This is a genomic window from Dorea chungnamensis (assembly GCF_039832125.1).
Lineage (GTDB): Bacteria > Bacillota > Clostridia > Lachnospirales > Lachnospiraceae > JAFBIX01.
Map to the genome: position 1 here is coordinate 1 of NZ_JBDOHT010000010.1, position 57,671 is coordinate 57,671.

The 57,671-nt window shown below is 39.1% G+C and carries 59 protein-coding genes (1 of these 59 running past the window's edge); 3 read left to right on the plus strand and 56 right to left on the minus strand.

Annotation, left to right across the window (positions count from 1 at the left end; translation table 11 throughout):
• Positions 1–294: 294 nt before the first annotated feature.
• The 3 genes from ABE613_RS09745 to yneA form a co-directional block, all read right to left on the minus strand.
• Positions 295–1,368 (minus strand): tyrosine-type recombinase/integrase, encoded by a 1,074-nt coding sequence (locus ABE613_RS09745; protein WP_235231463.1) that lies wholly within the window; start codon positions 1,366–1,368, stop codon positions 295–297.
• Between the two features lie 200 nt (positions 1,369–1,568).
• Positions 1,569–2,996: a helix-turn-helix domain-containing protein gene (locus ABE613_RS09750; RefSeq protein ID WP_347376267.1), complete on the minus strand. Its 1,428-nt coding sequence runs from the start codon at positions 2,994–2,996 to the stop codon at positions 1,569–1,571.
• Positions 2,997–3,331: 335 nt separating this feature from the next.
• Positions 3,332–3,691: a cell division suppressor protein YneA gene (yneA, locus tag ABE613_RS09755; protein ID WP_347376268.1), complete on the minus strand. Its 360-nt coding sequence runs from the start codon at positions 3,689–3,691 to the stop codon at positions 3,332–3,334.
• Between the two features lie 226 nt (positions 3,692–3,917).
• Here yneA and lexA point away from each other — a divergent pair, with 226 nt between their 5' ends.
• Complete coding sequence (lexA, locus tag ABE613_RS09760) at positions 3,918–4,535, plus strand: transcriptional repressor LexA (protein WP_235231466.1); 618 nt, start codon at positions 3,918–3,920, stop codon at positions 4,533–4,535.
• 54 nt (positions 4,536–4,589) lie between these two features.
• Here lexA and rsfS read toward each other — a convergent pair whose 3' ends face one another.
• The 32 genes from rsfS to ABE613_RS09920 all read right to left on the minus strand — a co-directional run bounded on the left by rsfS (position 4,590) and on the right by ABE613_RS09920 (position 31,939).
• Complete coding sequence (gene rsfS, locus ABE613_RS09765) at positions 4,590–4,943, minus strand: ribosome silencing factor (RefSeq protein ID WP_235231467.1); 354 nt, start codon at positions 4,941–4,943, stop codon at positions 4,590–4,592.
• A 3-nt stretch (positions 4,944–4,946) separates the two neighbouring features.
• Complete coding sequence (yqeK, locus tag ABE613_RS09770; protein ID WP_235231468.1) at positions 4,947–5,531, minus strand: bis(5'-nucleosyl)-tetraphosphatase (symmetrical) YqeK; 585 nt, start codon at positions 5,529–5,531, stop codon at positions 4,947–4,949.
• Between the two features lie 6 nt (positions 5,532–5,537).
• Positions 5,538–6,149, minus strand: a complete 612-nt coding sequence (gene nadD / locus ABE613_RS09775; protein WP_235231469.1) for a nicotinate-nucleotide adenylyltransferase — start codon at positions 6,147–6,149, stop codon at positions 5,538–5,540.
• Positions 6,150–6,164: 15 nt separating this feature from the next.
• Positions 6,165–6,455: a ribosome assembly RNA-binding protein YhbY gene (gene yhbY, locus ABE613_RS09780; protein ID WP_235231470.1), complete on the minus strand. Its 291-nt coding sequence runs from the start codon at positions 6,453–6,455 to the stop codon at positions 6,165–6,167.
• 30 nt (positions 6,456–6,485) lie between these two features.
• Complete coding sequence (gene obgE / locus ABE613_RS09785; RefSeq protein ID WP_347376269.1) at positions 6,486–7,769, minus strand: GTPase ObgE; 1,284 nt, start codon at positions 7,767–7,769, stop codon at positions 6,486–6,488.
• Between the two features lie 90 nt (positions 7,770–7,859).
• Positions 7,860–8,141, minus strand: a complete 282-nt coding sequence (gene rpmA / locus ABE613_RS09790; RefSeq protein WP_016219110.1) for a 50S ribosomal protein L27 — start codon at positions 8,139–8,141, stop codon at positions 7,860–7,862.
• Positions 8,138–8,479 carry a ribosomal-processing cysteine protease Prp gene (locus tag ABE613_RS09795; RefSeq protein ID WP_235231472.1) on the minus strand — a complete coding sequence of 114 codons (342 nt, stop codon included), beginning with the start codon at positions 8,477–8,479 and terminating at the stop codon, positions 8,138–8,140. Before ABE613_RS09795 ends, rpmA begins: the two co-directional genes overlap by 4 nt.
• A gap of 14 nt (positions 8,480–8,493) precedes the next feature.
• Positions 8,494–8,802, minus strand: coding sequence for a 50S ribosomal protein L21 (gene rplU / locus ABE613_RS09800; RefSeq protein WP_235231473.1), 309 nt, complete (start codon positions 8,800–8,802; stop codon positions 8,494–8,496).
• 106 nt (positions 8,803–8,908) lie between these two features.
• The gene (locus ABE613_RS09805) at positions 8,909–9,793 is read right to left on the minus strand and encodes a DMT family transporter (RefSeq protein WP_235231474.1); all 885 of its coding nucleotides are present in this window, start codon (positions 9,791–9,793) and stop codon (positions 8,909–8,911) included.
• Positions 9,794–9,817: 24 nt separating this feature from the next.
• Positions 9,818–10,606: an amidohydrolase family protein gene (locus ABE613_RS09810; RefSeq protein WP_347376270.1), complete on the minus strand. Its 789-nt coding sequence runs from the start codon at positions 10,604–10,606 to the stop codon at positions 9,818–9,820.
• The gene (locus ABE613_RS09815; protein WP_235231476.1) at positions 10,607–11,020 is read right to left on the minus strand and encodes a CBS domain-containing protein; all 414 of its coding nucleotides are present in this window, start codon (positions 11,018–11,020) and stop codon (positions 10,607–10,609) included. It lies immediately after the preceding gene.
• Positions 11,021–11,048: 28 nt separating this feature from the next.
• Positions 11,049–12,383 carry an aspartate kinase gene (locus tag ABE613_RS09820; protein WP_235231477.1) on the minus strand — a complete coding sequence of 445 codons (1,335 nt, stop codon included), beginning with the start codon at positions 12,381–12,383 and terminating at the stop codon, positions 11,049–11,051.
• 105 nt (positions 12,384–12,488) lie between these two features.
• The gene (gene ybaK, locus ABE613_RS09825; RefSeq protein WP_235231478.1) at positions 12,489–12,971 is read right to left on the minus strand and encodes a Cys-tRNA(Pro) deacylase; all 483 of its coding nucleotides are present in this window, start codon (positions 12,969–12,971) and stop codon (positions 12,489–12,491) included.
• Positions 12,964–13,716: a TIGR03936 family radical SAM-associated protein gene (locus tag ABE613_RS09830; RefSeq protein ID WP_235231479.1), complete on the minus strand. Its 753-nt coding sequence runs from the start codon at positions 13,714–13,716 to the stop codon at positions 12,964–12,966. Before ABE613_RS09830 ends, ybaK begins: the two co-directional genes overlap by 8 nt.
• Positions 13,700–15,565, minus strand: coding sequence for a TIGR03960 family B12-binding radical SAM protein (locus ABE613_RS09835; RefSeq protein WP_347376271.1), 1,866 nt, complete (start codon positions 15,563–15,565; stop codon positions 13,700–13,702). Before ABE613_RS09835 ends, ABE613_RS09830 begins: the two co-directional genes overlap by 17 nt.
• Positions 15,566–15,732: 167 nt before the next feature.
• Positions 15,733–17,058 (minus strand): dicarboxylate/amino acid:cation symporter, encoded by a 1,326-nt coding sequence (locus tag ABE613_RS09840; protein WP_347376272.1) that lies wholly within the window; start codon positions 17,056–17,058, stop codon positions 15,733–15,735.
• A gap of 1 nt (position 17,059) precedes the next feature.
• Entirely contained in the window at positions 17,060–17,902 is an 843-nt protein-coding gene (gene rfbD / locus ABE613_RS09845; protein ID WP_347376273.1) for a dTDP-4-dehydrorhamnose reductase, read from the minus strand.
• 101 nt (positions 17,903–18,003) lie between these two features.
• The gene (locus ABE613_RS09850; protein ID WP_235231483.1) at positions 18,004–18,306 is read right to left on the minus strand and encodes a hypothetical protein; all 303 of its coding nucleotides are present in this window, start codon (positions 18,304–18,306) and stop codon (positions 18,004–18,006) included.
• A gap of 57 nt (positions 18,307–18,363) precedes the next feature.
• Positions 18,364–19,647, minus strand: coding sequence for a bifunctional phosphoribosyl-AMP cyclohydrolase/phosphoribosyl-ATP diphosphatase HisIE (hisIE, locus tag ABE613_RS09855; RefSeq protein WP_235231484.1), 1,284 nt, complete (start codon positions 19,645–19,647; stop codon positions 18,364–18,366).
• Between the two features lie 15 nt (positions 19,648–19,662).
• Positions 19,663–20,250 (minus strand): imidazoleglycerol-phosphate dehydratase HisB, encoded by a 588-nt coding sequence (gene hisB / locus ABE613_RS09860; RefSeq protein WP_235231485.1) that lies wholly within the window; start codon positions 20,248–20,250, stop codon positions 19,663–19,665.
• A gap of 29 nt (positions 20,251–20,279) precedes the next feature.
• Positions 20,280–21,569, minus strand: a complete 1,290-nt coding sequence (gene hisD, locus ABE613_RS09865) for a histidinol dehydrogenase (protein WP_235231486.1) — start codon at positions 21,567–21,569, stop codon at positions 20,280–20,282.
• Positions 21,570–21,593: 24 nt separating this feature from the next.
• The gene (gene hisG, locus ABE613_RS09870) at positions 21,594–22,235 is read right to left on the minus strand and encodes an ATP phosphoribosyltransferase (RefSeq protein ID WP_235231487.1); all 642 of its coding nucleotides are present in this window, start codon (positions 22,233–22,235) and stop codon (positions 21,594–21,596) included.
• 7 nt (positions 22,236–22,242) lie between these two features.
• Positions 22,243–23,496, minus strand: a complete 1,254-nt coding sequence (hisZ, locus tag ABE613_RS09875) for an ATP phosphoribosyltransferase regulatory subunit (protein WP_347376274.1) — start codon at positions 23,494–23,496, stop codon at positions 22,243–22,245.
• 79 nt (positions 23,497–23,575) lie between these two features.
• Positions 23,576–24,124 carry a Holliday junction resolvase RecU gene (locus ABE613_RS09880; RefSeq protein ID WP_347376275.1) on the minus strand — a complete coding sequence of 183 codons (549 nt, stop codon included), beginning with the start codon at positions 24,122–24,124 and terminating at the stop codon, positions 23,576–23,578.
• Positions 24,082–25,086, minus strand: a complete 1,005-nt coding sequence (locus ABE613_RS09885; protein ID WP_347376276.1) for an RluA family pseudouridine synthase — start codon at positions 25,084–25,086, stop codon at positions 24,082–24,084. The genes ABE613_RS09880 and ABE613_RS09885 overlap by 43 nt, the downstream gene beginning before the upstream one ends.
• 26 nt (positions 25,087–25,112) lie before the next feature.
• Entirely contained in the window at positions 25,113–25,688 is a 576-nt protein-coding gene (locus tag ABE613_RS09890) for a hypothetical protein (protein ID WP_347376277.1), read from the minus strand.
• 18 nt (positions 25,689–25,706) lie between these two features.
• A complete protein-coding gene (locus ABE613_RS09895) occupies positions 25,707–26,486 on the minus strand; it encodes an SDR family NAD(P)-dependent oxidoreductase (RefSeq protein ID WP_347376278.1) in 780 nt (259 codons plus the stop codon).
• An 18-nt stretch (positions 26,487–26,504) separates the two neighbouring features.
• Positions 26,505–28,400 (minus strand): YgiQ family radical SAM protein, encoded by a 1,896-nt coding sequence (locus ABE613_RS09900; protein ID WP_347376279.1) that lies wholly within the window; start codon positions 28,398–28,400, stop codon positions 26,505–26,507.
• Between the two features lie 2 nt (positions 28,401–28,402).
• Positions 28,403–29,071 (minus strand): HAD family hydrolase, encoded by a 669-nt coding sequence (locus ABE613_RS09905; RefSeq protein WP_235231554.1) that lies wholly within the window; start codon positions 29,069–29,071, stop codon positions 28,403–28,405.
• A 1-nt stretch (position 29,072) separates the two neighbouring features.
• Positions 29,073–29,789 (minus strand): pseudouridine synthase, encoded by a 717-nt coding sequence (locus tag ABE613_RS09910; protein ID WP_235231494.1) that lies wholly within the window; start codon positions 29,787–29,789, stop codon positions 29,073–29,075.
• Positions 29,789–31,168: an RsmF rRNA methyltransferase first C-terminal domain-containing protein gene (locus tag ABE613_RS09915; RefSeq protein WP_347376280.1), complete on the minus strand. Its 1,380-nt coding sequence runs from the start codon at positions 31,166–31,168 to the stop codon at positions 29,789–29,791. Before ABE613_RS09915 ends, ABE613_RS09910 begins: the two co-directional genes overlap by 1 nt.
• Before the next feature lie 57 nt (positions 31,169–31,225).
• Positions 31,226–31,939 (minus strand): M23 family metallopeptidase, encoded by a 714-nt coding sequence (locus tag ABE613_RS09920; RefSeq protein ID WP_235231496.1) that lies wholly within the window; start codon positions 31,937–31,939, stop codon positions 31,226–31,228.
• 792 nt (positions 31,940–32,731) lie between these two features.
• Here ABE613_RS09920 and ABE613_RS09925 point away from each other — a divergent pair.
• On the plus strand, positions 32,732–33,085 hold the full coding sequence (locus ABE613_RS09925; RefSeq protein ID WP_347376281.1) for a hypothetical protein: 354 nt from the start codon (positions 32,732–32,734) through the stop codon (positions 33,083–33,085).
• Here the strand turns inward: ABE613_RS09925 and ABE613_RS09930 are convergent.
• The 6 genes from ABE613_RS09930 to ABE613_RS09955 all read right to left on the minus strand — a co-directional run bounded on the left by ABE613_RS09930 (position 33,071) and on the right by ABE613_RS09955 (position 37,831).
• Positions 33,071–33,700, minus strand: a complete 630-nt coding sequence (locus tag ABE613_RS09930; RefSeq protein ID WP_235231499.1) for an ATPase — start codon at positions 33,698–33,700, stop codon at positions 33,071–33,073. The genes ABE613_RS09925 and ABE613_RS09930 overlap by 15 nt on opposite strands.
• A complete protein-coding gene (gene coaD / locus ABE613_RS09935; RefSeq protein WP_347376282.1) occupies positions 33,693–34,196 on the minus strand; it encodes a pantetheine-phosphate adenylyltransferase in 504 nt (167 codons plus the stop codon). The genes ABE613_RS09930 and coaD overlap by 8 nt, the downstream gene beginning before the upstream one ends.
• Positions 34,190–34,759, minus strand: coding sequence for a 16S rRNA (guanine(966)-N(2))-methyltransferase RsmD (gene rsmD, locus ABE613_RS09940; RefSeq protein WP_235231501.1), 570 nt, complete (start codon positions 34,757–34,759; stop codon positions 34,190–34,192). The genes coaD and rsmD overlap by 7 nt, the downstream gene beginning before the upstream one ends.
• Positions 34,760–34,846: 87 nt before the next feature.
• Entirely contained in the window at positions 34,847–36,562 is a 1,716-nt protein-coding gene (locus ABE613_RS09945) for an ABC-ATPase domain-containing protein (protein ID WP_347376283.1), read from the minus strand.
• Positions 36,563–36,577: 15 nt separating this feature from the next.
• Positions 36,578–37,279, minus strand: a complete 702-nt coding sequence (locus tag ABE613_RS09950; RefSeq protein ID WP_235231503.1) for a pentapeptide repeat-containing protein — start codon at positions 37,277–37,279, stop codon at positions 36,578–36,580.
• 15 nt (positions 37,280–37,294) lie between these two features.
• The gene (locus tag ABE613_RS09955; RefSeq protein ID WP_347376284.1) at positions 37,295–37,831 is read right to left on the minus strand and encodes a prolyl-tRNA synthetase associated domain-containing protein; all 537 of its coding nucleotides are present in this window, start codon (positions 37,829–37,831) and stop codon (positions 37,295–37,297) included.
• A gap of 132 nt (positions 37,832–37,963) precedes the next feature.
• On the opposite strand from ABE613_RS09955, the gene ABE613_RS09960 reads away from it, so the two are divergent.
• Entirely contained in the window at positions 37,964–38,554 is a 591-nt protein-coding gene (locus ABE613_RS09960) for a Maf family protein (RefSeq protein ID WP_235231555.1), read from the plus strand.
• Between the two features lie 47 nt (positions 38,555–38,601).
• Here the strand turns inward: ABE613_RS09960 and ABE613_RS09965 are convergent, their stop codons facing one another.
• From ABE613_RS09965 to dxs, 15 genes are all read right to left on the minus strand, one after another.
• On the minus strand, positions 38,602–39,828 hold the full coding sequence (locus tag ABE613_RS09965; protein WP_347376285.1) for an aspartate aminotransferase family protein: 1,227 nt from the start codon (positions 39,826–39,828) through the stop codon (positions 38,602–38,604).
• Between the two features lie 287 nt (positions 39,829–40,115).
• The gene (gene rpsU / locus ABE613_RS09970) at positions 40,116–40,292 is read right to left on the minus strand and encodes a 30S ribosomal protein S21 (RefSeq protein ID WP_004054229.1); all 177 of its coding nucleotides are present in this window, start codon (positions 40,290–40,292) and stop codon (positions 40,116–40,118) included.
• A gap of 157 nt (positions 40,293–40,449) precedes the next feature.
• Positions 40,450–43,104 (minus strand): alanine--tRNA ligase, encoded by a 2,655-nt coding sequence (alaS, locus tag ABE613_RS09975; protein WP_347376286.1) that lies wholly within the window; start codon positions 43,102–43,104, stop codon positions 40,450–40,452.
• A 163-nt stretch (positions 43,105–43,267) separates the two neighbouring features.
• Positions 43,268–44,779 (minus strand): 4Fe-4S dicluster domain-containing protein, encoded by a 1,512-nt coding sequence (locus ABE613_RS09980; protein ID WP_347376287.1) that lies wholly within the window; start codon positions 44,777–44,779, stop codon positions 43,268–43,270.
• Positions 44,780–44,890: 111 nt separating this feature from the next.
• Positions 44,891–45,898, minus strand: coding sequence for an aspartate--ammonia ligase (asnA, locus tag ABE613_RS09985; RefSeq protein ID WP_235231508.1), 1,008 nt, complete (start codon positions 45,896–45,898; stop codon positions 44,891–44,893).
• A gap of 24 nt (positions 45,899–45,922) precedes the next feature.
• Positions 45,923–48,310 (minus strand): homocysteine S-methyltransferase family protein, encoded by a 2,388-nt coding sequence (locus ABE613_RS09990; RefSeq protein WP_235231509.1) that lies wholly within the window; start codon positions 48,308–48,310, stop codon positions 45,923–45,925.
• A 49-nt stretch (positions 48,311–48,359) separates the two neighbouring features.
• Positions 48,360–49,007: a vitamin B12 dependent-methionine synthase activation domain-containing protein gene (locus ABE613_RS09995; protein WP_235231510.1), complete on the minus strand. Its 648-nt coding sequence runs from the start codon at positions 49,005–49,007 to the stop codon at positions 48,360–48,362.
• Positions 49,008–49,041: 34 nt separating this feature from the next.
• The gene (glgA, locus tag ABE613_RS10000) at positions 49,042–50,478 is read right to left on the minus strand and encodes a glycogen synthase GlgA (protein ID WP_235231511.1); all 1,437 of its coding nucleotides are present in this window, start codon (positions 50,476–50,478) and stop codon (positions 49,042–49,044) included.
• A gap of 69 nt (positions 50,479–50,547) precedes the next feature.
• Complete coding sequence (gene spo0A / locus ABE613_RS10005) at positions 50,548–51,336, minus strand: sporulation transcription factor Spo0A (RefSeq protein WP_235231512.1); 789 nt, start codon at positions 51,334–51,336, stop codon at positions 50,548–50,550.
• A gap of 119 nt (positions 51,337–51,455) precedes the next feature.
• Positions 51,456–52,520 carry a SpoIVB peptidase gene (spoIVB, locus tag ABE613_RS10010; protein WP_235231513.1) on the minus strand — a complete coding sequence of 355 codons (1,065 nt, stop codon included), beginning with the start codon at positions 52,518–52,520 and terminating at the stop codon, positions 51,456–51,458.
• A gap of 100 nt (positions 52,521–52,620) precedes the next feature.
• Positions 52,621–54,294 carry a DNA repair protein RecN gene (recN, locus tag ABE613_RS10015; protein WP_235231514.1) on the minus strand — a complete coding sequence of 558 codons (1,674 nt, stop codon included), beginning with the start codon at positions 54,292–54,294 and terminating at the stop codon, positions 52,621–52,623.
• A gap of 8 nt (positions 54,295–54,302) precedes the next feature.
• The gene (gene argR, locus ABE613_RS10020) at positions 54,303–54,752 is read right to left on the minus strand and encodes an arginine repressor (protein ID WP_347376288.1); all 450 of its coding nucleotides are present in this window, start codon (positions 54,750–54,752) and stop codon (positions 54,303–54,305) included.
• Positions 54,753–54,756: 4 nt separating this feature from the next.
• Complete coding sequence (locus ABE613_RS10025; protein ID WP_347376289.1) at positions 54,757–55,590, minus strand: NAD(+)/NADH kinase; 834 nt, start codon at positions 55,588–55,590, stop codon at positions 54,757–54,759.
• Between the two features lie 18 nt (positions 55,591–55,608).
• A complete protein-coding gene (locus ABE613_RS10030; RefSeq protein ID WP_235231517.1) occupies positions 55,609–56,418 on the minus strand; it encodes a TlyA family RNA methyltransferase in 810 nt (269 codons plus the stop codon).
• Positions 56,415–57,671, minus strand: partial view of a 1-deoxy-D-xylulose-5-phosphate synthase gene (gene dxs, locus ABE613_RS10035; RefSeq protein WP_235231518.1) — the 3' portion only. The gene runs 618 nt beyond the window's last position; only the last 1,257 of its 1,875 coding nucleotides appear in the window; its start codon lies beyond the right edge, outside the window; its stop codon occupies positions 56,415–56,417. Before dxs ends, ABE613_RS10030 begins: the two co-directional genes overlap by 4 nt.

The following is a 57,671-nucleotide window of genomic DNA, read 5'->3' on the forward strand; positions in this document are numbered from 1 at the left end:
TAAGATTGACATACAAGGATTCTCCTTTCGTTAAGATCATTGGTTTTTCGTCAACTCCAATATATCATATCGAAGTGAATCCTTGTTTTTTATTTGTTACCTATCTATTGTATCCCAACAATTTTCTTAAGATTGTTTTGAAGGTTTCTGAATTCTATTGATGTGCATTTGGAAAATGAATATATAGATTTCTGATACAAGACCCTTTGATATGCTTCCGTGGGTCGCTATTGTAGAAAGATACTTCTGCCACGGAACATGGTAAATTCATAAAAAAGGGAATCTTAGTACCTCCTAAGATTCCCTCAATTTTACAGCTGTTGCTGCCTGTCTGCGTCTATCTTCATCAATGGCAGCATAGTGCTTTTTGGTCGTATTGACATCTTTATGACCAAGAACATCCGCCACAAGATAAATATCTCCAGTTTCTTTATAAAGAGATGTACCATAAGTGCTTCGAAGCTTATGCGGCGTTATTTTCTTATTCGGTGTTACTTGTCGCGCATATTTTTTTACCATATTTTCAACTGCCTGGATTCCCATGCGCTTTCTCTGTGTTGATAAAAACAGTGCATTTTCATGTCCGGAAAGAGGAGTTATGGCTTTTCGGTCTCCTTCCATATAATTTTCTAATGCATCTGCAACTTCATCGCCAAAATATACAACCATCTGACCTCCACCTTTTCTGGTGACGGTAATTCCATTATTTTTAAAATCAACATCCGTTACATCCAATCCTACACATTCAGATACACGAATACCCGTTCCCAGAAGAAGTGTTAAAATAGCCAGATCACGGTCACGTGTCTTTCGATAATAGGTAAGTGCCTGTCCCGTAAGCCTATCACCTGCAGATTCTACATAATCCAAAAGCATTGCAACTTCATCGGTATCCAATCGTATGATTGCCTTTTCGTGCAACTTTGGCATGTCTACCAAAAGTGTGGGATTCTTACTGATCATCTGATGTTTAAAATAATAATTATAAAAGCTGCGTAAAGCAGACATTTTTCTGGAAAGGCCCTTTTCACCATTCGTAATCATTTCGCCATCATTTTCTCGTGTATAGACCTTCAGATATTCCATATACTCCTCAATATCTACAGGTTCGAGATTCTCAAGATCCTGAAGTCGAAACTGATCAATGGTATAATTCTTGTAGATAGGATTATTCTCCATTAAATAACGAAAAAAAACACGGATATCGTATGCATAATTAATACGTGTCTTAGCTGAAGATCTAGGCTCAATTGCACGAAAATAATCCTTTGCAAATGGCGGCAAAGTCTTTAAAACTTCCCGAAGCCGAATCGTCTGTTCAATCTGAGTCTGCTTATAATAAGAGCGTGTTTTCGGTATATCTGGCATAATATAAATCCCCCTTAATATTTATTTTAACCCCTTAATACTTTACATTATATCATATACATTATTTTTCGTCTATATCTTTTGGAAAAATCGGTATTTGTCGTATAGATATATAATTGACATTTTTATATTTTCAATATGTTCTTGGAAATTATATCTTCTTTATGGAGGGTGCCCCCTTAGGGGCACTTGCTATAATCTTATTTCCTAAAATACAATTCACCTTTCACGCCTTTCATCTTGAAATTCTCATAAGTAAGAAAATAATGTTCGTCTGCTGAATAATCCAGATAGAAATCTGCATTATTATCCATGTCATTTTCGTTTGAATCTTTATCCCAAATGGTTACTCCTGCATGTGTTTCATACCATAAATAATAAGTATCTGAAGTACCGGAATTGTCAGTATATTCATACTCTCCAGTCTGTGGATCCATGATCTTATAGTTTTTTCGTATCATATCTAAGTTGTATGAAAAAGTAACTTTACTTTCCATATCTGGGTCTAACTGTTTCAAATACTCCTTTTTCAATTCAAACCATGATTTTTGATATATACCTATCACTTCATCATTCTCATCTTTTTCGTACTCGATTTCATCAATAACAGTAAAATAATCTTCCCAGTTATTTTTCGTAATTTCAACAGTCTCTATTCCTTTTATCTCCTGCCTATTCTTCTGGTCTTCAAAAGAATCTGACGGATATCTTTTGACATAATCCTGATACATGATTACGACACAGACTGCAAAAGAGATAATTAAAATGACTATAGTTATCACCATGATACGTCCAGTTCGTACCTTCTTCTGTTTGCTTTCAGAAGACTTTTTAGAAGACCTCATATAGAACATAATAAAACCACGAATACCGGCTATCACGATGCACACAACTAATAGTACAATTAAAAATCTTGTCAGTGATGTTGATAGCATTCCAACACCTATTCCGCAGAAAGTAAATGAATTGGCAAGACCGCCCAGACCATTTCCACCCCAGTCTCTGGCCCATACCCACAGAAAATCTTTTCCAGTGATTCCCTCATAGACAGATAACCCAATTCCATACAAAATAAATAGTATTCCTAATCCCATATTAACATATGGAAATATTGCAGCAGTAACTGCATCATCGATTGGGATACGGAACATTGCTTCCATAAACACTTTACCAAATACAGTCCAGATGATAATATATACAATCCCTTTTCCGATAAATTTCTTATCAATATCTTCTTTCATAATCTGCTCAAACCTCACTTTCCAAGTGGCCTGATCACCGCATAGTAACTCTTCATTGAGTTCAGCAATACTGATATTTTCTGAAATAATTGTTTCACAGGTTGTTTTAATTTCTTTAATTTTCATTTCTTCTTTATTTAGTTCCCCTATTCTCCTGGTCATTACCTCTTGTAAAGTGATATTACCATCAAGAACCTGCTGTATCTCCGGTAATGAAACTTCCAATAGACGAAGTACTTTAATCTGATTCAGACGTTCTACATCCATCTCAGAATATTCCCGATATCCGTTTGCTTTTCTGGAAGGATGAATCAGACCTTCTTTTTCATAATATCTGATATTAACACCTTTGATTCCTGTCTTTTGTTCTACTTCTTTTATCAGCATTACATTCACCTCGTAAATTATTCATGCGCATGTCTTTTCTTTCTTGAATCGTAGACCCTAAAGTCGCTATAAGGTCAAGAGTTTTTATTGATCTTTTGAAATTATTTATTAACTTTATTCTATATCAGGCTCATAGGCACAGCAAGTACAATAGCTTCTGTTAAACAACAACCGACTTTTTTCTCATATAATCAAATAAAAACAAATAAAAAAATGATGCCTGGTGCAGGAATACCCTGTTCGCCAGACATCTAGATGGGTGAGTATAATATATAAGATAAGTTTTATACTTATATACCGATGTAATGAATTGCTTCTTATAAGACAGTTATATACTATAAAATATCCTTATCATAATATGCGATCGTCAGATATTGTCCTGACTGAATATCATCAGAAATCAAGCCATTCATATCCTTTATCTCGTAGATATAATCATAGATAGAATCATAATGTTCATCTGCATATTCTTCCGCGATACTCCATAAAGTATCACCGGATTCAATCTCAATACTTCTGTAATACTTATACTGAACAGGCGTGTCTTCAGAATTGTCATGTGCATCCACCAGGCTGTTTCCAAAAAAGATACTGAGTCCCATAACGAATAAACAGACTGTAAACATAACCAATATTTTATTTCTACGTACTTCTCTTCTTCTTTTACTTGCTGTATGTAATCTGTGTGTATTCATGAAACTCTCCTCCTTAATAATATAATTCCCTTATTCTCAAATGATCAGCAAACATTTGTTCCGAACAGCTGTTCTATAGTTGTATTATATACGTCGAACAAATGTTTGTCAATATAAAATCCAAAAATTATCGAACATATTTTCTAAACATTTGTTTGCTTTTTGAATATTGCTGTGATAAAATGAATTTATTAAAGTTCTTATGTACGGAGAGAAGGAGGTTCTTATGGGAAGCGGTAAGATTAGCCCAAAACAACAAGAAATATTAGACTATATTAAATCACAGATACTGGAGAGAGGTTTTCCTCCTGCTGTACGTGATATCTGCGATGCAGTTCATCTAAAGTCTACTTCTTCTGTTCACTCACACCTGGAGACACTTGAAAAGAATGGCTTCATACGTCGTGATCCTACGAAACCAAGAGCGATTGAGATTTTGGATGATTCTTTTAATTTCACGCGTCGTGAAATGGTGAATGTTCCGATGATAGGGCGTGTTGCTGCCGGAGAACCGATACTCGCAGAACAGAACATTGAGAATTATTTTCCTATTCCAATGGAATTCATGCCTAATAACCAGACCTTTATGCTTAAAGTAAAGGGTGAAAGTATGATTAATGCCGGTATTTTCGATGGGGATCTTGTATTGGTGGAACAATGTCAGACTGCACGTAATGGCGAAATGGTAGTTGCTTTAATCGAAGACGGTGCTACTGTTAAGACCTTTTACAAAGAAAAAGATGCGATTCGACTGCAGCCTGAGAATGACTCAATGGATCCAATTATTGTAACTGATGTCAAGATTTTAGGAAAGGTCATAGGAGTCTTTCGTTTCCTTGCTTAGACATTTTCAAAAAAGGAGGACAGCTTTTCATTTCTGTCCTCCTCAAATTAATATCTATAATTCATCCGGATTTATAATTTTCTTTCCATCATTCCAGATACGTTCCAGATTATAAAATTCACGATTTTCTCTGTCAAACACATGTACGATCACATCGCCATAATCCAACAATACCCAGGCACCAGAATTCTGTCCTTCCCGCTGCTTTTGCTCATACCCTGCAATGTGCATTTTTTCTTCTACACTAGCTACCAGAGCGTTTACCTGACTGTCGCTGTTACCATTTGTAATGATAAAGTAATCTGCCAGTACTGATATCTGGGAGATATCTATGATACATGTATCTTCTCCTTTTTTATCTTCCAAAGCTTTGAATGCAACACGTGCCATTTCTTTTGCTTGATCCATAGACTACACCTCCTTATTAAGTTTATTTTTATAATATAAGTATGTTTTCTCAGTCATTGGGTCAACTGATATATTTTTACTGTTCAGATATACCAGCGAATCCTCCAGGATACGATACAGACATTCATTAATGTCCGTGAATGCTAATTTTCTCACTTCTGCCATATTAGGTAATTCTTTTCTTCCAGGCTCAATATAGTCCGCAATATAAATAATCTTGTCTAAAAGTGTCATATTGGGACATCCTGTCGTATGACTTGCGATTGCATTAATAACATCTTTATCTTTAATATGATATTTTTTGGCCGCAAGAAAGGCCCCTAATTTGGCATGAAGAAGACTTGGATTTTTTTTCTCGACTTCTGATACACTTAAATGATACTTATTACATAATTTAATCTTATTCTCACCAGAGATACATTTTGCACAATCATGAAGCAAACCTGCAAGCAATGCTTTTTCAACATCTTCGTCATAACGCATTGCCATGGAAGCTGCTGTATACATAACTCCCAATGTATGCTCATACCGTTCGGTATCTAACTCTGTCATTAATTTTCTTCGTATTTTTGTTATCTTCTGTTCCATATACTCTCACACTCCCATATACAGATGCTTTTTGTAAATATAATCTTCAACATCTGCCGGAACATAGGAAGCGATTGATTGCCCCTCTTTGATTGCTTTACGCAATTCATGTGAAGATATTTTTATTAACGGTGTAACTAATAATTCTATTTTTGCCTGGTACTTCTTTTCCAAATACTGGATTCTTCTTTCCATCTCTTTCCGTGTATTAATCTCGTCACGAAATGCTGCAAGAATTGTACATGTAGGAAAGATTCTTTCAGGATGCACCCAATGTTCTATCATAAACAGCGAGTCTGCACCTATGATAAAATAGAATTCATCCTCAGGATATTTGTTCTTAAAGTATTCTAAAGTACTGTAAGAACAAGAGACTTCTCTTCTCTTCGCTTCATATAATTCCAGTCGAAATTCCTCATATGGAGCAATAGCTAATTGAACCATTTCAACACGTTCCATGACATCCGTTTTCATAGATGTATTGTCCTTGTGAGGTGGATTCCCATTTGGCATATACCAGATCTGATCCAATCCAAACATTTCATAAGCTGCTTTTCCAAGCATCAAATGTCCATTATGAATAGGATCAAAAGTTCCTCCCATAATCCCTATTTTCATAACGTTCGCTCCATCTTATGGCAATTCAATTCGTTTATTTTTATCTTTTCCTTCTTTATACAACACAATTTTTTTACCAATCACCTGTACTACCTGTGATTTTGTACGTTCTGCAAGTATCTCTGCCAAAGCTCGTGGATCGTCCGCACAGTTCTTCAGAACACTGACCTTAATCAGTTCTCTTGCATTTAATGCCTCTTCAACAGCTTTTGTGAGCTCAGGCGTCATACTATTTTTTCCAATCTGAAAAATCGGATCCATCGTCATCGCAAGGCTTTTCAAATATGCTCTTTGCTTTGTCGTCATCTTTTTACTCCTTCATCTCTATATCGTCATTTATTTATAGTAATCAAACTGTAATCCATACATACGCACGGTATCACCTTCCTGAATTCCAGCTTCTTCCAATTCATCCAGAATACCTGTTTCTTTTAAAAACTTCTGGAAAAAAGCAAATCCTTTCTCCGAATCCAGATTTGTGTAACCAAGCATTTTTTCAATCTTTGGACCTTCTACAACATAGATTCCCTCTTCCACTTCGACAGTATACGGAAGATCTTCATATATTAATTCTTCTTCAGGGAAATATTCCTGTTCAAAGATAACTGGTGCTTGGTCTAGTTCTTTTAATCGATCTGAAACATAATATAAGAGTTCCTGAATTCCCTTTCCTGTTACACCTGAAATCGGAAATACTTTGATTCCCTTTGGTTCAAATTCATCTTTCAGACGCTTTAACGGATCTTCCCCATCAGGGTAAATTACATCAATCTTGTTGGCCGCAATAACTTGTGGACGCTGTGCTATCTCAGGATTATAGGCTTCCAATTCTGCATTTATTTTATAAATATCATCTACTGGATCTCGTCCTTCAGTACCTGCCGCATCAACAACATGTATCATAAGTTTTGTACGTTCAATATGGCGTAAGAACTCATGTCCAAGTCCTACACCTTCAGATGCGCCTTCAATCAGGCCCGGAATATCTGCCATAACAAATCCTCTTCCATCAGGAAGATCGACGACTCCCAGATTCGGATTCAGAGTTGTAAAATGATAATTTGCAATTTTAGGCTGAGCATTTGTCACACGTGACAGCAATGTGGATTTCCCTACGTTAGGGAATCCTACAAGTCCAACATCTGCTATAACTTTCAATTCCAGATTTACCCAGAGTTCACGGGAAGGCTGCCCTGGCTGCGCATATTTAGGAACCTGCATGGTCGCTGTTGCATAATGTTGATTGCCCAGGCCACCTTTTCCGCCTTTTAATATAATCTGGCGTCGATTATCCCCAGACATATCGGCAATGACTTTTCCAGATTCTGCTTCTTTTATGACTGTGCCTTCTGGAACCTTCAATATAATATCTTCTGCATCTGCACCATGACATCTGCGTTTCCCGCCCGGCTCTCCATCTTTAGCGGTGTATTTTCTTTTATGACGAAAATCCTGCAATGTATTCAGCCCTTCATCAACCTCAAAAATAACATCGCCGCCGCGTCCTCCATCGCCACCGTCTGGGCCTCCATTTGGTACATATAACTCCCGGCGAAAGCTTACATGGCCGTCACCGCCTTTTCCTGATCTGATAAATATCTTTGCTCTGTCTGCAAACATATACTTATTCCTCTCTTATTTACAAAAAAGAGTGCTGCTATATAACTGAATGTCAGTTATCCTGCAACACTCTCTTCAACTCATAACTACTTAAGCTACCGGATAGATAGAAACCTGTTTCTTATCTCTTCCTTTTCTCTCAAATCTTACAACGCCATCTACAAGTGCGAACAATGTATCATCACCGCCACGTCCAACGTTAACACCTGGGTGAATCTTTGTTCCGCGCTGTCTGTAAAGGATATTACCAGCTTTTACAAACTGTCCGTCTGCTCTCTTGGCACCAAGTCTCTTAGACTCAGAATCTCTACCATTCTTTGTAGAACCAACACCTTTTTTATGAGCGAAAAACTGAAGGTTTAATTTCATCATGGTTGCTGCACCTCCTCGAATGTTAAATCAATATATTCTGCATAGTTTTCATCATCCACCATTTGTTCCAATCCGAGAATCATAGTTTTTAACAACAACTCTGCTTCTTTCGAAGGTGAATCACTTAAATAAAAAGCAATCATCCCTTCTTCCTGATCACTGTCCACAGAAAACTCATCTTCTGCATACAGATCAATCGCATTTATTGTATTCAGCACCAGCACTGAAGCTGCGGCACATACGATATCCTGGCCTTCATCCGCATATTCAGCATGCCCTTTTGTCTGAAACCCTATGCATTCTTTTCTGTCGTTCTGAAAAATGGTTACATGAATCATGGATCTTCTCCAAATTAAGCATTGATTTTGTCAATCTTTACTGCTGTATACTGCTGTCTGTGACCGTTTTTCTTATGGTATCCAGTTTTTCTCTTATACTTGTAAACGATGACTTTCTTAGCTTTGCCGTTCTCTACAACAGAAGCTTCTACTGTTGCTCCTTCAACGGTTGGATTACCAACTTTTAATTCGTTGTCACTTACTGCAAGCACCTGGTCAAATGTATAAGTTTCACCAGCTTCTACACCAAGTTTTTCTACTTTAATGATATCGCCTTCGGCTACTTTGTACTGTTTACCACCTGTTGCTATAATTGCGTACATATGGCACCTCCTATTATCATTACTCGCCAACTACGGTGTCCGTTACGGACTTTTAAACCTCGTTGTGCGGCATACTGGTATATAATAGCATATGATTTTTCAAAAATCAAGTATTCTTATGAAAATTTATTTGCAAAAATATCAATGCACTTACTACTAGAATAATCCCGAATATATTGTAGATATTCAACGTCTCCTGATACAAGAGAACCCCCAAAAGACTGGCTGCGACTACTTCAAAAGAAGCTATGATCGGAGCTTTGCTGCTCTCCATATATTTAAGTCCAATGGAATAAAAGATATATGGAAATGCCAGTGTTACCACACTCCCTACAATCACCAATGGCATTTTGGAAAGATGGTCCGATATTAAGCGAATTGTGTCAACTGGTTCACATATGATCAGCGTTGCAAAAGATGCAAATAAAAATGTATAAAATGTCAAGGTAAGCGAATCATATTTATCCATTATTGCTTTTCCAAGGATTGTATAGAGAGAATATCCTAGCCCTGAACAAAGACCAATGAATAATGTGATCATCTTGTGTTCTCCCAGACCCGTATCGGACAGTCCGACAACCAGAACACAGCCGACAAATGACATCAGTAATGCAACAATCTTCTGAAACGTTATCTTTTCCTTAAAAAATACTAATGATAAAATCATAACAAAAAAAGGAGCCGTATATAATAAGACCACTGCTACAGAAAGAGATGCCCTCTGTACAGTCTCTGCATATGCCAGGTTATTGACAAACAGACTTCCGATCCCTGTTCCCAAGAACCATTGAATATCTTTTTTTTCAATTTTTAATTTCTTACGATCTGTAAGCAATAGAAATATTGCTAAAACAATCGTTGAAACACAGATTCTGACAGCCGTTATCTGACGAGTATGGAAACCGATATCTGCAATATATCGAGTAACTATTCCCATAGATCCCCAGAGGACAGACGCAAGTAAAACAAAAAATGGAGCAGTTTTCTTCATAGATTCTCCTTAAAGATACTCTCTTTATAAATTTAACAATTTGCAGGCATTTTTAGAAAATATCATTTCTTTTTCTTCTTCTGTCAACGGCATATTAGATAGGATTTCTACAAATTCCTTCTGCCCTCCCCACGGTGAATCCGTTGCAAATAATATTTTATCTGCGCCATGATTTCTCACGATCCGAACAAACTGTTCTTCTGGCATACGATCTAACACTACTCCAGTATCAAAATACACATCTTGACCGACCAGATAATCCTCCACATCATCCCACAGTTCATTTCCACCCATATGGGCAAGAATCATCTTTTCAGGTTCTACTTCTTTTAATACCTCGCAAGCCATCTGTGGTGTACAGTGAACATCTTCTGGACACTTCGGATCTACACCTGCATGTACAACAATAATAAATCCCAGCTCAGATGCATAAGAAATTAATCTTTTGAAACATATATCATTAAAATACATATCCTGATAATCTGGATGCAGTTTTATTCCTTTCATTCCCATAGATTTGATTTCGCGAAGCTGTTCCTTATAATTAATACTTGCAGGATGAATACCTCCAAAAGAAATAACCGATCCTTCCAGATACTTCGCTGCGAACCGATTGACCGATTCAATCTGCGATACTTTCGTAACTGCCGGAAGTGCCACTGAGATATCAATACCAGCTTCTTCTGTTGATTCCAGCAACCCATGATAAGTGCCGTCTGTAAATGGTCTGATCTGACAGACATTTTGTAAAAATTCTATGGTTCCTTTCGCTATCTTATCTGGAAACATATGTGTATGAAAATCAATAATCATCTAATCCTCACATTCTTTCATCTTATCATAGCAATATCCAATGATATCACGTCTTGTTATAATTCCAATAAAATGTCCCTGATCATCCACAACCGGGACAAAATTCTGTTCCATAGCTTTACCGATCAAATCTTCCATATTGGATTTTGCAGTCACACATTGATAGTCAAGTCTGCGCTCGACTTTCATAATACTAATATCTTCTGCATCTTTCAAATTCAATATATTCCACTTTTTCAAAGACCACAAAAGATCACCTTCAGTAATAGACCCTACATATTTCCCCTCTTTATTTAAGATCGGTACAGAAGAATACTTGTGGTATTCCATGATCTCCAGCGCCTGCCGCAGAGTATGGTAGTCATAAATATACGCCAGTTCGCTTTTAGGCTTAATAAAAAACAAAATATTCATGATGAAGACCTCCCCAAGTCTTTATAAGTTAAATCATTGTATTAACAAATATGTCATAAATCGCATTAATTGCAACACTGAAATCATGGTTTCTTACACCAATGATAATATTCAATTCACTGGACCCCTGATCAATCATTTTTACATTCACATTTGCATGTGCCAACGCAGAGAATATTCTTCCAGAGGTTCCCCTAGTCGCACGCATACCTCTTCCTACAACAGCAATCAAAGCAAGATCGGATTCTAACTCGAGAAAATCCGGCTCTACAGCTCTGTGAATACCCGCAATAACTTTCTGCTCTTTCTCTTCAAATTCATCCTGATGAACAAAAATTGTCATTGTGTCAATTCCAGAAGGCATATGCTCAATAGAGATATCATTTTCTTCAAAAACTTCCAACACTTTTTTACAGAATCCTACTTCCGAGTTCATCATTGCCTTTTCTACCGTAATAGAGGCAAAGTCTTTCTTACCGGCAACTCCTGTGATTACGAATCTTGGCTTTCTGCAAGTGTCTTCGACAATTAATGTTCCTTTATCCTCTGGTGCATTTGTATTACGTATATTAATAGGAATTCCTTCCTTTCGAACTGGGAAAATCGCATCTTCATGCAAAACAGATGCTCCCATATAAGACAATTCTCGCAATTCCCGATATGTAATCACATCGATCGATTTTGGATTCTTTACAACCCTCGGATCTGCAATCAGAAAACCTGATACATCTGTCCAGTTTTCATACATCTCTGCGTGAACAGCTTTTGCAACAATCGAACCTGTAACATCTGATCCGCCTCTTGAAAATGTTTTAATTCTTCCGTCTGGCATAGATCCATAGAAACCCGGAATAACAGCACGTTCTGTCTTGGCAAGTCTCGCAGAAAGAATTGCATCCGTTTTTTCACTGTCAAAATTGCCATCTTCATCAAATTTAATTACATCTGCAGCATCAATAAATTCATATCCCAAATATGCTGCCATAACGATACCATTTAAATATTCACCTCTTGATGCAGCATAATCTCTTCCGATCTTACGGCTGAAGTTGGTACGGATCGTTTTAAATTCATCGTCCAGACTAATCGACAGACCAAGGCCCTGGATAATCTCATCATAACGTGCCTTAATTGCCAATAGCTGCTTTTCTACTTCTTCTTCATATTCATCATGGTCTAAAATAGCAATCCCATAACAACTATATAACATATCCGTAACCTTTGTATCATCTGGCGTACGTTTTCCAGGTGCTGAAGGAACAACGTATTTTCTACTTTCTTCCTTCCGGATAATTCTGCCAACTTTTTTAAACTGCTCGGCACTTGCCAACGAACTTCCACCAAATTTTACAACCTTCTTCATCTTTTCTGTAATCCTCCAAACTGCTTTTTCTACTGGTTTTACTTATACTCTTTCCATATATTACATCATTTTCCAGACATCTGCAATGGACTATCTTCATGAAATTTAATACTGAACAACATCTGCAAATGTAGCATTTGATGCTTTTTGCAAATCAGCAGGTCTTAACTTAATCTGCATTCCAAGTTTTCCCCCACTTACATGCATATACTCTAATGCTTCTGCTGATTCCTGAATAACCGTTGGAAATTGCTTTTTCATACCAATTGCCGTACATCCTCCACGCACATAGCCTGTAACTTTTGTCAAATCCTTCAGATGAAGCATTTCCAAAGATTTTTCACCGACAACTTTAGCTGCTTTCTTAAAATCAATCTCTTCTTCAATCGGAATTACAAATACATAATGCTGTCCTGTCTTCCCCGTTGTCACCAGGGTCTTATATACAAGCGAATGATCATATCCCAATTTATCTGCCACCTGGATTCCATCTGTAAACTCATCACATTCATATTCCTCATATTCATAAGGAATCTTTTGACGATCTAACATACGCATTGCATTAGTCTTTACTTCTTTTTTACTCATAAGATTCAACTCCTAATATGATATCTGTTCCTAATGATTCCAGCGAAACAAAAGCCTCTTCTGATGAAGTATCCGAATTCTCAGCATATACTTCCAATCGATGAAAATGAAGCGGCACTTCTTCTGGATTCTCCCCAATATATGACAAAAAAGCTTCCATAACAAGATTCGGCTTCAGATTCTGTTCGCTTCCTGTAGCTAATAAAAGATATATATTATCTTCTGACACCTGCATTTTATAGATCATCGGTTTGATATCTACTTCTTTTTCACTACGTTTTGTTTTCTTCCATACAACAATTTGTGGTTGGGCCATAAAGGAATCAACCTTTTCTGACCAATCCTGCGGAACAGGTAGCATGACATCAGACGACTTAAAAGACTCCAAAAGTGTCACTTTATAATCGGCAGCATCAACAATAGTCATACCACTATATTTCTTATCATCCGGGATCTGTCGAAAGCTTACGATTTCAATCCCCTCTACCATAACCTGATTCATTCTGCGTACAGCCTCTTTTGAATCAATCGGTTCCTTTAATTCGATATCCAGATACTCACCATCACTGGTAATTCCTACACCCAGAGGCTGCGCAAAAGACATAATCATATGCGGGCTGTACCCGCCAGTGAAAGCGATAGGAATATCCGCCCGCCGCATAACCTTCTGAAAGAATCGCATAACATCCAGATGACCTATAAACTTCATAATCCCATATTTTCGAAATTTAATTCTTGCCTTCAAAACAGACACCTCCTCCGTATGTTGCCGCTCCACAACCAGAGCACTGGATCCTACAATTCGGTGTGGTTTCCCCCCTCATTGCACGTTCCCATTCTCTTCTCAAAAATGCTTTGGTTACTCCGATATCAATAAAATCCCATGGGAAGATCTCGGATTCATCGCGTTCTCTTAAGTTATAGAACCCTATATCAATTCCCGTATTTTCAAATGCTTTCATCCACTTTTCGTTATCAAAAGTCTCACTCCAGGAATCGTAGATACATCCTGACTGATAGGCTTCCAAGAGCACTTTACTGACTCTCCTGTCTCCACGGGCAAATACACCTTCCAATACTGTAACTTCCGCATCATGCCAGTGATACTTTAAGCTCTTACGGTTTAATTGCTCTTGAAATTCATGTTTTACAACTGCTGCTCTGGCAATGTATTCCTCATTCGTATACATTCTCGCCCATTGAAAAGGAGTAAAAGGCTTTGGAATAAAGAAAGAAGTACTTGTCGTTATCTGACACTTTCCATTACGTTGATCCTTAGGAATCTCATAATAACGTCTTGCAATCTTATCTGCAAGCCTTGGGATCTCTTTCATGTCCTCTTCTGTCTCCGTCGGAAGTCCCAACATGAAATAAAGCTTGACCTTATTCCATCCACCTTCAAATGCCTGTCCGGCACCATCCAGAATAATTTCTTCTGTAAGACCTTTGTTGATTACATCTCTCATACGCTGAGAGCCAGCCTCCGGCGCAAATGTCAGACTGCTCTTACGAATATCCTGAACCTTCCCCATTACATCCAGAGAAAATGCATCGATTCTAAGAGAAGGCAAAGAGATATTGATTCCCTGATCTTTAAATTCATCTATCAAAAAAGTAACGAGTTCTTTTAACTGACTATAATCACTGGAACTTAAAGAGCTTAATGATATTTCTTCATGTCCGGTATTTTTTAACATATCGTATGCACATTGCTTGAGCATCTCAACATCACGTTCTCGTGTCGGGCGATACAACATACCAGCCTGACAAAACCGACAGCCCCGGATACATCCCCGCTGAATCTCTAATACCACTCTGTCCTGTGTCGCTTTAATGAATGGAACTACAGGAGCCTGTGGATAAAACGTTTCGGTCACATCTAATACCATCTGCTTGTGAATCTTCTCTTTTGCGTGTGGATTATTCGGAATAAATGAAGCAATCGTCCCATCCTCTTTATATTCTACATCATAAAATGCCGGGATATAGACACCTTCTATTTCCGCAGCTTTTTCGAAGTAGTTCTTTTTAGAACCACCATTTTTCTTGTTTTCTTTATAAAGATCCATCAATTCATAATATACGGTCTCACCTTCACCGATATAGAACATATCAAAAAATTCGGCAAGCGGTTCTGGATTATAAGTACAAGGTCCTCCCCCAATTATAATCGGATCATCCTCCGTACGTTCACTGGATTTTAATGGAATCCCGCTAAGATCCAGTACCTGAAGAATGTTTGTATAACACATTTCATACTGAATCGTAATTCCCAGAAAATCAAATTCTTTGATCGGATCCTGTGATTCTAAGGCGAAAAGTGGGATATGCTCCTCTCGCATGATTTGATCCAGATCCATCCAGGGGGAATAGACTCGCTCACACCATATGTCCTCTCTTCGGTTAAACATATCATACAATATCTGTATTCCCAGATGAGACATTCCAATCTCATAGACGTCTGGGAAACACATCGCAAATCTAATATCTATGTTTTCTTTAGATTTCATCACGGAGTTTACTTCTCCTCCGATATAACGTGCTGGTTTTTCTATTTTCATTAAAATATCATCACATAACGCCAGTTTTCTCACTAATTAACACCTCATTATCATAAAATTAACATAAACTCTGACCATCTATCTGCTCACTTCTTCAAATTGTACTATAACAACTCAGATATGTCAAAAACGATATTCGGTTTTTCATATATAAACAAAGAAAAACGACCAACTACTATAGCTGATCGTTCTCTATTATATTATTGCTCTACATCGCTTCCCATTTCTTTCTGTTTTTTCGATTCCTTCCCGGAATTGTTAAATACTTCTCGATCTAAAGCTTTATTTTGATTAGCAACAATCGTTGTACATACTGCATCACCTGTAATGTTAACAGCAGTTCTGGTCATATCCAGAATACGGTCAATACCCATGATAAGACCGATTGCTTCTACCGGAAGTCCTACGGAGTTAAATACCATTGTCAATGTAACAAGGCCAACACTTGGAACACCCGCTGTTCCAATAGATGCCAGAGTTGCAGTACCAATAACCGTTAGATAATCTGTCATGCTAAGATGAATCCCAAATGCCTGTGCCGCAAAAACAACTGCTACACCTTGCATAATTGCTGTTCCATCCATATTGATCGTAGCACCAAGAGGAATCGTGAATGAAGAAATCTTCTTAGACACACCCATCTTTTTGCTCAAAGTGTCAATGGACATTGGGATCGTCGCATTAGATGTTGCCGTTGAAAACGCAAATGCCATGACAGGGAAGAAATTCTTAATGAATATAACAGGATTCAGCCCGGTAAATACTTTTAACAGCGCCATATATACTACAAAACACTGAATTGCAAGAGCAATCAATACACCTATCATATATTTCGCCAGTGGAACAAATGCGCTGAAACCAATATTCGCAAAAGTTCTGGAAATCAGGCAAAACACCCCTATTGGTGCCAGACTCATGACCATCATAGTCATTTCCATCATAATATCATTGAACTGACTGAAGAAGTTACCGACGGTCTCTGTGCGCTCTCCTAATTTTGCAAGAATAATACCTACAATCAACGCAAACACAATAATCTGTAGCATATTTCCATTCGCAAGTGAACTGATCGGATTATCAGGAATAATATTCAATAATGTATCCGTAAGGCTTGTAGCTTCCATGCTCTGCACATCCGCCGCATTGGACTGAACCGCACTCATATCCAATCCAACACCTGGATTAATAATATTTCCAACAGAAAGTGCTACCGTAACGGCAAGGGCTGTTGTAAAGAGATAAAAAACCAAAGTACGCACACCGACAGTTCCTAATTTCTTCGTATCACCGATAGACATACTTCCACATACCAGAGAACAGAATACCAAAGGAACAACCAGCATCTTCATCAGACGAATGAAGCCTTGTCCAATTACATATAATATTCCTTCTACAATTATGTCATCTTTTATATGGCTGGATGGTACCATATAACATAATATAATTCCAAATATTGCTCCCAAGATCAACGAAATAAATATCTTCGTTGTAAGCCCTATCTTTTTCTTTTCTTTTGCTTTCTTCATATTACACCACCTCATTCATATATTCCTTTAATGAATCCTTCCAATCCGGCATCTCATAAACATCTATGATCCTAAGGATAAAATTATCAAGCACAGCATATGCCGGTCTGGCAGAAGAAAGATCAGATTCATTGGTAGGAACGGTTTTTAATTCTGCATTCTTACCTGCAAGTCTCAATATCTCCAGCGCAAATTCATATCGATTACATACACCTTTGCAAGTAGCATGATATGTTCCATATTCGTTGGTCTGAATCAGATATAGAATAATTCTTGCAAGATCCTTGGCACTTGTCGGAGAACCAAACTGATCTGATGCTACAGATAGTACCTTCCCTTCCTCAGCAGCTGCAAGGACTCTGGTCACAAAATTATTCCCTCTTCCATAGACCCAATTACTTCGAACAATAAAATGCTTGTGTGTGAACTCTTTTACATAATTCTCGCCAGCTCTTTTCGAACGCCCATACACAGTCTTGGGATTGGTGTCATCAAACTCACTATAAGGAGTCTTACTCAGTCCATCGAACACATCATCTGTGGACAGCTGTACCATCTTCGCACCCACCTTACGTGCCACGATACTCAAGTTTCTCGTACCCAGTGCATTGACTCTATATGCCAGTTCCGGTTCCCTCTCACACAGATCGACATCCGTAACTCCAGAACAGTTAATAATGACATCTGGACGATTGATCTCTCCGAAACTAAGTACTTCGTCTGTCTTAGTGATGTCCAATTCTTCTTTATCTGTGTTAAACACTTCCATTTCCAAAGGATCAATCACATCGTTAATTGCAGTTCCAAGCTGCCCGTTCGAACCTACAATCCATACTTTTAACATATAAAAACCTCCTCAACATACGAAAAGCGTTGATTTTACTATAATCAACGCTTTATCTTCTCATTACGAGTATTATATCAATTTCAATAAACAGTGTCAAGTTATAGGTTTTTCCATACTTCTGCCACATCCAGATCATAAGTAATTTCTTCCACAATGCGATCGCTGTCTACATTCAACACTTCCTTTTCCTGGGTCTTCATAGTTACAAACACCGCAAAAAGCATAAAACATAGAAATGCACGCAACCCAAGTGTCCCCCGTACAGGTATCTGGTCTTCTCCATATATTTCTCGATATGCCATTCCATAACGAGGATGAACGGCCGGTATTGATCTACGGTCACTATAAAGTTCCCTCGTCTGCTCCAATAATTGCCTTCTACGCTTTTCTGAATCATTCAAGAATATCACCCCGATAAACTATATGATTCAGAAATCCTTTCTATTCATCTTCAGACACTAGCGTTCAGCCAATTCTTTGATAATATCTTCCCAGGTAATTCCTTTTTCTACCATTAATACCATGGCATGGTAGAGGAAATCCGATAATTCATACTTTACCTCTTCCGGATTCGGATTCTTTGCCGCAATAACAACTTCTGTAGCTTCTTCTCCTACTTTCTTCAGAATCTTATCAATTCCTTTGTCAAACAGATAATTCGTATAAGAACCCTCTTTTGGATTCATTTTTCGGTCGACAATAGTAGCATATACCGACTCAAATACCTTTAACGGATTGGTCTCATCATAATCCGTTCCTGCAAGCGGCTGGAAAAAGCATGTTGGATTTCCTGTATGACACGCCACACCAACCTGATCTACCTTTGCAAGCAATGTATCATAATCGCAGTCAATTGTCAGAGACTTTACATACTGAAAATGTCCACTTGTCTCACCTTTGACCCAAAGCTGTTGTCTACTCCTGCTAAAATAGGTCATCTTACCTGTCTTAATCGTCTGATTAAACGCTTCTTCATTCATATAAGCCAGCATCAATACTTCCTGTGTTTTGTAGTGTTGAACAACCACAGGAAGTAAGCCCTGCTCATTGGTTTTAAATTGGGAAAATTCCATAATACTCTCAAAAGAAGTCATTGCAATATCTTCTTTTCCACATTTCGTCTTAAATGCATCAAAATCCATATCCGTCTGACTGACATATTTCCCGGACAGTCCTTTCACACCAGAACATTTCAGGATTTTGAATAACTCATCTTCTTCCATCGTATCCGTCACAATTACACATGGAACATCCGTTACATTAACAACAGAATTCAAGTCTAATCTATGCATAAATACAATTTCACTGCAGCATTCCTGAATAATGTGCTGATGTTTGAATAATGCATCAAAATCCTGCAAGGAAACTGCCAGTTTTTCCTTACCAAATCTCTTGGCAGCATCTTCCAGAAGCTTTCCACTTCCTTGCTTTGAAAAATTGACCATTGCTCGTTTTGCACCTGCATATAATATTTTCTTAATATCTTCCTGTCTCTTTACATTACCGCCAGCTACCATTGGAATACGAATCACACGATTCATACGTTTCATCAAATCTATCGACTCATCATGTTCTTCATCCGATTCTGATAAATCAAATATCAATAATTCATCCGCTCCATTGTCACTATAACTCTTCGCAAGTGCAACAGCATCTTCTGAAATTACAGTATGGTCATCGAACCATTTTACAGCTTTTCCTCCCGCAATAAACAGGCAAGGAATCAATTTTTTAAAATTCATATCTATCTTCTCCTTTTATAGGCTTCCTTTTGTTGTCCATGCTTCCTGTATTCTCGGCTCATCCATCGTTGCCATGTCCAGAGCTTTTCCGAAACTTTTAAACAGTGCTTCTGCCTTGTGATGATTGTTCTCGCCATCTAAAATACGAAGATGAATATTCATCATGGCACTATAAGATACTGCATAAAAGAATTCCTTTATCATTTCAGTATCCATATCTCCAATGCAATCGACCGTAAATTCAGAATCAAATCTTAGATATGGTCTTCCCGACAAGTCTACGGCACACAATGCCAGGGTCTCGTCCATTGGAAGGATAAAATGACCATAACGCCTAATTCCGACTTTATCGCCAATTGCTTCCATTATTGCCTGTCCTAACACAATCCCAGTATCTTCAATAGTATGATGGCAGTCCACCTCGAGATCACCTTTTACCTTTACAGTTAAGTCAAATAATCCATGTCTGGCAAATCCATCCAGCATATGATTCAAAAAGCCAACCCCTGTATCAATATCTGTTTTTCCGGTGCCATCCAGATTGAATGTTATCATAATATCTGTTTCTTTTGTTTTTCTTGTACAACTGGCTGTCCGCTCCATATTACGCGCCTCCTATTTTATCTCTGTTCTTATTCAAAACGAACCTTGATGGAATTTGCATGCGCAGTTAATTGCTCTGCTTTTGCAAAATTCTCAATATCTTCATGGATCTCTTCCAGCGCTTCTCTTGAATATGCAATAATGCTTGATTTTTTGATAAAATCATCCACTGATAATGGAGAGAAAAATTTTGCAGTTCCATTCGTAGGAAGGACATGGTTTGGTCCAGCAAAATAATCTCCCAGAGGCTCACTGGAATATTCGCCTATAAAAATCGCTCCGGCATTGCGGATTTTTGTCATCACATCATAAGGATTCTTTGTCTGAATCTCCAAATGTTCTGACGCAATATCATTTGCAATCTCAATCACTTCTTCCATGGTATCTGCCACAAGGATATATCCATAATTATCCAAAGACTTCTGTATAATTTCTTTTCGGGATAATACTTTTACGAATTCATCCACTTCGTCCGATACCTTTTGTGCCAATTCTTCGCTTGTCGTTACCAGAATTGCAGATGCTAATTCATCATGTTCTGCCTGCGACAGCAGATCCGCTGCAACATATCTGGGATTGGCCGTATCATCTGCAATAACGAGAATCTCACTTGGTCCTGCAATGGCATCAATACTGACATGACCATAAACTGCTTTCTTCGCCAACGCTACATATATATTGCCAGGTCCCACAATCTTATCTACTTTTGGAATACTTTCCGTACCATAGGCTAATGCTCCGATTGCCTGCGCTCCTCCTACTTTGTAGATCGCATCTGCACCTGCCTCGCAGGCCGCAATCAGAGTATTCGGCGTAACTTTACCATCCCTTCCCGGAGGTGTCACCATAATAATTTCATCCACACCGGCTACCTTTGCCGGAACAATATTCATCAATACAGAAGACGGATACACAGCTTTCCCGCCCGGCACATACACGCCAACTCTATGTAATGGTGTTACCTTCTGTCCAAGCATCGTCCCATCTGGTTTACTGTCAAACCAACTGTATTGTCTCTGCTTCTCATGATAAGTCTTAATATTATGCAGTGCCTTTCGGATAATTTCGACCAATGCCGGATCTGCCAGATCATATGCCTCCTGAATCTCTTCTTCTGTAACCCGGATATTCTCAGCAGATATAATTGCTTGATCAAACTTCTTCGTATAATCAAAAAGTGCCTGGTCTTTTTCTGTTTTCACGCGTTCTAAGATCTCAGCGACTCCCTGTTCATACTGCCCATAATTATTAGGACTTCTCTTTAAAAGATCTTCCAAAAGATTCTGTCTCGTATCTTTATCCAAATGTTGTATTCTCATACAATCGCATCCTTTCTATATTATCTATATCTGTATCTGTGTACGAAGCTTTGTAAGAAGTGACTTAATTCTGTCGCTTTCCATACGCATGCTCACTGGATTCACGATCATTCTTGCAGACAGAGGACATACTTCTTCTAATACTTCCAGACCATTTTCCTTCAAGGTAGACCCAGTCTCAACAATATCTACAATTACTTCTGACAATCCTACAATCGGAGCAAGCTCAATAGAACCATTTAACTTAATGATTTCTACCGTCTGATGCTTGGTATTATAGAAATAGTCCTTAGCAATGTTCGGATATTTCGTCGCAACGCGAATCAACTCATGATGTTGAAGTAATGGTGCTGCATCCTTATAACCACAGACACACATTCTGCACTTTCCATATCCAAGATCAAGCACCTCGTGGACCTTACGCCCCTCCTCAAGGATGGTATCTTTTCCTACAACTCCGATATCAGCTGCACCATACTCTACATAAGTAGGAACATCAGGACCCTTTGCAAGAAAGAATCGAAGTTTTAATTCTTCGTTTGTAAAGATTAATTTTCTTGAATCTTTATCTTTCATTTCCTCACAGGTAATTCCAATCTTTTCAAATAATTCCAGTGTCTGTTTTGCCAGACGTCCTTTTCCCAAAGCAAATGTAAGGTATCTCATGTTGTCACTAACTCCTATCTGTACTATTCACAATCTTATGCTCACCAGTCACCAGATTAATCATGGTAATTTCCCCTGATTTCTTGATGTAAATCAGATTGCCGGCATAATATTCTTTTCCATATGCTACATAATCTTCTAATAGCTTTCCTTTGTCTTTCTTAATAAGTTCTGCATTCTTTGCCTTTCTTCGGAAATCTTTTGCGAGGGCAATAGCCTCTCTCTGTTTTCCTTCATCGTATACGATCATTGTATTCTTTCTGGTATATACAATGCGAATTTTCTGGCGAGTCAAAGCATTCATCAATTCATCCAGTACAATAGCAAAACCTATAGACGGAGATTGCTTGCCGAACTTTTCAATCAAATGATCATATCGTCCACCTTTTACAATCGCATCTCCTGTTCCGAATGTATATCCCCGGAAAATAATGCCTGTATAATATCCATACGTACCTGTCATACTCAAATCAAAGTTCACGAACTTTTCTACCCCGTATAGCTTTAATGTATCATAGATCTTTTCCAGGCGGCGAATTGCCATTACACCTTTTGAATTCGGTGCAATATTTTTAGCATGAACGAGAATATCTACGCCACCGACCAACTCGTTTAGTGCAGCGAACGCCTCTTTAGAACTTCTCTTCACCTGGATACTCTCAAGAAATTCTTCTACTCCAAAGTAATTACGATTATTGATCAATTCTCTGACACGCTCTTCTGCTTCTTCATCCAGGCAGGCATCTTCTATCAGGCTCTGAAAGAAGTCTACATTTCCCACATTTAACTGAAATTCTTTTAATCCTATCGTAAGCAGAGATTCAATGACCAGTGCAAGCATCTCAGCATCTGCCTCAACAGAATCATCTCCCATTAACTCAGCACCCATCTGAGTTGTCTCACGCAGACGGCCCTGATAATTAGAATGGTTTACAAACGTGTTTCCGGTATAACAAAGACGAATCGGCAATTCTTCTTCTTTGAATAAGGTTGCAACTGCACGTGCGATGGACGGAGTGATATCCGGACGCAGTGCAAGTGTATTCCCGTCTTTATCAAAAAACTTATATAAATCTTTGGATGGAATAGTACCAATCTCTTTTCCAAACACATCAAAATATTCAAATGTCGGTGGCTGGATATCATGGTATCCGTAGAGGTGAAATACCTTTTTAAGACGTCCTTCCAGCGCAAGTCTTTTTCCACATTCTACATTGTATATATCTCTGACTCCTTCCGGAGTATGCAATACTTTTTTCATATTTCCTCCAAAATCATTGTAATCTTTCCACTTTAACATGCTACCACGTTAAAAACCTTATTGAATTATAAGCATTTTCCTACTCTTTGTCAAGTTCCTCTCTCAGTTCCAAATCTAAGTTTATTGCGTCGAGATAAGGGACGTAACATCCATGATGAAATTCCATAAAAAACCGGTCATCCAACTCTTCCAAGCGAAAACTTTTTCTGCCGCCTTCTTTTGCCCTCTTCCAGAACACCAACAATTCTTCAAGGCGCATATAATATAAAATATTTTTCGCTGAATAATAGATTAATATAAAAGCAATTCCATCCTGTTTTTCAAAATTAATCATGAACTGAATCTGATGCTCATGAATATTCTGCAGTGGAAATGTATCCGCCACACATTCCTTTGCGTCAAAACACACAGGGATGCCTTGAACTACTCCAATATAATCAATCGTACTTCTCTGATCAAAATATGCCAACGTAATATGACGATGTTCCTTATCCATTTTTACCGGCGTGATTGGTGTCGGAATCTTCTGCATCAACGCCAGTCCTTTTTCCAGATACCATTCATTGGTCCGATTGACCATCTCTTCTAATGTTGAACCTCTAAGGCCTCTTGAGTTCCATGTTGCCATGCTGTCTCCTTTATTACTTTCCAAAATTCTGTCGGTACTTTCGCTGTATAAGTTTTTCTCGAAACATCTTCAAACGGAGATGTCAGCTCTGGAAATTCAAGCTGATATGCATGCAGCAGCTGAGATGTAACCTTATACTTTTTCCGAAAAGAATCATTCCAGACACAATCTCCATACTTGTAATCTCCCAAAAGTGGGTGTCCTTCAGATGCAAGATGAGCACGGATCTGATGAGTTTTTCCGGTAATCAGATGAACACGCAGCAATGTCATCGAATCATTCCAGGCAATCGGAACATATTCTGTCTCAATCGGAACATCACCAGACTTACTTACCGTTACTTTATTCGTTCTCTCATCTTTTTGAATATATCCATAAATATGCCTGGGCTTTAGAATTCTTCCTTTTACAATGCACAGATAATACTTTTTCAATGTTCTTTCTTTCAAAAGATGTCCCATGGTCTGTAGACAAATGAGTGTCTTTCCAGCCACAATCAATCCGCTGGTATTGCGATCCAGTCGATTACAAATAGAAGGTCTGAATGTCTTCAAATCCTCTTCGCTGATTTCTTTCTTATTAATAAGATATGATATCACATATTCTACTACAGAAACATCACTCTTTTCAGCCCTTTGTGACAACATACCAGAAGGCTTATTGATTAGCAGTATCTGTTTGTCTTCATATACAATATCCAAAGGAACAGATTCTATTCTATCGACAGAAGAATTCTGGACTGGAGAAGAAAACTTTTGAATTGTTTCATCAGCCAAAAATAACTTCACACTGTCTCCAACAGATAATTTTTCATTTCCCGTTGCTTTCTTACCATTCAGCACAATATTTTTCTTTCGAAGCATCTTATATATGAAACTGCCTGGTGCCTCACTTAAGTATTTTTTCAACAGTTTATCCAGTCTTTGTCCAGCTTCATTAGGTTTTATTACAATCTCTTTCATAGTAGTCCTTTTTAGAAACGCTTATATTACATAGAAATACTTAAGATAATATTCTTAATTTCTCGTTCTTTCTTCCTTGAGTTCGGCTTATCGACCGCCGCAATATTATTCATTCCCTCTGCCCGCGATAAAAACGCAACATAATCATGAAATATTTTCACCGTCATCTTATCATATCGATGATTTTTTAAAATATTCTTGATATGCTTTGCAAGTGCTGTTTCATCCGTCTTAGGGCTGCTCGTATAACCACATACTATATGGTCTGAGATTACGATTGCATCAACCGGCATTACTTTTTCACTGCTTGTGATGACCATATCATAAACTTGTGTGAGAAGATTAGCTTTCTCATGAATTTCCTGATATTTTTCCGGCTCAATACTCTTATGCGGTGCCATTGTAATAAACTCAACTAACATCTTTGCTGCCGGAAGGCAGCCTACAACCGCAATTACCGTAAACAAATTCAAACGTGTTTTTGTCTGTACATATCCCAGTACAAAAATTGCAATTACAATTCCAAATTCCAGAATAGACCAAATCAGATATTTTGTTTTTTGTGATTTGATATACCCCGGATGCCCTTTTTCAATTTTCATCTTTAGGTACACTCCCTGCTATATTTCACTTATTTTGTTTGCAGCTCCCATAATATCAGTTATCCATGTATATGGCAGCAGTTTCGTCAATCCCCTTGCGCTCTTCATTGCGTATCCATAGACAGATACAGGTTTTTTCCTCACAGAATCCATGAGTGCCAATTTTACCACTTCTTTAGAAGACACTTTCACAGATGATTTAAAGGAATTTGGCAAAGATCCTGAGCGTTCAAAAAATTCTGTATCAACAGGTCCCGGACATACGGCTGTTACAAAAATGCCCCTACTTTTCAGTTCTGTTCTCAACGCCAGCGACAAACTGTACACATACGATTTCGAAGCCGCATACACAGCAAATCCAGGCTGCGGAGCAAAAGCAGCCGCAGATGCAACATTAAGAATTCTACTTCCCTTCGAAAAATAAGGCAGACAGATTTGAATCATTTTTGTCAACGCTTTACAATTCAAATCAATCATTCCACTTTGTTCTTTTATATCAACCTTTGCAAAGCATCCCATCTTGCCATATCCTGCTGCATTCACAAGCATGCGAACATCTGCCTGATGGCGATCCAATTCTCTTTCCACTCGTTCAAATATATATTCTCTTTGAAGATCACCGTCAAATGTTCTGACCGGAAACGTCAATTGTTCCTGAAGCTCTTTTAAACGTTCGGTTCTCCTAGCTACTACCCATAATTCATCCAGATTCTTATATAATCTCGAAATCTGGCAGGCAAACTCTCTTCCCATTCCAGAGGATGCGCCTGTTATAATTGCGATTCTCACTGCAATCATCTCCTTGTATATCTGTTATTATTTTGTTTTCTTTTTGTGAACATTGCGAATTGCTTTTTTCTTTTTCGGCTTGCCTTTTTGATTCCTGTCATTCTTTTGGTTCGGAATAAAATCAGAATGTCTTGGACGTATCAGACAATGCTTGTCATATCCGACCAGATCCATTCTTCCTGCTTTTTTCAAAGCTTCCAGTACCAAATCATAATTCTTTGGATTACGATACTGAATAAGAGCTCTCTGCATCGCCTTTTCATGAGGATTTTTCGGCACGTAGACAGGTTGCATATCTCGTGGATCCACACCCGTATAATACATACATGTAGATATCGTCGACGGAGTCGGATAAAAATCCTGCACCTGTTCTGGCATATACCCAAGATCTCTCAGATATTCCGCTAATTCAATTGCTTCCTTCATCGTTGAACCCGGATGCGAAGACATCAGATACGGCACCAGATACTGTTCTTTGTGAATTTCTTGATTAATCTTTTTATATTTTTTTACAAAAGCCTGATAAACGCTGTTTTCAGGTTTTCCCATCTTCTGAAGAACTGCATCCGACACATGTTCCGGTGCAACTTTTAACTGTCCACTTACATGAAATTCACACAATTCTCGAAAAAATGTATCATCTTTATCTGCCATCACATAATCAAATCGAATTCCCGAACGAATAAATACTTTTTTAACATTTGGCAGTTCTCTTAATTTTCTTAGTAATTGAATATAATCCTGATGATCCGCTTTCAGGTTCCTACATGGACGTGGGAACAAGCACTGCTTTTCCTTACATACTCCTCGAGTCAACTGCTTTTCACAAGAAGGATATCGAAAGTTCGCTGTAGGTCCCCCTACATCGTGTATATAGCCTTTAAAATCCTTATCCCAGATAAACTGTCTCGCTTCAGCCAGCAGTGATTCGTGACTCCTTGTCTGCAGAATTCTTCCCTGATGAAAGGTCAATGCACAGAAATTGCAGCCGCCAAAGCATCCACGATTGCTGATTAGGCTAAACTTCACTTCTGAGATTGCCGGAACCCCTCCCATCGCTTCGTAAGAGGGATGGTAAGTACGCATATAGGGGTAACTGTAAATTCTGTCCATTTCTGCCTGGCTCAATGGTCTGGCCGACGGATTCTGAACCACATAGAGATGCTCTTCATAAGGCTCTACCAGACGTTTTCCCACGAAAGGATCCGTATTACAATACTGTGTATAAAAACTTCGGGCATAGTTCAGCTTGTCCGCTTTTAAATCTTCAAAACAAGGAAGTGTAATCGCATCATATACACTATCCAGATTCTTAGCTTTATAAACAGTTCCTGGAATAAATGTAATATCTTTGACATCAATTCCACTATCCAACGCCTCAGCAATCTCTACAATAGATCGTTCTCCCATTCCATAAGACACCAAGTCCGCACCCGAATCCAAAAGCACCGACCTTTTTAAGCGATCAGACCAGTAGTCATAATGTGCCAGACGTCTTAAGCTTGCTTCAATTCCTCCCAAAATAATCGGTGTCTTCTTATATACCTGGCGAATCAGATTACTATAAACAACCGCAGCATAATCGGGCCTCTTTCCCATAACGCCGCCAGGGGTAAATGCATCTGTTTTTCTACGTTTCTTGGATACCGAATAATGATTCACCATAGAATCCATATTACCGGCAGAAACAAGGAATCCTAATCTAGGCTCACCATATTCCATAATGCTGGATTTATCCTTCCAATCCGGCTGAGCAATGATTCCTATCTTGAATCCATGTGCCTCCAGAACACGTGTAATAATTGCATGGCCAAACGATGGATGATCCACATATGCATCTCCAGATACATAGACGAAATCTACCTGCTTCCAGCCACGAGCTTCCATATCCTGTCTGCAAATAGGCAAAAAACCTTTTTCCATTCTTAAAGCACCTCATAAGTTTCTTTTTTTATTTCATCAAAACTAAATATATAATAATCTGCAAGTTCTCGTTTTTTTGCTTCTTGTGGTCTTGAAAAATCATCATCCACAGCGCATACTTTCATCCCGGCATTTTTTCCTGCCAGAATTCCCATTGGAACATCTTCAAAGACCAGGCACCGCTTTGGATCTACACCTAATTCCTGAGCAACCCTAAGGTATACATCGGGAGATGGCTTCCCGGCTGAAACTTCACAGGCACTTCGAACCACATCAAACAGTTCTGCCACATTCAAAGCTTCCAGTGTATCATCTGCAAGCCCTTTATCATTACTCGTGGCAATGCCAATTTTTTTCCCAAGGTTTCGCATCTCCAGAATAAATTCATAGACACCTTCTTTCAGAAATACTTGTGTCATATATTTATCATGCGCCATATCCATCCATTCATCCATAACCTGCTCTCGTGTACAATTCAGCTGTGGGTATGTATCCAGAAAAAACTGGGCCACTTCAATATAACTCTTTCCTTCCATGTCTTCATGGAAATTTTCAGGCTTTGTCAAATGATATTTTGCCAGATAATCATCATCAATAGATGGCCAGATCCACATAGAATCTACCAATGTTCCATCTAAATCAAATATAATTGCATCAACATCTCTAAGCATCTTAGTAGGCAATCTCTTCCAACTCCTTCTCCGTAAGCGGCCGATATTCTCCTGGTTTTAGGTTTTCATCTAGCTGAAGCCGTCCCATACTTTCTCGTCTAAGATAGATAACCTCTTTTCCCACAGCTTGAAACATACGCTTCACCTGATGGTACTTACCTTCCTGTATCGTTAATAATATCTCCGATTCTTCGCCACTTTTCAGTATTTCCAATTTTCCCGGTCTTGTCCACTCTTCTTTTTCACAAGTTCCGATATTCACTCCTCTGGCAAACGCCTCTACATCATCCAGTGTCACTTTCCCCGAAACTTTCGCGAAATAGATTTTATCTACATGTTTTTTAGGAGACAACAAACGATGAGATAACTGCCCATCATTCGTGATCAGCATCAGTCCCTCTGTATCTTTATCCAATCTTCCAACAGGGAAAAGATCCTTTCTCTTTTTTCCCCGAATCAGTTCAACGACCGTCTTATCCTTCCCATCTTCAGTCGCAGAGATGACCCCAGCCGGTTTATTCAACATATAGTATTCGAAAACAGCATAGGAAATTTCTTCTTTTTCAAGGGTAACACAGTCTTTTGTTTCATCCACTTTTAATTCCGGCGATTTTATAGTGTTCCCATTTACAGCCACTCTTCCCTGACGAATATATTTTTTTACTTCCTGGCGTGTCCCGACCCCCATATCCGCCATATACTTATCCAAACGAATCATCAACACAGCCTCCATCCCGGCAAATATTTATTTTTAAGAGTTCCATTTGTAAGCTTTCCCCATCCAAGCGGATAACCATCCACACATACAAGCTGCCATCCCTTTTTACTGGTTCCCGTCAGATCTTCGACGTCCACTGTTTCTCCCTTTAAATACCTCGCAACTCTGCAATCTTGCGCCGCCAGATCAATGCAATGCGCATACTCTTCTTTTTTCAGGCACATAGCAAAAGCCTGACTTGGTTCAAAACGATTTTTTTTCAACTCCCCGAGCAACAATCCTGTTCGTAAAAAACGAATTCCTCGAACATCCGGAAGATCTTCCGGCATATAGTAGATTCGTTCTCCATGAATATCCAGGCGTGAGCTATCCAACTCCCAAAAGACATCTTTCATAAACTTTTCCAGATCCTCAGGAATTCTTTTGGCATTGTTCTTTTTTAATTTTAATTCTTTTTCCCGCAATGAGTCTCCCTTTTGCAAAAGAGCTACATAATGTCCCTCACCTTTCATTTTGTGAGGAAAAATTCGCACAGTTCTTTTAATATCTTCTATCTTTCCTTCTGTAAACTGTGGCATTCCCTGGCAGAATCCTTCGTATGGTAAAACATCCAAAATCCGAAACTCTGGATATTTTTCAAGCAACTGTTCAATAATTCTTTCATTCTCACGGCTATCGAACGTACAGGTCGAATAGAGCATCATTCCCCCTGGTTTTAGCATTCTTGCAGCCTGAAGGATAATACTTTTCTGAATATTACTAAAGAATTCTGGTCCATGTTCTTCCCAGGCTTTTACCATTTTTTTATCCTTGCGGAACATTCCTTCTCCAGAACACGGAGCATCTATAAGGATTTTATCAAAATATTCTACGAAATAATCTTCCAGCCTTCCCGGTTCCTCGCTCAATACCAATACATTTCCAATTCCAAAAACTTCAATATTTTTCAAAAGGCCTTTCGCTCTGGAGCTACTGATATCATTCGCGACAAGTACTCCTTGTCCCTGAAGCTTTGCTCCTAATTCTGTAGCCTTGCCTCCAGGTGCTGCACAGACATCCAAAACTCTGTCCCCTGGCTCAACAGGGAGCCGATTGGCCGGTGTCATTGCACTTGGCTCTTGCAGATAATATAATCCAGCAAAATAATACGGATGCTTGGCAGGAGATATCCGGTCCCCGTCATAATAAAATCCATTCTCTATCCACGGAATCGGTGTAATCTCAAACGGACATATTTTTTGAAATTCTTCTACAGAGATCTTTCCCGTATTGACACGAAGACCATAGTATCTTGGCTCATCATAGCAGGCAATATATTCATCAAACTCTTCACCCAAGAGTTCTTTCATCTTTTCTTCAAACACACTAGGCAGATTCATTATTCTTCCTCCATATTTACATACATAGCTTAGTATAACATATTCTTTCGTATAACTCTAGAAATAAGCATACTTTAATTTCTTATTTTCCAAAGAACGCAAAACGTAATATGGATTCACACTAATCTCTTCCCCGTCCTTATATGAATAGATTCCTACATGAAGATGTACAGCGAATTTGCCTTTTGTACCTTCCGGGCCATATCCAGAATCTCCCATATATCCCAACAGTTCCCCTGCTATCACTTGTTCTCCTTCTGAAATCCCGGCATAAGAGTCCAGGTGGGCGTAGTAATAATAAGTACCACTCTCTGATGTTATGCCAATTCGATATCCTCCTTTTTCAAGCCATCCCAAGTTTGTGACAGTTCCATCCGTCATACTCACTACTGGATAGATTCCCCTTTCATTGATCGATGCCATAATATCGGTCCCTTCATGTCCAGTTGTTCCTTTGTATTTACGCTCCATCATCCAGCTGTCTGTATAGGATGTTTTCAGTGACTTATCCACAGTCGATTCGGGAATTGGAAAATAACTCACTTCTTTTTCCACATTTTGGAGTAATGTTATACACTCATCCGATAAAAGCTCTTCTTTTTCTCTCATAGATGACGAAAAAAAATCCCTTCGATATTCTGTATCTTTGATTGTTTTCTTTTGTAGACCATAATACTTTCCCATTTCCATAAGACGACCTGTTTCCAACACAGTAAAAAGAGAGAGCAAAAACAATAGAACTATAATTTTTCGTGTTTTTTTCTTTTTCATAAAAAAACTCTTTTTAATCACTATATGAACAGGACCAGTCCCCTATTCACCAGGGAACCGGTCCTATAAAATTTTAAAATATAAAAATCTTTTATTTACAGTTTTTGAGAATTCATTATTCCTTATAGCGAATCTTTCTTCATAAAACATCTATGCACTCCATAGAATAAAACAAAAGCAATTTTCCGGTGTCCCAATATGTCAATTCAACGTTTTCTGTCTACACTATCCGTCCTTCTTCTGTTTCTTTCCATGCTAATTTTTCCACAAGGTGTATTCCAAGGGGCAAGCTCTGGAATTCTTCTGTGGTTCAATACAGTACTTCCTACACTCCTCCCTTTTATCATACTGTCTAATCTGTTGCTTCGTACTCCGGCTATCGACTGGATCGCCAGCTTCACAGCTCCTTTTATGTGCAGATTCTTCCATGTATCCTCATATGGTGCATTTGCGATTTTAACGGGTTTTTTATGTGGTTATCCAATGGGAAGCAAAGTAACTGCTGATCTCCTGAAACATAATTATATTTCAAAGAATGAAGGGCAATATCTACTTTCATTCTGCAATAACACAAGCCCGATGTTCATTATCAGTTACATTGTCTGGCAGAATTTGCAAAATAGTGCCTTAACACTTCCTGTTTTATTTATCCTTATGCTTTCTCCTATATTTTGCAGCTTTTTCTTTCGAAGATTCCACCAGATTCCTTTCAAAACATCAACATCCGTTCATCCGTTTTCAAAAGTCCATTATGGCTCAGAGACTCTTGAAAACCTTATAGACAAATGTATCATGGACGGATTTGAAACAATCACAAAAGTTGGTGGGTATATCATGCTTTTTTCTATTCTTATAGCATTAATAGAATATATTCCTTATCACTCTGTTCTCATCACTTCCATTATTTTACCATCACTGGAAATTACAACAGGAATAAAGATTCTATGTTCCGCACCAATCAGGCCGAATACCCAGATTGCATTCGTTCTCACCCTCACTGCATTCGGCGGATGGTGCTCTGTCGCTCAGACAAAATCCATGATACACGGGACTGGTCTTTCCATTCTTCCTTATATAATAGAAAAGCTGATTACCGCATTGGTAACCAGCCTGTTTGCTTCCATCTATCTGTTACTGTTGATCTAATTCTTCATCATCTATCTCATATTCCATATCCGAACCCTGGTCGCCATACTCTGCTTCCAATCCACGGGATGACTGCTCCGGTATCTCCAATTCTGAACGATTGTTGCGAACCATGTCATAGCATTCCTGCAAAGAATTCACAAGACCATCATACTTGGTTGTATAGCTATCCAATGTATGACCGATAATGCTTTCTGCATTCGCCAACAAATCATCCGTGTACTGCAATGCGCCAATTCGAATATCATTAGCATCACTAGTTGCATTATCCAGAATCTGCTGTGCCTGTTCTGTTGCTGCCGTAACAATCTCATTAGCCTGCGCATACGCCTGCTGCATGATCTCATGTTCACTGACAAGCTCACTTGTATGAATCTGTGCTTCTTCGATCAGGCTGTCTGCTTTTGCCTGGGCATCTGCAAGGATTGCATCTTTATTTGCAATAATTTTCTGATATCTCTTAATCTCATCCGGTGTCTTCATGCGTAGCTCACGAAGCAATTCATCCATCTGATCTTTATTTACAATAATTTTCGATGTAGATAACGGCTGGAACTTACAACTGTCGATATACTCTTCAATCTCTTCAATAATCTGTTCAATACGGCTACTCATAATTTACACTCTCCTTTTTTTGATTCATCTTCTCTTCTATTCTGTCTGCAACATAGTCTGGTACAAACTGAGAAATGTCCCCTCCAAAAGCTGCCACTTCTTTTACCGTGGTAGAACTTAAATATGAATACTTCAAATTAGTCGTCAAAAATACAGTCTCTACATCCGGTTCCATCTTATGATTTGTCTGAGCCATCTGCAATTCATATTCAAAATCTGTAATCGCCCTCAATCCACGAATAACCATTCCTGCATCCATCTTACGGGCAAAATCTACTAACAGCCCTTCAAACGGAATTATCTTTACATTTGGCATATCTTTTGTTACTTCATCTAACATTCTAACACGTTCTTCTACGGAAAACAACGGACTTTTTGCTTTATTATTCAAGACTCCGACAATTAATTCATCCACCAATTTTGCAGATCTTTTTATCACATCCAAATGTCCAAATGTTACCGGATCAAAACTTCCCGGATATATTGCTCTTAACATATGTCTTTCCTTCCTGCCGACTCAATAAATACGTGTTTATTCGTCTTATACTCTTTGGTTTTAATAATAGAAAATCCCAGATCTTCCACATAGTCAAATTCTGTATTCTTAGATGCCTCAACAATAATAACTCCATCTTCTGCCAACAGGCTGGAATCTGACAAATATTCTAAAACTCTTCGTTCAAATTCATGTCCGTAAGGAGGATCCATAAAGATATAGTCAAACTGCTTTTCCCCCTCTAACTTATATAATGCTGTCATTACATCCATCGACATCGTCATTCCCTTAGATTCCAAATGCGTACGTTTCAAATTGTCCTTTACGCACGCCATTGCTTTTGGATTCTTTTCTACAAAGACAGCCTCCATGGCACCTCGACTCAAAGCTTCGATTCCGATACCTCCACTTCCTGCAAACAAATCCAAAAATATGCAATCATACAAATATGGTGCAATCATATTGAATAATGTCTCTTTGATTCGATCTGTCGTCGGTCTGGTATCCATACCGTCCAATGTCTTTAACGTAATTCTTCTTGCACTTCCTGCAATTACTCTCATAGAAATAACCCCTTATACTTATGCAACTTTCTTGTCCATTATAAATTTCTAACAAAAAAAAGTCAATTCATTCCCAAACAGATGATATTATTTTTTTCCATATGTTCCCAGATGGCGATAGCGATTCAGACATGCATATATCTCTTGCTTTCTTGGCATCGCCATATTCCCCGGAAGATATCCTCCGTCAGATACTATTCCAAAACCCTGATGAACCAGTTTTTTATATAGTTCTTCTACTATATATCCCAAAGTCTTTTCACCATCAAACACATTCTCCTCAAGATATTTCACAATGTATCCTAGAGATGTCAATTGTTCCACATCCATCAGTTGCTCCACATATCTCAAATCTATCGTCTCATGATTAAGCATTACGCCATCCCGGCCTAATGTTTTTAGCTTAATTCTTCCTCGCTTCCTCAATCCCTGATTGACTTGAATCTTTCTGTCAAAAGAAGGCATCACTGGTTCTTCTTCCGGTAACTGAAGTTTTGGATAATTCTGTGCTGCATTTTTTGCAATTGCCGTGATTTCCCTTGGCACATAACGATCCATCTGTATAATAATATCGGCCACTTGAAAATACGCTCCAGAACTGCCTGCAACAAGAATTGTTGAGATTCCAAACTCTCCATAAAGATCCCTCACTCGTTCAATAAATGGAGTAATTGGCTCCATATCCCTGTGAATGACTTGCTGCATCAATTCATCTCGTACCATAAAATTTGTAGCACTCGTATCCTCATCGATCAAAAATGTCTTCGCACCAGCTTCTATACTCTCCACCACATTGGCCGCCTGGGAAGTACTTCCGCTGGCATCTTCCGTAGCAAATGTCACCGTATCTTTACCATTGGGAAGATCATTAATAAACATAGAAATATCTGTATGCCTGATACTTCGTCCATCTTCCGCTCGAATCTTCATCGCAGTAGGATCCGTCACGACATATTCTCTTCCATCACCAGCAATATGTGGATACACACCGGCTTCTAATGCTTTTAAGAGTGTAGACTTCCCATGATAGCCTCCACCTACAATCAATGTGACACCCTTTTGAATACCCATTCCAGTAATCTTTCCCTTATGAGGGAGATTCATCTCTACCTTCACAGATTCTGGTGAACGAAACGGAACAGCTCCCTTCATAGGACGCTGTGACACTCCAGATTCCCGCGGAAGGATCGAACCATCCGCCACAAAAGCCACCAGGTTATACTCCTCCAGATGAGACCGAATATATTCCTGATCTACCGACAGTTCCATGACCTTTTGGACTTTTTGTTGATCCAATCTGTTATAATATAATGTTTTTCCCACACATACCGGGAGAAAATCATAGAGAATTTTTATTAATTCTCTGGCATTAATCGTACGGCCATTCGCCGGAAATCCGACCTCAAACCGAACTATGATATCTCCCGTTTTTTCCTGTACAGTACAAGCTGTTCTCTCCAAAATCTCCTGACCACATCTGGAAACAGAAATCACACCGCTCTTGCCTGAACCTTTCGCCTGAAAAGAATATTGTTCAATTTGTTTTGCAAAAATACGAATCAAATGATCTTGAAGTGCAATTTTTTTATATTTCCGATCATACAATTCTGCCGGAAATCCAGCAACTTTTCCAGGTACTTTGATGCTTAATTTTGAGGGAGCCGCAAACGGATCTCCCTGCACATGATCAATAGATAATACATACGCCTGGAACTGATAAGTTCCCTTGGTATCCTTATAGGCAGGATAGCTTCTATGATCAATCTTATTCAATAATTGCCTTAAATCTTCTGCCGACTTCATCTATCCACTCTTCTCCTAATATTCTATTGCTTCTTCCCGTGTCATCCAAAAATGAATTCCTGTCGTCGAATCCATCCATCGATCCTCGTTAAAATCTATTACTTCCACCCATTGTCCTTTTCGATAGACAAAGTTCTCATCTACCAGAGACCAGGCTTCCTCGAACTCTTCTGTAGAATCAAAGCTTTTAATTGTCAAAACTTTTGCTTTATTACATCTACAAGATGGAAGTGTCGCCGATGTCCGTTTCGCGTCTGCCGGAATCAACAGCTGTACCAGACGGTCATTCACACATTTTTTATACCCTAGAATCGGTCCAGTCTCCGGACAATGCATGCGAAACCACTGGGTTCTGTCATCTGATAGAATCCCGTCTAATCTTGCATATTCCAGAACAGCCCCGAACAAATTAGCCCCACATATATTTGCCTCTTCAAGATCACAATACCGAAAAGATGCTGTCTTCATGTTCGCATTCCGAAAATCCGCCCCATGAAGCGGACATCCGTCAAATAATGCATTTTCCACGCTGCTATTGCAAAAATTCACGCCATTTAATATGCTGCCATGAAAAGAACTCAATGTAAAATCTATTCCACTTAAATTCCATCCGGTCAAATCTGCATGATGAATTTCCACTTCCCGGAACTCTAGTTTCTCGTCAGGCTTTTTCTTTGCAATGCTTTCTTTTAACTCATCTATTGACACACTACGCATAATAGCTATCCTCTTTTATAAATCTACGATTCTCGCTCTGTGATGGATCGCCGGAAGAAATTTATTCAGCAGATCTTTTGTCTTAAACTTAAGATGGCTGGTATTGATGCCAGGATTACATCCAAACCATTCCGATTCAGCCACTTCCTTATCTACGATTACCTGCACATAATCATCTTCATCCGTCAATAGACCTGCCACACTGGCAGACCCCGGCGTAGTACCCAGATGTTCCAACATCTTTTCCGGCGGAGCAAATGACATGTGAGACACTCCTAATTTTTTGCTGAAAGAGGAAGTATCAAATGCCTTATTTGCAGGCATGACCAGTAAGAAAAATGTTGTCTTCTTCTGGTTACATAAAAATACATTTTTTCGGATCTCTGTCCCAATTGCCTGATCAATCGCTGCGCACTCTTCCATAGATGCAGCCGGATCATTATCTACCTGCTCATATGGAATCTTTAATTTATCTAATGTTTCATACATCTTTCGTTCTAAAGGCATTCTTTCATCTGTTGGCGCAGATGTTCTGATTTCACTGATATACATAATCTATTCCTCCATATTTATCTTGTCCTTTTTTTAACATTATATCGAATCTCTATTATCTTTGCAATTTTTTTGCTATAATATTAGATAATTGTAAGTAATCCGCAGACATCTTTTAACAAAGGAGAACTAATCATGAAATATATACTCGCATCCGCCTCTCCCCGTAGAAAGGAACTCATGGAACAGGCGGGTTTTCGCTTTGAGGTAATTCCATCCATGGTGGAGGAGAGAATCACAAAAACAACACCGTCAGATGTGGTCATGGAACTTGCATTCCAGAAGGCACAAGACGTGTTTAAGCGCCATCAAAAATCTTCCGGTGGTCGACAAGACTATGTTGTCATAGGTGCTGATACCATAGTCGTATATCGCAATGAAATCCTGGGAAAACCAGCAAATAAATCCGAAGCCTTTGATATGCTGTCTATGCTGTCAGACCGAACACACCAGGTCTATACTGGTGTATCTCTGATTTATTTTCAAAATGGGCAGATTCACACCAACACTTTCTACGAATCTACCGATGTTACTTTTTGTCCGATCTCCCGTGAAGATTTGCATTCTTATATCGAATCCGGCGATCCATTGGACAAGGCCGGTGCGTACGGAATTCAGGGTTCATTTGCCATCCATGTAAAATGCATTAAAGGAGATTATAATAATGTTGTCGGTCTCCCAATTTGCCGATTATATCAGGAATTAAAAAAGAGAGTCAGATAGCATTTCTGTTATCTGGCTCATCTTTTGAGGAAATATATTTGATATGTCTATTTCTCGTATTTCTCAACAGCTTCTTCAATTGCTGCACGCATGATAAGCATCAATTCATCAATCTGTTTCTTTGTTACGATCAAAGGCGGAATCATACGATTTACTTTATCTCCGATCGCTGTGATAAGTGCCATACGATCCAGACATCCGTGTTTTACTTCTACTGCGATTGGAAGATCGTATTCACATCCAACCAGAAGTCCACGTCCTCTTGCTTCTACTACATGTGGAAGTTTTGCAAGTTCTTGCTTCATGTACTCTCCCATCTCTCTTGCATTTCCACTCAAATCTTTATCAAGAATTTCTGTCACTGATGCAAGACCTGCTGCACAGGCAACGCAGTGTCCGCCGTATGTAGAACCATGTGTTCCTTTTGTAAATGCTGTTGCTACTTTTTCAGTTGCACAACAAGCAGCCAGCGGCATTCCGCCACCAATGGCCTTTGCCATAGAAACTGCATCTGGTTTTACACCATATCCCATATATGCCATTGGAGCTCCGGTACGTCCCCATCCTGTCTGAACCTCGTCAAACAAAAGGAGCATATCATTATCATCACACAACTTACGCAATCCTTCTATAAATTCCTGAGTTGCAGGATGTACTCCACCTTCTCCCTGTACAGGTTCAATCATAATAGCGATAGTATTTTTTGTAACCTTAGAAGCGAAATCTTCCAGGTTATTATATTCAGCATAGCTGAATCCAGGAAGCATTGGCTTAAATCCCATCTGAATTGCGTTATCTGGTTGTCCTGTTGCAGACATAGCACCATAAGTTCTTCCATGGAATCCATGTTTTGCTGTAATGATGTGATATCTTTCTGGACCATAGTTATCAACACCATATTTTCTTGCCATCTTAATCATACATTCATTTGCTTCTGTTCCTGAGTTCTGATAGAAGATCTTATCCATACCGATGGTATCACATATCTTCTTTGCAAGAAGTGCCTGTGGAATAGTGTAAGGATAGTTGAATGTGTGCATAATATCATCCATCTGATCCTTGACTGCTTCTACAACCTTTGGATTTCTGTTACCTGCACTGTTAACTGCTACACCACCGTAAAAATCAAGATATGCGTTTCCTTCCTCATCATACAGATACATTCCTTCTGCTCTTTCTGCAATAAAGTCATAACGTTCATATGTCTCCACCATGTATTTATTTACGATATCTTTCAACTCTTGTGGTGTAAGACCCGTATCCTTTAATCTCATTGTAAAATCTCCTCTCTTCCATACATATTTATTTAAACTATAATTCAGGGCAAAAGAAAAAGGCACCGTATCTACGATACGGCGCCTTTGCCTTTAACGACTTAAAGTATATACCTACATTTTTTTATAGTCAATACCTTTTTTACATTTTTTCAAGATAATTTTTTAACATTTTTTACATATTTTCACATTCAAAACTGCCCATTTCACATACTGAAATGGTTCAAAAAGATCTGCTTGCCGAACTAAAAATAGAGTGTCATTCGACACTCTATTTATTGCACATATTAGTTATACTTACGTTTTCTAGCAGCTTCAGATTTTTTCTTACGTCTTACACTTGGTTTCTCGTAATGTTCTCTTTTACGAATCTCCTGCTGAATACCAGCCTTCGCACAGTTTCTTTTGAATCTGCGTAAAGCGCTATCTAACGTCTCGTTTTCTTTAACGATTACATTTGACATAGTCTCACACCTAACCTCCCCTCCAGTCCTATATTGTGCATCATACGACTGTTCGGGTATTTTTCTTGCACTACATTAGATTATAACACATATTTCCACTTCGTCAACATTTTTTTCGTTATTCTCATATATTTTATGTCAATTATATAACGAAGAACTATGCCAATTGTTGTTCCAGAACCTCTGCTGCTTTTGCAAGAGCCGCGTCAATGCCTGTAGGATTCTTTCCGCCGGCCTGTGCCATATTCGGACGTCCACCGCCGCCTCCGCCAACTAAAGCTGCTGATGCCTTGATCAGATTACCAGCATGTGCGCCCTTATCCATAGCCTCTTTTGTAGCCATTGCCATAAGACTTACCTTGCCTTCGTTAGCAGAAGCAAGTACAACAACTCCTTCACCTAACTTTTCTTTCAGTTGATCACCAAGGTCACGCAGACCATTCATATCTACACCTTCCACCTTTGTTGCCAACAATTTTATACCTTTAACTTCAACCACCTGATCCATTACATCACCAAGTGAATCCTGGGCAAGTTTACTCTTCAGGCTCTCTAATTCACTGTTCAATGCTTTATTATCAGACAAAAGGTGCTGAATCTTCTCAGCGAGCTGATCAGGATTTGCTTTTACAAGACTGGAAGCTTCCAGAAGTTTCTTTTCAAGTTCATCATAATATTTTAACAATCCTTTTGAAGTTAATGCTTCGATACGTCTAACCCCTGCGGCAACTCCAGTTTCTGACACAATCTTTAAAGCTGTGATCACTCCGGTATTCGCCACATGAGTACCACCACAGAACTCGACGGAAAAGTCTCCCATGCTTACTACACGAACGATATCGCCGTATTTTTCACCGAACAATGCAGCCGCCCCAGTCTTTCTTGCCTCTTCAATCGGCATATTCTGTGCTACTACAGGAAGGCATGCTGCAATCTTTGTATTCACAATATCTTCTACCTGTTTCAATTCCTCTTTGGACATTGCAGAGAAATGTGTAAAGTCAAAACGAAGTCTGTCTGCATTGACGGAAGATCCCGCCTGCTCTACATGAGTACCAAGCACCTGACGAAGTGCCGCATGCAGAAGATGCGTTGCACTGTGATTTTTTGCACACAGGCCACGATTCTCTTCTTCTACAGTCAATTCTGCCTCATCTCCAACTTTTACCATTCCTTTTGATACATGACCAATATGTCCGACCTTTGTTCCTGCAAGATGAATACATTCTTCTACTACGAATTCGCCATCTGCAGTCCTGATTACACCGATATCACCTTCTTGACCACCCATGGTAGCATAGAAAGGAGTCTTATCAACAATGATAGTTCCTCTTTCTCCGTCAGATAATGCATCTACCACTTCTGCGTCTGCTTTGGATGCATCGGTCGTAAGTGCAGTAATCTTAGAAGTAAAGATAAGATCTTCATATCCTACAAATTCTGTTGCAAGTGCGGGATCCAGTTCATCATATACTGTCGCATCTTTTCCGGACATCGCATGTGTACCAAAGGTACCTTCTGATTTGGCGCGCTGTTCTTTCTGTGCTTTTTTGAAACCTTCCTCATCATAAGTAAGCCCCTTTTCTTCCAGAATCTCGCTGGTCAGATCTATCGGGAATCCATAAGTATCATAAAGCTTAAATGCATTTTCTCCAGAAAGAACCTTTTCTTCATTTTTTGCCATCTCTGCTTCCATTTCTGCAAGAATAGACAATCCCTGATCAATAGTCTTATTAAACTGTGCCTCTTCTTTAGCAATAACATTAAAGATAAAGTCTTTCTTTTCTTCCAGTTCAGGATAACCATCTTTTGAACCGTCAATGACAGTCTGTGCCAATTCTACTAAAAATGCACCTTTAATATTCAACAATCTTCCATGACGGCAAGCACGACGAAGCAAACGACGAAGAACATAGCCACGTCCACTGTTGGATGGCATAATTCCATCAGAAATCATAAATGTCACAGAACGGATATGGTCAGTAACAACACGGATAGAGACATCCGTCTCATCATCTTTTCCATATTCTACGTCTGCAAGACGACAGACATGGTCACGTAAAGCCTTAATTGTATCAATATCAAACATGGAATCCACATCTTGTACAATACAAGCCAGACGCTCCAACCCCATACCAGTATCGATATTCTTCTGAGCTAATTCAGTATAATTATTGTGTCCGTCATTATCAAACTGTGAAAATACATTGTTCCAGATCTCCATATAACGATCGCATTCACAGCCTACTGTACAGTCAGGACTGCCGCAGCCATACTTTTCTCCACGATCATAATATACTTCAGAACATGGACCGCACGGGCCGGAACCATGTTCCCAGAAATTATCCTCTTTTCCAAACCGGAAGATTCTTTCTGCTGGAATTCCAATCTCCTTGTTCCAGATCTCCCATGCTTCATCATCCTCCAAATAAACAGAAGGATACAGTCTGTCAGGATCAAGCCCCACAACCTCTGTCAGGAATTCCCATGTCCAGTGAATGGATTCTGTTTTAAAATAATCTCCGAACGAAAAATTACCAAGCATTTCAAAAAAGGTACCGTGACGTGCTGTTTTACCTACATTTTCAATATCTCCGGTACGAATACATTTCTGGCAAGTTGTCACTCTTCTTTTTGGTGGAATCTCCTGTCCGGTAAAATATGGCTTTAATGGTGCCATTCCTGAATTGATCAACAATAAGCTCTTATCATTATGTGGCACCAATGAAAAACTTTTCATAGCGAGATGTTCTTTACTCTCAAAAAATTCAAGGAACATCCTTCTTAATTCATTTACTCCGTATTTCTGCATAACATCCTCCTGTTCCCTATTCATATGCATTCATGACCCATTCCTATATATGACCCATACGTATACATGAAATATTTTAGATTCTGTAAAATATTTAAATAACTAAGTTTTAATTATAAAGAGAAGCAAGCGGTTTGTCAACGCTCCGCTTGCCCCTTTGTAGTTACTTTAATTCAATTTCTTCTAATTCTTTTGGAGGTAATTTCTTTGTAGAACCATCTACGAACTCTTTTACCTTCTTCTGTGCTTTTGCAACCTGAAGATTGGTACCTGCACCTGCTACACATCCGCCAGGACATCCCATGCCTTCGATCAGACATCCATTCATTCTGCCAACCTTGGCCATAGATAATATCTTCTTACATTCTGCCAGACCTTCTGCATGTTCAATCTTAACTTCCACATCTGGATAATATTCTTTGACACACTGTTCAATTGCATCAGCAACACCACCTGCAACCGCATATCCACGTCCTGCACCCGTTGCATTATGGAAGGAAGATTCTGCTTCATACTCCAGAAGATCAATATCTTTTGCATCAAACATTGCCTGCAATTCTTCAAAAGTAATAACAAAGTCTACATCACTTCTTACCGTTCTTCTCATGGCTTCCAGCTTCTTCGCAGCACATGGCCCGATAAATACCACTCTTGCATTCGGATGTTCTTTCTTAATTGTACGGGCAGTTGCCACCATCGGTGTCAGTTCCTGAGAAACCTGGTCAATCATATCTGGGAAATACTTTTTCGCAAGCATCGCCCAGGAAGGACAACAAGAAGTTAATAAGAATGGCAATTCTCCGGTAGCTACTTTATGTACATAATGACGTGCCTCAGCGATTGCTCCGATATCAGCACCCAGTGCAACTTCATATACTTCAGAAAATCCAAGTTCCTGAAGAGCTGCTTTTAAGTTTCTCGGCGTAATATTATCTCCAAACTGTCCTGCAAATGCCGGTGCGATCTCCGCAACGATCTCATCGCCCTCTGTCAGAGCTCTTGCAAGTTGGAAAATCTGAGACTTATCAGAAATAGCTCCAAACGGACAGCTTACCATGCACATTCCACAGGAAACACATTTATCTACGTTGATTTTTGCACGTCCTTGTTCATCTGTTTCAATTGCAGAGACACCACACGCCTTTGCACATGGACGTTCCTTTTTTGAGATTGCATCATATGGACAGACTGTTTTACATTTTCCACAGCTAATACACTTCTCCTGATCGATAAAAGAACGACCATTGACCATAGAGATCGCGCCTCTTGGACAGACTTCCATACATGGATGCGCCAGACAGCCTTTACACATATTGCTGACTTCATATCCTTTCTCCTGACATCCTTCACAGGCTGATGGAATCACCTGCATAAGCGGCGGTTCATAATATTTATCTGAAATGTTGCTGGCTTCCACACCTGCAGTAAGATGAACCGGTTTGTTTTCTGGACGCAGAGATAAGCCCATTGCAAGACGAAGACGCTCTCTTACTACTGCACGTGCACGATAAACACTCTCTCTGTATTTAATCGTATCATCATTCACGATTTTATATGGAATTGCTTCCATATCATCATTCAGAGTATCTGCATTCGCCTTAAATCCCAGTCTGGCAACTTCCTCAAATACTGTTCGTCTGAGTTTTCTAACTGTCGTGTCCAATCCTCTCATCATAGTTCTCATATCCTCCTGGTATAACGTATCATTTTTACAGATTCAACTATAATTATTTGTTAATGAATTGTCAACCATTTCTCTTGTTCCTATTTTAAAACATTTTCTTAATTAGAGAAGGAAGATATTATGTTGTCTGCAAGTCTCCCGCATCTCTTTTGGCCAGATACTTGCCTGTACTTCTCCTACATGTGCACGATCCAAAAGGAGCATACATAATCTGGATTGTCCAATACCGCCGCCGATTGTATAAGGCAATTCTCCATTCAACAGCATCTGATGATATGGAAGATCTTTTCTCTCCTCGCATCCTGCCTTTTTCAGCTGCTCTTCCAGTGATTTTTCATCAACACGGATCCCCATACTGGAAATCTCCAAAGCACTGTTCAGATTCTCAAACCAGAACAGAATATCTCCGTTTAACTGCCAGTCATCATAATCAGGTGCACGTCCATCATGGGGTTTTCCACTTGCCAGTTTATCTCCGATCTGCATTAAGAATACGCAGCCATATTCTTTGGTAATCAAATTTTCTCTTTCTTTTGGCGTTTTATCCGGATAACGATCCTCTAATTCCTGAGAGGTGATAAAGAACACATCATTCGGAAGTTTCTTTACGGCATTGGGATACTTATACCAAACCTCATGCTGCATATGCTTGATGATTTTAAAAATAGTTCTCACAGTTTCTTTTAGAGTATCAATATTTCGTTCTTCCTTCGTAATAACCTTCTCCCAATCCCACTGGTCCACGTAACAGGAATGGAGGTTATCCAGTTCTTCGTCCCGGCGAATGGCATTCATATTGGTATATAACCCTTCTCCTGGCTGAAAGCCATACTCATGCAAGGCCATACGTTTCCATTTTGCAAGGGAATGTACCACCTCTACAGTCTCTCCGGGAATTCCAGCAATATCAAACTGTACAGGACGTTCCACACCATTCAGGTTATCATTCAGTCCACTACTCTTTTCTACGAACAACGGTGCTGAGATTCTCTCGAGATTCATTTCCTTCCCTAATTCTTTCTGAAATGTATCACGAATGTACTTGATTGCCTCCTGCGTTTCTCGCACACCCAGACGGGGATCATATTTTTCTGGTAATATTAATGACATATTCTTCTTCCTCTTTTCCTTCTTTTATTCTTCTGAAAATACTCTCTGTGCATAATACACTGATTGCATTGCATCTTTCCCATAGAAATCGGCACCAATCATATCCGCATAATCTTGATTCAGCACTGCCCCACCAACCATAACTTTACATTCTGGCTTTTTCTGATGCAGAAGCTTAATTGTATCTTCCATGCTGACAACCGTGGTCGTCATCAATGCACTCAAACCAATCAGCTTGACATCTTCCCGGATTGCACAATCTACAATCGTTTCCGGTGGAACATCCTTTCCAAGATCAATCACATCAAAACTGTAGTTTTCCAGCAATACTTTCACAATATTTTTCCCTATATCATGGATATCTCCCTTTACCGTTGCCAGAATCACTTTATCTTTTTTCTGAACATCTCCGCCGTTCTGGGCAAGGACATCTTTCAGCACCGCAAACGCAATCTTCGCTGCATCAGCACTCATCAACAATTGCGGTAAAAAAATGGTTCCTTTCTCAAAACCCTTTCCTACAACATCCAAAGCCGGAATTAAATGTTGATTGATAATCTCCAATGGTTCTTGGGACTTTAACAATTCTCTGGTTGCATGATGAGCTTCTTCTTTTAATCCTTTTTCAATTGCAGATTTTAGAGTAAGCTCTGAAGACATTATTGATGTCGTAGAGATTTGCTGATTTCCATATTTTTGAATATATTCCTCACAATTTTCATCATAATTCATCAATGCGCAAAAAGAATAATAAGAACGCATCATATCTTCGGAAGATGGATTAATAATTCCTGCACTCAGACCATTCTGCATTGCCATAGTATAAAAATTGGAATTAATCGCCGGACGATAAGGAAGTCCAAAAGAGATGTTGGACACCCCCAACACTGTGCATACACCGTATGCTTCCCGTACCCCTTTTAATGCCTCCAATGTTACCTTTGCGCCATCTGGTTCAGAACTGATTGTCATTGCAAGGACGTCAATGACAATATCTTTTTTCTGAATACCATATTTTTCTGCTTCTTTTATAATCTTCCCAGCAATCTTAATCCTTCCTTCTGCAGTATTAGGAATTCCTTCTTCATCAATGGTCAGTCCAATCACCACACCACCATATTTTTGAATCAAAGGAAAAACCTGATCCATAGATTCCTGCTTGCCATTCACAGAATTTACCATCGGTTTCCCATTATATATACGCATCGCAGCTTCCATAGCTTTAATATCTACCGTATCAATCTGTAATGGCAGACTGGTTACACTCTGTAGCTCAGTAATAACTTCTTTCATCATGGCAACTTCATCTATATCCGGAAGGCCGACATTAACGTCCAGAATATGCGCACCTCTGTCTTGCTGTGTGATTCCTTCTTTCAATATGTAATCCATATCGTGTTCTTTTAAAGCCTGTTTGAACTTCTTTTTTCCGGTCGGATTAATTCTCTCTCCGATGATCATAGGCTTCTGCCCTAACAAAACCGCTTTTCCATAAGAAGATACAATCGTTTTATCTGTAGGAACCGGTCTTTGCAGCTGACGGCTCTGAACACCTTGAATCATGACACGGATATGTTCCGGTGTAGTACCACAACATCCACCGATCACACTGGCTCCTAATTGCAGAACTTTCTGCATCGTTTGCGCAAATTGTCTTGGAACTACATCATAGTATACTTCACCATCCCTTTGTTTTGGAAGTCCTGCATTCGGTTTTACAATGACCGGAATAGAAGTGTACTCCATAATCTCACTTAGAATCGGGAGCATCTGCTCAGGCCCCATTCCACAGTTAATTCCTAATGCATCAACTCTTAATCCTTCCAACATAGCAACAACTGACGGAACATCTCCGCCTGTCAAAAGCTTTCCTTTTTCATCAAAAATCATTGTTGCAAATACCGGCAAGTCTGTATTCTCTTTTGCGGCGAGAACAGCTGCTTTTACTTCATAGGTATCACTCATAGTCTCAATATGAATCAGATCCACACCAGCATCTTCTCCATATTTTACCACTTCTTTGAAAGCCTCGTAGGCATCTTCAAACGCAAGATCCCCCATCGGCTTCAGCAGTTTACCAGTTGGTCCTATATCCAATGCCGTATATACTTCTCGTCCGTCATGCACTCCTAAAGATGCTGCTTTTTTTACATTCGCTACAGCAGCTGTCACAATATCTTTTAATGCATATTTTGAATCATGGAATTTTAATGCGTTAGCACCAAAAGTATTCGTCAGAACAATGTCACTTCCCGCCTCATAATATTGACGATGAATATCAACGATTTCTTCTGTATGTTCCAGGTTCCATACTTCTGGAAGTTCTCCTGGCTTCAGTCCTTTCGACTGAAGCAAAGTTCCCATTCCACCATCAAAATACAATAATTCTTTTCCCAGTCGTTCTAATAACATTCGTCTTCTCCTTTGTTGTCATCTCATCTGTTCATTCTTCCGCAATCCTCTATGGACATCTCCGATATATACAATCTTTTTTTTCACAAGCTTCACACCCTTTCATATGGCAAGGCTCTTTGCTTCGACTCACACCAATGACGGCTGTCACAGATTTCGTCGGCGTCAACATACTGCTGTCTGTCATAGTTAAACCGATGGTTTTTGCTGTATCCAGCATTCGTAAGATCATTTCCTGATGTTCAATAGGAAAGTCTCCATATCCTGGGCTGAATCTCGGCCTAAGATAGAGTCTATCTTTTTCTAATTCTTTTCCTATGCTCTGCTGACACTCATCCAGATATTCTTCCAGCATAGCTGCTGCACATGCCTGCAGTGTAACTACTCTGGCCATATCTGTCAGCGCGTACTTTCGCAACAGCATATCTACTCCTGCACCAAGAGTCGCTCCTAATATGACCGCTGATTGACACCCCGCCAAATTCTTTCCCAGATTTTTACTGATAATATTCAGCTTCCCAATTTGCAAACGATCTGTCTCCTTGAAGGATACGTCAAAAATGCGATAGATGATTCGCTTTCCCGCTATCTGGTCCAGTTCCGCAAACGAACTTTCCACTAAAGCAAGTGTATGATCATCTACCGCATGGCTTCCATATCCCAAGTAACGAATCGCCTCTTTCGTCCTTGTATCCATAACCTCGTCCTTCTACATATCTCTTGCGAACTTCTTACATACTATCGTATAATTCCTCATACTGTCTTGCAGAATTATTCCATGAGAAGTCCTGTGCCATAGCACGTTCAACAATCTTATTCCAGTCACGCTTTTTATCATAGTAAATGCGCTCTGCATAACGTATCGTCGCAAGCATCTCATGCGCATTGTAATTTGAAAAACTAAAGCCCGTACCAGTCTTTTCATATTCATTATATGGCTCTACCGTATCTTTCAAACCACCAGTTTCTCTTACAATCGGCAACGTTCCATAACGAAGACTCATCAACTGACTCAATCCACATGGTTCAAACAGAGATGGCATCAAAAATGCATCGCAGGAAGCATATATCTTATGGGAAAGTGCATCTGAGTAATAAATATTTGCAGATACCTTACCTGGATATTTCCACTCGAAATGGCGGAACATATTCTCATACTGTGCTTCTCCTGTTCCAAGCACTACCAATTGAATTGCATCCTGACAAAGCTCATCCATCACATAGGCCACAAGATCAAATCCTTTTTGATCTGTCAAACGAGATACCACACCAATCAACATCGTATGGCTGTCCTGAGTCAGATTAAGTTCTTTCTGAAGAGCAATCTTATTTTTGACTTTTTCTCGCCGGAAATTGCTGATCGAATATTTTTTCTCAATCTTTGTATCTGTCTCTGGGTTATATTCATCATAATCCAGACCATTTACAATACCTGACAAACAATTGGAGCGGGCATTCATCAGCCCATCCAGTCTTTCGCCATAGAATGGCATCTTGATCTCTTCTGCATAGGATTTACTTACCGTTGTGATCTTATCCGCATATACAATTCCGCCCTTCAGATAATTAGCATCTTTATATGCTTCTAACTTGTCCGGGGAAAAATAATACTCCGGAAGTCCCGTAATATCCCCTACTCTCTTAGCATCCCATGTGCCCTGGAACTTCAGATTATGTATCGTCATAATAGTCTTGATTCCGCGATAAAACTCATTGCCATAACGGAAATTATCCAGATATACAGGAACCAGCCCTGTCTGCCAGTCGTGGCAATGAATGATGTCTGGTCTGAAATCAATCAATGGAAGTGCGCTTAACACTGCTTTCGAAAAGAATGCAAATTTTTCAATATCGGCATACATATCGCCATAAGGTGCAAAACCATTGAAATAATATTCATTATCTATAAAATAGAATGTAATTCCTTCATATTCGTATATTAACACCCCTACATACTGCTTTCTCCAATTCAAATCCATGTAGAAGTGGGTATGATAAGTAAGTTTCTCCATCCACTCTTCTTTCATACACATGTATTTTGGCAGCATCACCCGAACGTCATATTTTTCTTTATTGAAATATTTGGGCAGAGAACCAACTACATCCGCAAGCCCACCCGTTTTTATAAAAGGTACTGATTCTGACGCTGCAAATAGTATTTTTTTCATAACTTTTCCTCCAAACCTCACAAATATAAATATATTATACCGTATTTTTTTTTAGAAGAAAAGTACCAATCAATTTTTATATTCTAATCTAATTGTATCCGCAATTAATGCAATAAATTCGGAATTTGTGGGTTTTCCTTTTCCATTGCTTACTGTATATCCAAACAAATCATCTAACGTATCTAATTTTCCTCTGCTCCAGGCAACTTCAATAGCATGCCTGATTGCTCTTTCCACTCTGCTTGCAGTTGTCTGATGCTTTTTCGCTACGGTGGGATAGAGGACTTTTGTAACTGCATTCAGTACATCCATATCCTCTACAGCCATCATGATCGCATCTCTGAGATAATGATATCCTTTGATGTGTGCTGGTATCCCTATTTCATGAATCATATCAGTGACCTTCGTTTCCAGATGAAGTTCCGGCTTTACTTCTTCTTGTTGACTCACCATATTCTGAGGTTTTAATTCATGGCGAATAATCTCATTGGCATGTTTAATCCTATTTAATACTGTTTCATTATTAAAAGGTTTCATAATGTAGTAACTTGCACCTCTTTTAAAGGCATCTTCTGTAATTCTTTCCTGTCCAACTGCTGTTACAACAATAAAATCAGGATGTTTTTTCAATTCTTTATCATTTCCGATCATCTCCATTACGCTCAATCCATCCATTTTCGGCATAATCAGATCAAGCAGAACTACATCCGGCTGTTTTTCCTTGATCAGTTGGTACATATCCTCCCCATTGTTCGCCTTCCCGACCAGTCGTAATTCCTTATCGCTGCTTATTATTTCGTCAAGCAGATCCAGAATTCTTTCATTGTCGTCGGCTATTGCCACATTTATCTCTCCCATTTTCTGTGATGCCTCCTTCTCTTACATCAAAAACCGTCGAGTTTGATTATATAATTTGACATATCTCAAATCAAGAAATTGCTGTCGTAAAAACTTGACTCTAATCGACAAGTTTTTTATTATTTGACATTTTTCAGCATATTTTCGATAAATACACCATATCCTTTTGTAGCATCTTGTACAAACACATGTGTTACTGCACCCACAAGTTTTCCATTTTGAATAATCGGACTTCCACTCATTCCCTGGACAATTCCGCCTGTGATTTCAAGAAGTTTTTCATCTGTCACTTCAATGACAATTCCTTTATTGATCTCCTGCGTTCCTTTGTCGATTTTTGTAATACGAATCTCGTAATCTTTTACTTCGCCTTCAACAGCGCACCGTATAACTGCCGGTCCTACTTCGATTTCTTCTTTTGATGCAGTTTCCATCGGTTTAAGATCCGTAAAAAGAGAATCAATACGATCAATTGTTCCAAATATCCCGCAATCAGTATTTTCAGTTATAGTGCCAAGTACATTATAATTATTATAAACAATAATACCTTCCATGCCGCCAGGTGTTCCGTTTTCTCCTTTCTTAATATCTTTGATACTGGTCTCATATACGGTCCCATTGTCAATTTCTAACAGCGTATTGGTATCCACATCATGAATTCCATGTCCTAATGCTCCAAAGCGACTGTCTGCATTTAAAAAAGTGATGGTCCCCAGCCCTTGCGCATTATCTTTGACCCAGATTCCAAGTTTATATCCCTCTTGACCACATGACACTGGTTTTAATTTTATATCAATATACTCGTCATCCCTTCTAACTTTCAGAATGGTCTCTTTCTTGTCCAAATGTTTGACAGCTTCCTGTAATTCTTCCTTATCGCGAATCTCTTGATCATCCAAAGCGACAATATAATCTCCTGCTTTTACAAGGTGGGCTCCGGGCTCATACTCCATCCCATCCTCCCCTGTAATTGGTTCTGTTCCCAGCACCATAACGCCTTCTGTCTCCAGATAGATTCCTATCGGCATCCCGCCGGGAATCACCATGTTACCAGAAGCCGTCTCTGCATTTACTTCTTGCTGTAATTTATTCTGCTGATATTCATTCATGTAATATCCACTGCTTATAGCAACCGTAAATGTTGTAATCATAATCAGAATTCTTCGATACCAGTATTTTCTCATCGTACAACCTCACTTTACTTATTATCAGACAAAAAGAAAGATAGATATCCATTTTGGATATCTATCTTATTATGTGATGTTTTCAATAATTTACTCTGTTTTACTTCATCTGATTCGCAAGTTCTTTCATCTCAACAGCACTTTGAATCACAGTGTCTGTGATTTTTGCTCCGCCAAGAATTCTTGCCAGCTCATGAATAGATTCTTTTTCATCCAATGGGAAGATACTCGTTCTGGTAATTCCTTCTTGTGTCTTCTTCTCTATCATGTAATGATGGTCCGCCATTGCTGCAATCTGTGCCAGATGCGTAATACAGATTACCTGGTGTTTTCTTCCGATTACAGCCATTTTTTCAGAGACTTTTTGTGCTGTTCTTCCGCTGATTCCCACATCAATTTCATCAAAAATCAATGTTTCAATATCGTCACGCTCTGCCATAACCGTCTTGATGGCAAGCATAATTCTGGATAATTCGCCGCCGGATGCAACATTCGCCAAAGGTTTTAACGGCTGTCCAGGATTCAAAGATATCATAAATTCAATATCATCAATTCCTTCTGAAGTATAATTTTTAGTCTTCTCGAACTGAATCTTAAACTGAACACCCTCAAAATTCAGATCCTTAAGTCCTTCTTCAATTGATGTTTCCAGGATGAATGCCTGTTCCTTGCGAAGTTTTGACAATTTTTCTGCCGATTCTTCAAAAGATCTTTCCGCCTGCGTACATTGCTCTTTTAACTCTTCAAGATAATGGTCAAAATCCTCCAGAATCCGAATCCTCTCTTCCTGCTTTTTACAATAATCACAGATTTGTTCTATACTGTCACCATACTTTGTCTTTAGATGATTCAGTTCATTCAGACGGTTTTCCGTCTCATAGAACTCTTCATCAGAGAATTCGCAAGTCTTGCTGTATTCTGAAAGCTCACGGTTGAAATCATTCAACAGGCTGTCTACTTCAACCAACTGTTCATACAGTTCTGAAGCTTTTGCATCGTATTCAGCGATTTCTGAAAGAGAACGAATCGCGCGGCTCAATGCTTCACTGGCATTATCATTTCCCTCACTAGTGTATGTATATGCTTCATTCACTGATTCTACGATTCTCTTGCTGTTCGTCATTCGACGATATAAAACCTCCAGATCTTCATCTTCTCCTGGCTGAAGATCAGCATTGTGGATCTCATCCACTTCAAACTTAAGAAAGGAGAGTTCTTTCGCGCGCTGAGCTTCATCCGTCTGCATCTCATTCAGTTTTTTTATACAAGCTTTATATTCCTTATATGCCTTCTCGGTCCTTTGCCGCAATTCACCGATTGAATCTCTGGCAAATGCATCTACAATTCCAAGATGATTCTTTTTATACAACAGAGACTGATGCTCATGTTGTCCGTGAATATCAATCAGAATCGCTGCCACTTCTTTCAAAAGGCCGATTGACACTGTCTCGCCATTGATTCTGCTGACACTTCTTCCAGTCATCATGCGTCGACTAAGTGTCACCATCCCATCTTCCGGATAGATATCTAACTTGTTCAACTTTTCCTTCTGGTGTTCATTTTCTACCAGAAATGTTAATTCTACAAAGCCATATTCCGCACCTTGCCTCAAAATATCTTTCGAATACCTTCCTCCAAGTGCCAGATTCACTGACCCTAAAATAATAGACTTTCCTGCACCAGTTTCCCCGGTAAGGATATTCAGTCCATCTTTAAATTCCACTTCTATTTCATCAATCAGTGCAAGATTTTTTACATGCAAACTCTGTAACATTCTGCCTCCTATAAGACAATCTTACTAATCTTATCCATCACTTTTATAGTATCATCAACACTTCGGATCGCACACATAATCGTGTCATCTCCGGCAATACTCCCTACAACTTCATTCCATTTCATAGCATCAATTGCTGCACATACCGCCATTGCCATTCCAGCCACCGTTTTAATAACAAGTATATTTTGTGCCATATCCATGGACACGAATCCATCTTTCAATACACGAATATATTTTTCACTCATGCCGTTTTCAGCGCTCTGATGTACTGCATAACGCTGCTTGCCATTATCAGCCGGCACTTTCGTTAATTTCAGATCTCTGATATCACGGGACACGGTTGCCTGCGTCACTTTGAAACCTTCTTTGTTCAGATATTCTGCTAATTCTTCTTGCGTTTCAATGTAATTTTTATTAATTAGTTCAATAATCTTTGCATGTCTGTTTACTTTCATGACGCTAATTTCCTTTCATCTTTCTACGTAATGTTTCCAAAAAGCTGATATTACTTAACTTCATAATCGTTGTAGATGCTTCTGACTTTTTCACCGTGACTCTGTCTTTGGTCCTAAGGACTACCGTATCTGCTCCGTCAAACGTAACAAATACTTCTTCTTCCGAATCATTACGGCCTTCACCGATCTCAATTACAATCTCATCTTCTGCTGACAATACAATACTGCTTGTATTCAACGCATGAGAACAAATCGGTGTAATTACGATCAATGATGCAGTCGGCTCAACAATTGGCCCTCCAGCCGATAAATTATATGCAGTGGAACCTGTCGGTGTCGACAATATAACTCCATCTGCTTCATAAGAATTCAACAATTCCCCATTCACGTATAATCGAAAATGAATAACTCGCAGCTCTCCTTTACGGGATACCACAATATCATTTAAGGAGACATCACAACTTCCGTCATCAAAGATCCCTTGCAGCATCATTCGTTTTTCAAATGTATAGTCGCCTTTCAACATTTGCTGAAAAGCTTCATCGATATGTGTTACTTCAACCTCTGTGAGATAACCAAGTGTTCCCATATTAATTCCCAAAATCGGTACTTCTCGTTTCCAAAGCATACGAGCCACTTCAATCAGGCTGCCATCTCCCCCAATCACGATTGCGCATCCGATTTCAGCTGGCACGGAATCCCGAATAATCTTTTTATTTTCATCTTTTTTGCATAAAATGCATTCTTTTCCAGCAGATTCCAACAGATTCATTATCTGATTGGTAATAGCGTGATCTTTATCTTTTCCGTCATTTGTAACAATTAAAAACCTGTCCATAATCTGTGTTCTTTCCCCTTAATTTTTTGCAAGAGTGTCAAATGCCTGATCTACAATGTCCTGTATGTCAACATTGCCCGTTATTTCCCCGGAGCCCTCACATTTTTCCAAATGAACCAGATATTCTATATTTCCTTCTGGTCCTTTGATTGGCGAAAACTCCAGATTCAATACATCAAAACCAATAGATAACGCATACTCAATAACAGTTGTTATTACTTCCAAATGTGTACTTTTCTCCCGTACTACACCTTTCTTTCCAACTTTTTCTCTTCCCGCCTCAAACTGCGGTTTAATCAAAGCAACAATCTGTCCTTTCTCTCTAAGATAATTACGGATTGGCAACAGCACTTTAGTCAGTGAAATGAACGACACATCTATAGATGAGAAATCAACAGGTTCACCAATATCTTCTGGTGTCACATAACGAATGTTTGTCTTTTCCATACATACAACTCTATCATCTTGTCGAAGCTTCCAATCAAGCTGCCCACGTCCAACATCAATAGCAAAGACCTTAACTGCTCCATTCTGCAGCATACAATCTGTAAACCCGCCAGTAGAAGATCCGACATCAGTACAGACCTTTCCCGCCACGCTTACATCGAAATTCTTAATTGCTTTTTCTAATTTCAAACCGCCTCTGCTCACATACGGAAGTGTATGTCCCCTCACTTCAATCTGAACTTCTTCTGCAAAAGTCGTACCTGCCTTGTCTTCCCGTTGACCCTCCACAAACACATTGCCTGACATTATGATTGCTTTCGCCTTCTCACGCGACGGAGCAAGATTTCTTTTTACAAGTAATACATCTAAACGTTCTTTCATACTCTCTCCCACATTTTATCATATAGTTCCTGAATTCTTCTGGTCATCGTCTTAACATCAATTCCAGTTTCTTTCCGTAATACTTCAATACTTCCATGCTCTATATAGTCATCTGGAAGTGCCAGTGGAAGTACTTTTACATTTAAATTTTCCCTGGATACATACTCCAACACATGTTCGCCATAACCACCCGTCTGCACATTTTCCTCAATCGTTGCAATCAAACGATGATTCTTGCCAAGCTTTCGAATCATTTCTTCATCAATCGGTTTTACAAATCTTGCATTCACAAGCGTACAAGAATATCCTGCCATTTTCAGCTGTTCCCGTACTTTTACCGCGTCTTCGAACATATGACCAACAGATACAACTGCAATCTCTGATTCTTCATAAATCATCTCACTCTTTCCAAGCATGATCGGTTCTCGAAAATCTTCATATTCATCATAAGCACTTCCTCTTGGATACCGAAGCGCAATTGGTCCATCATAAGACAATGCAAACCGAAGCATATCCGCTAACTCCCATTTGTGTTTCGGCGACATGACTACCATATTAGGAATATTACTTAAATAAGACAAGTCAAAGATTCCCTGATGCGTCTCTCCATCACTGCCTACCAATCCTGCACGGTCAACAGCAAAAACAACCGGAAGATTCTGAAGTGCTACATCATGAATCAGCTGATCATATCCTCGCTGAAGGAAGGAAGAATACACAGCAAATACCGGATGCACTCCTCCGGCTGCCAGACCTGCTGCAAATGTAACTCCATGTTCTTCTGCAATTCCAACATCAAAAAAACGTTCTGGATACATCTGTCGGAATCGTTTTAGACCAGTCCCATCCGTCATAGCTGCCGTAATCGCCACAATATCCGGATGATTTCTGGCCTCATCACAAAGGACTTTACCAAAGACATCCGTATAACTATCTCTCTTTTTGGGACTTTCTGGTTCTCCAGTCTCAATCTGAAATGGTCCAATTCCATGGAACTTATCAGGCTGTTTTTCTGCAGGTTCATATCCTTTTCCCTTTTCGGTAATCACATGAAGCAGTACAGGTCCCTCTATCTTCTGTGCGTCATGAAATGCTTTACACAGCATCGATAGATTATGTCCAGGGATCGGCCCCAGATAAGTAATTCCCATATCTTCAAAAAACATACCAGGAACGACTAGCTGCTTTATACTGCTTTTTGTCCGGTGGAGTTGATCAATTACATGTTCTCCTACCACAGGAATCTTATTCAG

Bases quoted from the DNA above. Each gene is read 5' to 3' on its own strand.
- ABE613_RS09915 (WP_347376280.1), bottom strand. From the start codon at position 31,168: ATGAATCTGCCTAGTGTGTTTGAAGAAAAGATGAAAGAACTCTTGGGT.
- rplU (WP_235231473.1), bottom strand. From the start codon at position 8,802: ATGTACGCAATTATAGCAACAGGTGGTAAACAGTACAAAGTAGCCGAA.
- ABE613_RS09900 (WP_347376279.1), bottom strand. From the start codon at position 28,400: ATGGAAAAAGGTTTTTTGCCTATTTGCAGACAGGATATGGAAGCTCGT.
- ABE613_RS09795 (WP_235231472.1), bottom strand. From the start codon at position 8,479: ATGATTCATGTAACCATTTTTCAGAACGACAGAAAAGAATGCATAGGG.
- ABE613_RS09980 (WP_347376287.1), bottom strand. From the start codon at position 44,779: ATGATGAGAGGATTGGACACGACAGTTAGAAAACTCAGACGAACAGTA.
- ABE613_RS10030 (WP_235231517.1), bottom strand. From the start codon at position 56,418: ATGAAAGAACGTTTAGATGTATTACTTGTAAAAAGAAATCTTGCTCCG.
- asnA (WP_235231508.1), bottom strand. From the start codon at position 45,898: ATGTCATTAATATTACCAGAAAAATATGATCCCCGTCTGGGTGTGCGA.
- ABE613_RS09950 (WP_235231503.1), bottom strand. From the start codon at position 37,279: ATGCGTAGTGTGTCAATAGATGAGTTAAAAGAAAGCATTGCAAAGAAA.
- ABE613_RS09965 (WP_347376285.1), bottom strand. From the start codon at position 39,828: ATGAGATTAAAGGATACGGGTCTTACACCACAAGAGTTGAAAGATATC.
- rpmA (WP_016219110.1), bottom strand. From the start codon at position 8,141: ATGATGAAATTAAACCTTCAGTTTTTCGCTCATAAAAAAGGTGTTGGT.
- yhbY (WP_235231470.1), bottom strand. From the start codon at position 6,455: ATGACGACAAAGCAAAGAGCATATTTGAAAAGCCTTGCGATGACGATG.
- ABE613_RS09815 (WP_235231476.1), bottom strand. From the start codon at position 11,020: ATGAATATTTTGTTTTTTATTAAGCCTAAAAGCGAACTGGCGTATATT.
- ABE613_RS09895 (WP_347376278.1), bottom strand. From the start codon at position 26,486: ATGATTGCAGTGAGAATCGCAATTATAACAGGCGCATCCTCTGGAATG.
- ABE613_RS09925 (WP_347376281.1), top strand. From the start codon at position 32,732: ATGGACGGATTTGAAACAATCACAAAAGTTGGTGGGTATATCATGCTT.
- ABE613_RS09990 (WP_235231509.1), bottom strand. From the start codon at position 48,310: ATGTTATTAGAACGACTGGGAAAAGAATTATTGTATTTTGATGGTGGA.
- spo0A (WP_235231512.1), bottom strand. From the start codon at position 51,336: ATGGGAGAGATAAATGTGGCAATAGCCGACGACAATGAAAGAATTCTG.
- nadD (WP_235231469.1), bottom strand. From the start codon at position 6,149: ATGAAAATAGGGATTATGGGAGGAACTTTTGATCCTATTCATAATGGA.
- recN (WP_235231514.1), bottom strand. From the start codon at position 54,294: ATGTTACAGAGTTTGCATGTAAAAAATCTTGCACTGATTGATGAAATA.
- ABE613_RS09955 (WP_347376284.1), bottom strand. From the start codon at position 37,831: ATGTATATCAGTGAAATCAGAACATCTGCGCCAACAGATGAAAGAATG.
- ABE613_RS09805 (WP_235231474.1), bottom strand. From the start codon at position 9,793: ATGAAGAAAACTGCTCCATTTTTTGTTTTACTTGCGTCTGTCCTCTGG.
- ABE613_RS09745 (WP_235231463.1), bottom strand. From the start codon at position 1,368: ATGCCAGATATACCGAAAACACGCTCTTATTATAAGCAGACTCAGATT.
- ABE613_RS09820 (WP_235231477.1), bottom strand. From the start codon at position 12,383: ATGAAGAAGGTTGTAAAATTTGGTGGAAGTTCGTTGGCAAGTGCCGAG.
- obgE (WP_347376269.1), bottom strand. From the start codon at position 7,769: ATGTTTGCAGACAGAGCAAAGATATTTATCAGATCAGGAAAAGGCGGT.
- rfbD (WP_347376273.1), bottom strand. From the start codon at position 17,902: ATGTTAAAAGTATGGATTGTAGGTTCGAACGGGCAGCTTGGAACTGCA.
- ABE613_RS09995 (WP_235231510.1), bottom strand. From the start codon at position 49,007: ATGGATACAAGGACGAAAGAGGCGATTCGTTACTTGGGATATGGAAGC.
- hisZ (WP_347376274.1), bottom strand. From the start codon at position 23,496: ATGAAAAAAGTATTGCATACTCCGGAAGGAGTCAGAGATATATACAAT.
- rsfS (WP_235231467.1), bottom strand. From the start codon at position 4,943: ATGGATCAAGCAAAAGAAATGGCACGTGTTGCATTCAAAGCTTTGGAA.
- argR (WP_347376288.1), bottom strand. From the start codon at position 54,752: ATGAAAGTAAACAGACATGCAAAGATTATTGAACTAATTAATAAAAAT.
- rpsU (WP_004054229.1), bottom strand. From the start codon at position 40,292: ATGTCAAATGTAATCGTTAAAGAAAACGAGACGTTAGATAGCGCTTTA.
- ABE613_RS09750 (WP_347376267.1), bottom strand. From the start codon at position 2,996: ATGCTGATAAAAGAAGTAGAACAAAAGACAGGAATCAAAGGTGTTAAT.
- alaS (WP_347376286.1), bottom strand. From the start codon at position 43,104: ATGCAGAAATACGGAGTAAATGAATTAAGAAGGATGTTCCTTGAATTT.
- hisIE (WP_235231484.1), bottom strand. From the start codon at position 19,647: ATGAATTTTAAAAAATTGATTCCTTGCCTGTTTATTGCGGGAGGAAAA.
- spoIVB (WP_235231513.1), bottom strand. From the start codon at position 52,520: ATGAGAAAATACTGGTATCGAAGAATTCTGATTATGATTACAACATTT.
- ABE613_RS09930 (WP_235231499.1), bottom strand. From the start codon at position 33,700: ATGAGTAGCCGTATTGAACAGATTATTGAAGAGATTGAAGAGTATATC.
- ABE613_RS09810 (WP_347376270.1), bottom strand. From the start codon at position 10,606: ATGATTATTGATTTTCATACACATATGTTTCCAGATAAGATAGCGAAA.
- ABE613_RS09920 (WP_235231496.1), bottom strand. From the start codon at position 31,939: ATGAAAAAGAAAAAAACACGAAAAATTATAGTTCTATTGTTTTTGCTC.
- ABE613_RS09905 (WP_235231554.1), bottom strand. From the start codon at position 29,071: ATGCTTAGAGATGTTGATGCAATTATATTTGATTTAGATGGAACATTG.
- coaD (WP_347376282.1), bottom strand. From the start codon at position 34,196: ATGTTAAGAGCAATATATCCGGGAAGTTTTGATCCGGTAACATTTGGA.
- ABE613_RS09945 (WP_347376283.1), bottom strand. From the start codon at position 36,562: ATGAAGTCGGCAGAAGATTTAAGGCAATTATTGAATAAGATTGATCAT.
- rsmD (WP_235231501.1), bottom strand. From the start codon at position 34,759: ATGAGAGTAATTGCAGGAAGTGCAAGAAGAATTACGTTAAAGACATTG.
- hisD (WP_235231486.1), bottom strand. From the start codon at position 21,569: ATGAGAATACAACATTTGGATAAAGATACGAGACAGAATCTTTTGGAA.
- ybaK (WP_235231478.1), bottom strand. From the start codon at position 12,971: ATGAGTAAAAAAGAAGTAAAGACTAATGCAATGCGTATGTTAGATCGT.
- glgA (WP_235231511.1), bottom strand. From the start codon at position 50,478: ATGAAAAAAATACTATTTGCAGCGTCAGAATCAGTACCTTTTATAAAA.
- ABE613_RS09890 (WP_347376277.1), bottom strand. From the start codon at position 25,688: ATGAAAATTGAAAAAGGGCATCCGGGGTATATCAAATCACAAAAAACA.
- yqeK (WP_235231468.1), bottom strand. From the start codon at position 5,531: ATGGAACAGAAGATAACAAAAATACGAAGAAAATTAATGACAGAGTTA.
- ABE613_RS09910 (WP_235231494.1), bottom strand. From the start codon at position 29,789: ATGATTCGTTTGGATAAGTATATGGCGGATATGGGGGTCGGGACACGC.
- lexA (WP_235231466.1), top strand. From the start codon at position 3,918: ATGGGAAGCGGTAAGATTAGCCCAAAACAACAAGAAATATTAGACTAT.
- hisG (WP_235231487.1), bottom strand. From the start codon at position 22,235: ATGAGATACCTTACATTTGCTTTGGGAAAAGGACGTCTGGCAAAACAG.
- ABE613_RS09885 (WP_347376276.1), bottom strand. From the start codon at position 25,086: ATGAAAGAGATTGTAATAAAACCTAATGAAGCTGGACAAAGACTGGAT.
- ABE613_RS09840 (WP_347376272.1), bottom strand. From the start codon at position 17,058: ATGAAGAAAGCAAAAGAAAAGAAAAAGATAGGGCTTACAACGAAGATA.
- ABE613_RS09880 (WP_347376275.1), bottom strand. From the start codon at position 24,124: ATGGCAACATGGAACTCAAGAGGCCTTAGAGGTTCAACATTAGAAGAG.
- yneA (WP_347376268.1), bottom strand. From the start codon at position 3,691: ATGAATACACACAGATTACATACAGCAAGTAAAAGAAGAAGAGAAGTA.
- hisB (WP_235231485.1), bottom strand. From the start codon at position 20,250: ATGGAGCGGACAGCCAGTTGTACAAGAAAAACAAAAGAAACAGATATT.
- ABE613_RS10025 (WP_347376289.1), bottom strand. From the start codon at position 55,590: ATGGACAGGTTTTTAATTGTTACAAATGACGGAAAAGATAAAGATCAC.